A 57,671-nucleotide genomic window follows, 5' to 3' on the forward strand; every position below is an offset into this window, starting at 1 on the left:
GAAGGAGCCAGAGCGCAGGTAGGTCGTAAGGATGTGGTTGTGGAGATCCAGCAATTCACGCAGCTTGGCTGCAAACCGCTCTGGGTACTTCAAGTCTTGGACGCGCAAGGCACGGCGGGCAATCTTGTCCTCGTACGCAGGGCCAATGCCTCGTCCGGTTGTTCCAATTTTCTCCGTACCGCCCTGTTCACGGGCAGCTTCGCGCGCCACATCAATGGCAGCATGGAATGGAAGGATCAAGGGGCAGGCCTCGCTGATGCGCAGGCGCGAGCGGACCTCAACACCTGCTTTCTCCAACCCTTCGATTTCCTCGAACAGCTTGGCAGCCGACAAAACTACGCCATTGCCGATATAGCACTTGACGCCAGGGCGCATGATGCCGCTGGGGATCAAATGCAGCGCCGTCTTGACCCCATTGATAACCAATGTGTGGCCCGCGTTGTGCCCGCCCTGAAAACGGACAACACCTTGTGCACTTTCAGTCAGCCAGTCAACCAGCTTGCCTTTGCCCTCGTCGCCCCACTGGGTTCCGACTACCACTACGTTGCGACCTTTGGTTGCTTTCATCTCAAACCCAATTCAATTGACAATTGCTCAAACAGCCTGCACGACCCATTGGCCCGCAACCTGCACCAGTTCCCTGTCGCAGTGAAACTCATCCACTTCGCTCCCATGTCCCGGCAGAACGCAAACCACCGTCTCACCGGCCTTGCGCAGCTCGGCGATTGCGGCATTCACGTCATCGGCCTCCCCCCAGGGGGCGCGGATGGCAGCCTTTAGCGCACGCGGCGAGACCACACCCACCACCTGCTTGATGTCCAGACTGAATCCCGCCGCTGGACGGGTCCGACCGAACACTGCTCCCACCTCGTCATAGCGACCGCCACGGACGAGCGCGTCGCTTGCACCCGGGGCATAGATCGCAAAACGCGCGCCACTGTAATACGCATAGCCACGCAGGTCAGCCAGATCGAAAGTAACAGCAGCCCCTTCTAAGCGGGAGGCAAGCCATTTCAAATTTGATAGCACTTGAGATATGCCAGGAAAGCGCTGGAGAGATTTTTGAGCCTCAACCAGTACGCCCTGATCTCCATAGAGCTGAAGCAGAGCCAACAAACCTTCACGAGATTCAGGGGGAAAATCGCGAGTCAAGGCCGCCAATTCAGCCGCATCCTTGGCCGCAAGTGCGGCATGGATACCACTCAGGATCTGGGAGTTCAACGGCACGCCCGCCAGAAGAATTCGGACGATGCGCACATCCGCCAGGTCAATTGTGGTGTTGTGCACATTGGCAATGCGCAAACATTCTCGGGCCAACTGCAATGCCTCAAGATCAGCCTCCAGCCCGGCATGCCCGTAGATCTCCGCGCCAAACTGAAGCGGTTCGCGGGTCGCATGGGGACGATCTGGCCGTGTGTGCAGCACCGGGCCGCAATAGCAAAGGCGGGTGACCCCTTTGCGATTGAGCAGATGCGCATCGATACGAGCCACTTGGGGGGTGGTGTCCGCTCTGAGCCCCATGGATCGCCCGGAGAGCTGGTCCACCAGCTTGAAGGTCTGGAGATCGAGCGCCTCGCCAGTGCCTGTCAGCAGAGATTCAAGATGCTCTAGCAAAGGAGGCATGACCAGCTCATAGCCGTAACAACGGGCTGTATCAAGCAGCCCGCGACGCAATTCTTCGATGTGCCGCGCTTCGGACGGCAAGACATCGGCAATGTGATCCGGAAGGACCCAAGCAGACATGGAGAAAAAGGGGGGCTGTTAAAACCGTGATTCTACCGGGAGCGGAGAGAAGTCCCGAGAGACTCCATCCACCATCGGCTCATGCGCTGGTCAAAGCCAGAGCATCAACACACCAGCGACGATTGCCAACAAGGCGAAAAATCGAACCTGGCCGTCCCGCAGCAGCAAAATCTGGGCAACCGCGCGTCGCCAACTCTGGGGTGAAAAGAAAGGCAATAGCCCCTCAATCACCAGAACCAGCGCCAGTGCTGTCCATAGGTTTTCAGAAGTCACTGCGGCCGGCCTTCGACGACGGGCCCAAGATCTACTTGCGAGGTGCGGCAGGTACAGCCACTGAATTACCACCTCGGAAGGTCTTGAAAAACTCCGACGAAGATGGGTCAAGGACCATCACATCGCTTTTCTTGTTGAAGCTGGACTTATAGGCTTCCAGACTCCGGTAGAACTGCGCAAACTGTGGGTCGCGGCCAAAAGCCTCTGCGTAAATGCGCGCAGCTTCAGCGTCGCCCTCACCTTTGATCTTCTGAGCATCTCGATAGGCATTGGCGATCGTGATTTCACGCTGGCGGTCCGCATCAGCACGGATTTTTTCACCCTCTGCCGCTCCCGTGGAGCGCAACTCATTGGCCACCCGTTTGCGTTCAGCTTCCATGCGCCGATACACCGATTCCGTAATCGCCTCCACGTAGTCGACGCGGGTAATGCGTACATCCACAACATCGACACCCCAAGGCTTGGCACCACGGACCGTCTCCAGCACCTCACGCTTCACATCCGCCATCAGTGCTTCCCGCTTGAGGGAAAGCAACTCCTTGACGGTGCGCTTGTTGATCTCTTCTTGGAATGCATTTCGGACCACTCGGTTCAATTGCATCGCGCCAGCACTTTCGTCCAGACCGACATTGCGGATGTACTCCGTAGGCTCAGAGATCCGCCAACGCACATACCAATCAATCACCACACGCTGCTTCTCCGCTGTCAGCATAGGTTCCGTATCGCTGCTGTCCAGCGTCAGAAGGCGTTTGTCAATGTATGACACATTCTGGAAGGGTGGTGGCAGCTTGAAATTCAAACCCGGCTCGGTGATCACTTCCTTGATCTGCCCCAGCGCATACAACACACCAAATTGGCGCTGATCCACCACAAAAAGCATGGAACTCATGAGGGCCAGCACCACCAGGAGGGTCGATGCAATAAATCCGACTCTGTTCACGAGCTGCTCCTAGCGAGATTCACGATCGCGTGTACGACTGCTGTCACGCGCTCGAGGGTCATTAGAGAAAGTAGACGAAGGCACCGCCGGTGCCGCCACAGGAGCCGTAGTGCTCGCGGCAGGGGCATCAGAAGCCCCTCCTCCGCTGGCGACACTTTGCATGATCTTGTCCAGTGGCAAATACAACAGGTTGGACCCCTGTCTCGATTCAACTAGCACCTTGGTCACGCTGCCATAAATCTGCTGCATGGTCTCCAGGTACATGCGGTCACGGGTCACCTGCGGCGACTTCTGGTACTCCGCAAGGATGGAAGAAAATCGCTGCGCATCACCTTGCGCCTGGGCAACAATCCGCGCCTTATAGGCTGCTGCCTCTTCGTTCAGGCGCGATGCAGAACCCACGGCCCGAGGGATAACGTCATTCGCGTACGCTTGGGCTTCATTCTTGGCCCGCTCGCGCTCCTGGCCCGCTTTGAGTACATCGTCAAAGGAGGCCTGCACCTGCTCTGGGGGGCGCACCCCACCTTGCTGCAGATTGATACCGACCACCTCCACGCCCACCTTGTAGCGATCCAGGATGGTTTGCATGAGAGTACGAACACGCGGTGCAATCTGATCACGCTCTTCGGCCAACGCCGTATCCATGCGCATCTTTCCAACCACTTCGCGAACTGCCGTCTCCGCCGCCTGAACCACGGCATCCGTCGGGTTCTTGCTTTCAAACAGCCAAGCGCGGGCGTCACTCAAGCGATACTGAACGGCAAATTTGATCTCTACGATATTCTCATCTTCCGTGAGCATGGCCGACTCCCGCAACCCCGTGCTCTTGATGATGCTGTCACGCCCAACATCTGCGGACCGTATCTGGGTCACAAAGACCAGTTCGTGGCGCTCAATGGGGTAAGGCAGGCGCCAGTTGAACCCTGCCCCCACCGTGCTTTTGTACTTGCCGAACTGAGTAATGACGGCCTGTTGGCCTTCCTGGACGATGAAAAAACCTGTCCCCATCCAGATGACGAAGACGATCCCTGCGATCAGCCCCACGCCCACGCCTGCGCTCTTCATATCCGGCTGAAATCCGCCACCAGAACTACCGCCGTTGCCTGGCCCTCGACCACCGCCGTTCTTGGAACCAAAGAAGCCTCCGAGCTTCTTGTTCAGGTCACGCCAAAGTTCATCCAGGTCCGGCGGTTGCCCATTGTTCGGCCGCTGGTCGTTGCCCCGATTGCCGGCCGATGGGGGTGTAGCAGGCCGCTCATCCGGTCGTCCGCCATCGTCAGTCTTGTTGTCCTCGCCGCGCCCCCAGCGAGGGTCATTCAGATTGAACATGCCCCGAATGCGTTCTGGCAACGATGCCCAGCGTAGGGTGCGATTTTGGAAATTCATGCGCAAAGTCTCTGGTTCTCTGTATGGCATTGGTAATGCTGGCATTGTGCCCAATCAGGGCACGGTCCCTGGCAATTCAATGGCGGCTTCAGGGGTCATGCGCTCCTGGACAGCAACGACTCGGGATGAGAGCGCTTGGCGCAGCGTACCCAATCCCTCGCCAGAACGTGCGCTCACAAACAGGCGCGGAAACAACTGACCATCGACGTCATACTGGTCCTCAAGAAGCGGCGGGCGCTGCTCGGCCTCCAGTGAGTCCAGCTTGTTGAACACTAGTATTTGGGGAATGTCAGCCGCCCCGATCTCGTGCAATACTTTTTGGACCTGAGCCATCTGCTCCGGAAAGCCCGGATTGGATGCATCCACGACATGAAGCAGTAGATCCGCATCAATGGCCTCTTGCAGCGTTGCCTGGAACGCATCCACCAAGCCGTGAGGCAAATCCCGGATAAATCCCACGGTATCGGACAGTGAGACTGATCGCCCGGCATCACCCAAATAGAGTTGCCGTGTCGTGGTATCCAGTGTCGCAAACAACTGGTCTGCAGCGTAGGCTCTCGCCTTCACCAGTGCATTGAAGAGTGTGGACTTACCTGCATTGGTGTAGCCCACCAATGAAATGTTGAAGGTATCACGTCGCTCGCGCTGCCTCCGCTGCGTGGACCGCTGACGCTTGACCTTCACCAGGCGGTCACGGGTACGCTTGACTGCATCACTAATCATCCGGCGATCCAGCTCAATCTGCTTCTCGCCGGGACCGCCACGCGCCCCAATCCCACCCGTTTGGCGCTCCAAATGCGACCAACGACGTACAAGACGGGTACTGAGATACTGCAATCTCGCAAGCTCCACCTGGAGCTTGCCTTCATGACTGCGGGCGCGCTGGGCAAAAATTTCCAGAATCAGCAACGTGCGGTCATTGACTGGAAGCTCTAAGTGACGCTCCAGATTTCGCTGCTGTGCCGGACTGAGGGACTGATCGAACAGAACTTCCACCGCACCGTGCATCTGCGCCAGAGTACGAATTTCATCCGCTTTGCCACTACCAACGAATAAGGCAGCATCCGGAGCTTTCCGCTTGCAAGTCAAGCGGCCAACAGGTTTCATGCCAGCTGTCTGCGCAAGCAACCCCAATTCCTCAAGATCACCATCGAAGTGCGGAAGACCAAAGTCAACCCCCACGAGCAATACCGGAGTACCGTCTACCGATGAAGAGGTCATCGAATGCAAAGGAGTTTGCCCTCTAGCCCGATCAGGACAAGAGGCGAAGACGGATTCAGGAACAACAACTTAAGCGTTGTTGCTATCTGCATCAGAAGTATCGGCAGTGGAAAAATTGACCGCGCGACCTGGCACGATTGTAGAAATGGCGTGCTTGTAGACCATCTGGGTCACCGTATTGCGCAGCAACACGACGTATTGGTCAAACGACTCGATCTGCCCCTGCAGCTTGATTCCGTTCACGAGATAGATAGAAACAGGAACATGCTCCCGACGCAAGGCGTTGAGGAAGGGGTCTTGCAAAAGTTGGCCTTTATTGCTCACGATATTCTCCGTGTTCAAAAATGTTGTTGTAAACCAGCACCTTACCACAGCCTGAGACACGCTCCAGACTCAGGACGCATGGCCCTTCAAGGATCGAGCCTTTGACCTTTGAATCAGTCGTCGTCCTTGTCTGCAAAGGGATTGTGCGAGGTCTTCATCTCTATTCGCAGCGGCGTACCCACCAAATCAAACTCTTTTCGGAAACGACCTTCCAGAAAACGCTTGTAAGCATCGGTGACATGCTCCAGCGAATTGCCATGGACAACGATGACCGGAGGATTCATGCCACCCTGGTGCGCGTATCGCAATTTCGGCCGGAACATGCCCGCCCGTTTGGGGCTCTGGAATTGCACCGCTTCCAACAGCAGACGTGTCAATATCGGGGTCGACATCTTGCAGGTCGCCGCTTTGTGCGCCTGCGCAATGGACGTCCAGAGCGGCCCCAGGCCCTGGCGTTTTTTGGCCGAAATGAAATGCAAGGATGCGAACTTCAGAAATGCGAGCCGGGTCTCGATAGACCGCTCCAGCAACTGGCGCTGGTAGTCATCGACCGCATCCCATTTGTTCACAGCAACAACCACCGCCCTGCCACTCTCAAGGATGTATCCCGCGATGTGCGCATCTTGGTCCGTGACGCCCTGGGTCGCGTCGAGCAATAGCAGAACCACATTGGCCGACTCAATAGCTTGAAGCGTCTTGACGACCGAGAACTTTTCGATCGCCTCAAAAACCTTCCCCTTGCGTCGCAACCCTGCCGTGTCCACCAGTTCAAAGCGTTGACCATTGCGCTCAAATGGTACGGTAATGGCGTCCCGGGTCGTGCCCGGCATGTCGAACGCAACCAAGCGCTCCTCGCCCAACCACGTGTTGATCAGGGTCGATTTACCAACATTCGGTCGCCCCGCAACAGCAAGCTTGATGATGCCCTTGTCAGGACCGCCATCGGAGTCATCGGGCTCAGGAAGCTGTAGGGGCTCAAGGGCAATATCCACCAAGCTCCGTATACCTTGTCCATGCGCCGCAGAAACCGGATAGACCTCACCCAGACCCAACTCATAGAACTCGGCGAGTTGCACGCCTTCAAGCATGCCTTCTGCCTTGTTGGCAACGAGAACACAAGGCTTGCCAAGACGGCGCAAATAATTCGCAATGTCATGATCTTGTGCTGACACGCCCGCACGGGCATCTACTACAAAAATGACCACATCGGCTTCGGCGACAGCCTGCTGAGTCTGCTTGGCCATTTCCTTGTAGATACCACTCGACGCATCAGGCTCAAAGCCTCCTGTATCGATAACGATGTATTCGTGCTTACCTTGCTTGCCATTACCGTAATGCCGGTCACGCGTAAGCCCTGCGAAATCCGCAACAATGGCGTCGCGGGACTTGGTCAGGCGGTTGAAGAGCGTGGACTTGCCGACATTCGGACGCCCCACGAGGGCGATAACTGGCTTCATTAAATAAAATCCATCAATCTGGACGGAATCCGTAGACACCACCATTGCGAGTAACCACTACCAACGTATCGGCGGCCACAGCGGGTGCTGCGGCAATACCTGAACCATCCGTGGCCATGCGGTTGAGCGGAGAACCATCCGTACGGGATAGCAGATGAACGAGGCCTGCGTCGTCCCCAATCACCACCGAGCGCCCTAGCAGCAGAGGCGCCGTCAGTTTGCGGTGCTTGAGCCTGTCAGTCGTCCATAGACGCGAACCATCGCTGCGGCGCCACCCAACCACCGTGCCATTGCTCTCTGCACCGAACAGGGCCTCCCCATCACCATGCACACCATCGGCACCATTGGCCGGCTGCGCCCAAGCCACCGAACCCCTGGCAGCATTGACACAACCCACAGCTGTCTGAAATGCACGCGCACAGATGGAATCGCCCACTCTGCTAGTACGCCCGACCAGCTCTACCAAACGCTCAACATCGTTGGTACCGCGCGAACTGGCCAACGGAGCTTCCCAGCGCACACTGCCATTGTCTGGATTCAAGCCCACGATACGGCCGGCAAAACCCGCCACCAACGTATCGCCAACCGCCAGAAGAACGCCTGCCTGACGCAAAATCAAGGGGTCTCCAGAGCGCTGCTGACTCCAGAGTTTGTGCCCCGTCGCAGCATCGAAGGCCGCCAAGGAACGATCGGCCGAGAGTACAAATACGCGTCCGCCAGCGACAAGGGGAGGAGTGAATACTTGCGCAGCCAGTGATTGGCGCCACCGCTCACGGCCAGCATCCAAAACGATCAGCGCATTGCTGCGGGAAACAACTGCGGCCGACTTGCCGTCACTCCCAACTCCCGCAGACAACGGCTCCGCCAGCGCCGCGCGCCATACATCCCCGCCGGTGCGGGCGTCGATCGCAGCCACAATCCCATCGGAAGATGCGACAGTAACGACATTGCCTGCCGTGTGGATATCAAGGGGCAAGCCAGCAACACTGCCAATCCGGTTGGTCCAGGCCTGCCGCACGCCAAGCACTGCGACATTGGCTCCCAGATCAACAGGCACAGGCTTGGCGGCGCCACTGCTCCATAGCGAGCATCCTGCCAATGTGGCCACCAAGACCCCCGAGACAATGCATCGCAACCCAAACAACCCGCACTTCGCCTCGTTTTCACGAATGAACGCCATGGTTATTTCACTCCGTCGATGGATCCAGCGGCAGCCATCGCAACACCTTGGGGAGAGACACCCAAAGCCCCAAGCTTGACCTCCACAAGGCGACGGTACTCAACACTGTCTTCAAGAGACTTATAGGCCTTGGCGTACTCAGCAATGGCTTCTGCACGTTTTTCCTGCAAAAGATAGATGTCGCCTCTACGATCTGCAAACACAGCATCAAACTCCAGCGGAGCACTGCCAGACAGCTGTTTGAGTGCTTCGTCGTAGTTTTTTTGATCCATTAGCAGGCTGGCCAAGCGCAATTTGGCCAAGGCCTTAAGGCCATCATCTCCCGACTGGGTCGCCACCCAACCGAGTGCCTCTTTGGCGCCATCGGCATTGCCTGTATCCACCATGGTCTTGGCCAACGCAAGCCCCGCCTGACTAGCCTGGGTCGTGCCTGCGTACTTGGCCTTCAGGTCAGCAAACGCCTGCGCCATCCGATTTTGGTCACCTGCCCGGGCTGCCACCTCCACAGCGTCATAGAGCGCTGCGGCCTGGCCCGCCTGTCGGTTCTGCCAATATTGATATCCGTTCCAAGCGACCAAAGAGCCCGCTACCAAAATCAGCACCGAACTGATCAGCGTGCCCCAGGTGTTCCAGAAATGCTTGAGCTGATCAAGCTGCTCTTGTTCTTCGAGATCGAGGTGATTTGCCATGGAATGTGTTCTGTTTAGCGGTTGGATTGTAGGGTGGACGCCCATTCGGCCAGGGAATCCAGAGTGTGGTCGGACTGTGCGCCCACACCATCACGCAATGACTTGACAACAACCATCCCACGGGACAGCTCATCTTCGCCGAAGACCAGCGCGTAAAGCGCGCCACTCGCATCTGCCTTCTTGAATTGGGATTTCATGCTGCCCATGCCCTCACCCCCAGCGGGCGCAGCGTGCATTTGTACACTGACACCAAGCTGCCGCAACCGCTCGATGGTGGTCACAGCCACTGGTAGAGCCACCACGGATGGAATCACGGCATACACGTCAGGCGACAGGGCTGGTAGCGTACTGGCTTGTTCCTTGAGAAGTTCAAGCACACGCTCAACCCCCAGCGCCCATCCCACCGCAGGCGCAGCCTTGCCACCGATCTGCTCGATCAGGTAGTCATAGCGACCGCCGCCGCAAATCGTGCCCTGCGAGCCCAACTGATCGGTGACGAATTCAAAAACCGTCAGGTTGTAGTAGTCCATACCCCGAACAAGCCGCGGATTGACAGTCCAGGAGACTCCGTTGGCGCTCAAGATGGACTTGACGGCATCGAAATGCGCGAGTGACTGAGGCCCCAAAAAATCGATCAAACGAGGCGCAGCTTCCACCATGGATTGCATAGCAGGATTCTTGGTATCCAGAATGCGCAACGGATTGCTGTGCAAACGTCGGCGCGCCTCTTCATCTAACACATCCATATGCTGCTCCAGGTATGAAATCAGAGCAGCACGGTGGGCCTTGCGTTCATGCGGCTCACCCAGGCTGTTTAGCTCCAGCCGCACGTTCTGCAAGCCCAGTTCACGCCACAGTGCCTGGGCGAGCAAGATCAATTCCGCGTCGACCTCGGCGCCAGGAAAGCCCAGCGCTTCAGCTCCAATCTGGTGGAACTGACGGTACCGCCCCCGCTGTGGACGCTCGTGACGGAACATGGGCCCCATGTAGTAGAGGCGCTTGCCTCCGTCATACAGCATGGAATGCTCTGCGACGGCTCGGACAACCCCGGCAGTCGCCTCAGGACGCAAAGTGAGATGCTCACCATTGAGACGATCCTCAAAAGAGTACATCTCTTTTTCCACAATATCGGTGACCTCCCCAAGCCCCCGCACAAAGAGCGGCGTAGGCTCAACGATTGGCGTACGGATATTGCGATAGGCATAGCGCGCCATGAGGTCGCGGACCTTTGACTCCAGCCACTCCCAGCGGGCAGATTCCGGAGGCAAGATATCGTTCATGCCTTTCACGGCGACCAATTTTTCCGGCTTGGGCGCCAAAGTGCTTTTTTCGTTACTCACAACTGTTCTTTTCTCTATCTGGCAGTTCTTGGAAAGGCATTGCTGCCGCCACAGCAGGCAGCTGAGCAGCAATCAAAGACAAAGCGAGCGAAACTCAGACCGCAGACACGACGGCAGCGCCAAAGCGCTTCTCAATGTACTGCTCGACAATTTGATGGAACTCATTGGCAATGTTGTCACCACGCAGCGTCATGGCCTTTTCGCCATCGATAAACACAGGCGCGGCAGGAGCCTCTCCCGTGCCAGGGAGGCTGATGCCGATGTCTGCGTGTTTGCTCTCTCCAGGGCCATTGACGATGCATCCCATCACTGCGACGCGTAAATTTTCGACGCCGGGATAGCGAACGCGCCACACAGGCATCTGGGCACGCAGAAAATCGTCGATCTGCTTGGCAAGGTCCTGAAATGTTGTGCTGGTGGTACGGCCACAACCTGGGCACGCGGTAACACTAGGGACAAACACGCGCAATCCCAATGCCTGCAATATCTCCGAGGCGACCACCACCTCTTGGGTGCGCGCTTCACCAGGCTGGGGGGTCAGAGATACACGGATGGTGTCGCCAATCCCCTCTTGCAACAGCACAGACAACGCGGTAGCCGACGCTACCGTGCCCTTTGTGCCCATGCCTGCTTCGGTGAGTCCCAGGTGCAACGCGTAGTCACAGCGACGCGCAAGTTCGCGGTACACGGAAATCAGGTCCTGCACACCACTGACCTTGCAGGACAAGATGATCTGATTGCCATCCAGGCCCATTTTTTCCGCCCGATGGGCGGACTCAATGGCTGACGTGATTAGCGCCTCGTACATGACCTGGCGCGCCTCCCAAGGCTTGGCGCGACGGCTGTTGGTGTCCATCAAATTGACCAGCAAATCCTGGTCAAGACTGCCCCAATTCACTCCGATCCGCACGGCCTTGTTCCAGCGCATGGCCGCATCAATCATCTGACCAAATTGTCGATCCCGCTTGTCGCCCTTGCCAACGTTGCCGGGATTGATGCGGTATTTGGAAAGAGCTTGCGCGCAGTCAGGAAATTCGGTGAGAAGCCGGTGTCCGTTGTAGTGGAAATCTCCCACCAACGGCACGCTTTCTCCCATCCGGTCCAACTGTTCACGGATGTAAGGCACTGCCGCCGCCGCCTCGGGGGTGTTCACGGTAATCCGCACAAACTCCGAGCCAGCCTGTGCCAACTCCTTCACCTGTATAGCCGTACCAATGGCATCCACGGTGTCGGTATTGGTCATAGACTGCACACGCACCGGCGCGTCCCCGCCCACGGTTACCACGCGCGAACCCCATACCACCCTGGCTTGGCGCGACCGCCGAGGCAAAGGGGACGCTATAGCAATGGGATCCATCTCACACGGTAGCTTTTCCACTATTTCACCTCGAAGCGAGCTACGTTTTCACGCGAAACCGTCGTCAAGTCAAAAGGTTTTCCACGCACGAACACCTCCGTTGCGTCTGCACGACCGATGACGACAGCAAAGGGCATCTGTCCAGCGACCGACACCGACTCACCTGCCGCCAGATTGCGCTGTAACGCCACAGCGCCTGCCGAGTCCCGTACCTGCACCCAGGATTCACTGCGCGCGCGCAACACCAACGCACCTGCCGGTGGGGTGGCCGCACTGGCGGCAACAACCGGGGCAGAGGCGACGTCGTTGGCAACCGGAGCAACGGCGGCAGGGCGTGTCAGTTCCGGGCGCCCCACTGCCGGCGATTGAGGACTTTCGGGCACACGCTCCGCAACCACGGATACTGCACCCGAAGCACCCATGACGGGGGGTATCGCCTGCTGCTCGACGACATTAACGGCAGGTTTGGCGGGCGCAGATGCCGCAGACGGACTCGTTGCACCGTCCTGTGGCCGAGGGAAAAAGACCAGGACCAGCGCACCCACCAGCAATGCCAAAACGACCACCGTCACAGACCGTGAGGTTGATCCCGACGAAAAGGACGCCGAGGAGGAAGACGACTTCCCAATACTCCCTTTTACCGGAGCATTCAGCCCTGCGCTGTCGGTCGCCAAGCGCGGGCTTTTACTTTGCGGCAACAGTGACAGAATCGGCGCGGGATCCAGCTTAAGCGTCCTGCACATGCTGGAAGCAAGCGCGCGCACAAACACCGTATCGGGCAAGGCTTCGTAGTTGTCCGCCTCCAGCGCCTCCAGCTTACTGACAGGTACCTTCAGCGCCACAGCCAGGGCAGCGATGTGCATACCAGATGCTTGCCGCGCCTCTCTCAGCAACCCACCCGCGGTGGCCCCGTCACTCTCCAAAACCTCACTCATTGAAAGCCCCACGCTCGAATGCACCCAATTCCCGCGAATCCGGGAAACGCTTGCGCAACTGGTCCGCCAGTTGCTTCATGGCCACGGAGTCGCCCAAAGTGCGCTCCACCTTGATTCCCAACCACAACGACTCGGAGTTGGCAAACTGGCTATTGTTGAGGCGCCGGATATAGAACTGCGCCCGGGTCAATTCATTGCGCCGCAACAAAAGCGCCGCCAAGTGGTAACCCACCACAGGATTCGCCGCATCCAGCTCATAGGCCTTCAGCATGGACTGCTCAGCGTCCGCGAACTGGCCAGCACCCGACTGGCAAAGTCCTCGGGCCATCAACGTCTTGCTGCGCGCCGTGTAAGACGGACTGGTGAGGGCCCGAGCAAAATGCTGATCCGCTTCCGCATATTTTTGCTGCTGGCACAACAACCATCCATAGTTGTGCAGCAGATTGGGATCTCCCCCGCGCAAAGCCAATGCTCTGCGAAAACTATCGTCAGCCTGGACAAGGTCGCCCAACCGCATGTAAATGAGACCGCGGAGATTGAAAGCATCGGCATACGTGGGATCGGCCGCCAACGCCTGTTTGACTTCGTCGAGCGCTACGGCCGTCTGGCCATTCTCGAAGTAGTTGGAAGCAAGCTCCAGGCGTATGCGGGCGCGGCGCCTCGTTTCTGGCTCGTCGGACGGAGTAATCAATCCGGCATTGGTATCGGCGGCGGGCATCCCATTATTGGTGGTAGCACACCCCTGAAGTGCCGCCACACAGGCCGCCACACTACATGCCGTGAGCGTCCAGCGGCCCCATTGCTGCCAGCGTCCAATCAATCCCACCATGTAGAGCCTCCTTGAAATATGCCGATTGCTTGCTGATCAAGTCACCGGTTTGAGCACGATTGTCCGCTGCTTTGCCATGCGCTCAGCAGCCCGCGTGCGGTCCTTGACATCCCCCGCGAGTTGGCCACACGCAGCGTCGATATCATCCCCGCGAGTCTTGCGCACGGTCGTGACAATACCCGCTTCGCTCAAGACTTTGGCAAAGGCCAACACCTGGCTCTGCGGCGAACGCAAAAGCCCCGATGCAGGAAAAGGATTAAAAGGGATGAGGTTGAATTTGCAGCGCACCCCTTCCCCTCGGGCCGGCTTGACCAATTCGATCAACTGCCGCGCATGCTCCACCTGATCATTGACCCCGTCGAGCATGCAGTACTCAAATGTGATGAAGTCACGCGGCGCATGCGCTAGATAGCGATTGCAGGCAGCCAACAATTCGTCAATAGGGTACTTGCGATTCAGCGGCACCAGGTTATCGCGCAGCGGATCGTTCGGTGCGTGCAGCGACACTGCCAGAGCCACAGGACAATCCTGGGAAAGGCGATCCATCATTGGAACCACGCCCGACGTGGACACGGTCACCCGCCGACGCGACAAACCATACCCGTGGTCATCCAACATGGCGCGCAAGGCAGGCACGAGAGCCGAGTAGTTTTGCAGAGGCTCGCCCATCCCCATCATCACCACGTTCGATATGACGCGGTCCTCGGACTTGAGGCGTTGACGCAAGGAATGTTCAGCAAACCAAAGCTGGGCGATGATCTCACCCGTGGTCAGATTCCTGCTGAAACCCTGGTGCCCCGTGGAGCAAAAACGACACCCCACAGCGCAGCCGGCCTGCGAGGAAATGCACAGGGTTCCCCGGTCATCCTCAGGAATGAAAACAGCCTCGACCGCATTCCCATCTCCCACGTCAAACAGCCACTTCACCGTGCCGTCCGAGGAAACATGTTCGGAGACGACGGGTAGGGCTTCGACACGAGCGCAGCCTTTGAGCTTGTCGCGCAAGGCCTTGGCCAGGTCGCTCATGGCGTCAAAGTCACTGGCGCCGCGCTGATGGATCCAGCGGAACAGCTGGGTGGCGCGAAACCGCTTTTCACCCAACTGCTGGCAGAAGGCCGCCAGACCGTCGAGGTCAAATTCCAATAGGTTGGTGGTCGTCACTGCGCTCCCCCCTGGGTGGGCCGAACGCAGTCGTCCCCATGGCGCAGGTCTCCCACGTTTGCGGGAACAGGCATGGGGACACCCATATCAGCGCGAGTAGATGTTCAGGCCTGGGAAGAAGAAAGCCACTTCTGCCTGGGCCGTTTCAGCCGCGTCGGAGCCATGCACTGCGTTGGCATCGATGCTGTCAGCGAAGTCAGCGCGGATGGTGCCAGCTTCTGCCTTCTTGGGGTCCGTAGCACCCATGAGTTCGCGATTCTTCAGAATCGCGTTTTCGCCTTCCAGGGCCTGGATCATCACAGGGCCGGAGATCATGAAGTCCACCAGGTCCTTGAAGAAAGGACGCGCTTTATGCACTGCGTAGAACTGCTCGGCTTCCAGGCGCGACAGGTGGGCCATGCGCGCTGCTACAACCTTGAGGCCAGCCGCTTCAAAGCGTGCATAGATCTGACCGATAACATTCTTGGCCACTGCGTCGGGCTTGATGATGGAGAGAGTGCGTTCGATTGCCATAGTAATTTCCTGAATTGATGTTGCTGTATTTTCGTTTGCCCACCGGACAAAGCCCTCGATTCTAACCGGGGAGACCTGCGCTACGCGCGCTTAGCGCCCGCCTCCGCGACGAGGGCCTCCCCCACCGGGGCGTCGCTTGTCCTGGCGGTGCCGCGAGAGACTGTCCATGCCGATATAGCCTACCGATGTTTTCATCGGGTCGGGTTGTGCGGCTCCGCGCTGGCGGTCACCACCACCGCTACCACGGTCGGAACCCTGCCCTCCGTCGCGGCGCGGTTTCTGACCACGGGGACCACCCGATGCCCCCTGCGACATGTCGCGGCGCGGACCATCACCCACACGAGGGCCACTGCGCCCACGGTTGCGCTTGTTGCCACCTCCCCGCCCGCCGGCAGCATCCGAACCTTCGTCCGGACGGCCTTCAACAGCCTCCGGGCGCCCCGCACCAGCCGCCTGTACTAGGGCACGGATATCACCCTCGTCAAGCTCCAGCCAGGCGCCACGCTTGAGTCCACGCGGCAGAACCATGGCACCGTAACGGATACGGATCAGTCGGCTGACCGCGTGACCCACAGATTCGAGCATGCGACGCACCTCACGATTGCGCCCTTCGGAAATGGTGACCCTGTACCAGCAGTTGGACCCTTCGCCGCCACCGTCCTCGATAGAACCAAACGACGCCATGCCATCGTCCAGCCGCACACCATCCAGCAACTTCTGCTTCTCCTCGTTGCTGAGGGCGCCGAGCACACGCACGGCGTATTCGCGCTCCAGCCCGAAACGGGGATGCATCAGCTTGTTGGCCAGCTCGCCCGAGCTGGTAAACAGCAGCAGGCCTTCGGTATTCAGATCCAGACGTCCAACCGACTGCCACTTGCCCTGCATGAGCCGGGGAAGCTTGCGAAAGACGGTGGGCCGGTTCTGCGGATCGTCGTGGGTCACCACTTCGCCCACAGGCTTGTGGTACGCAATCACGCGCGCAGGAGGAGGGTCGATGCGGTAGCGGATGGGTTTGCCATTGACCTTGACCTGGTCGCCGAACTGGATACGCTGCCCGATATGGGCAGGCTCATTGTTCACCGAGATGCGACCTTCCAGAATGAGCTGCTCCATCTCCAGACGCGAGCCCAACCCCGCCTGGGCCAGCACCTTGTGGAGCTTCGGAGTTTCCACCTGGGGCAACAGCACGCGCTTGGCGGGAACCGTCTCTGCAGAGGCATCGTCCTCGTCAAAGCGGCCCGACACCACATCTTCAAACTCATAACCCTGCACAGCGGGCACAACGGCTTTGCGCCTGTCCCGAGCAACCCCTTCGGCGCGTGGTTGCCGCCCCCTGGCGTCCCCACGGTGCTGGCGCTCGCCTTGGCCTGGCGCGTTCATCGCGTCAGGAACACCTGCCTGAACCGTTGCAGGCTCGGCCACAACCAGTGCATCCACAGGCACATTCTGCTGAAGAGACCGGGACAGCAACTCGACGGCCGGGGCTGGTGCCGTGGCAGCATCCCGCCCATCCGCAACAGCGCCGCCCTCGGCTTCCACGTTGTCCACTGGCTCGGCCTTCTTCTTGCGCGGAGCACGTTTGGCAGCGACCTTTTTGGGCGCTGCGGCAGCCGCTGAAGGATCAGCCTCCGGCAGATCAGCCGGAATTTCGGGGGTCGAGTCGTTCATCAAGTATTTCCCTGGATACCACCCGGGGTATCGGCATCGTCATCGCGGAGATCCGTCTCCACATTCTGAAAAAAATCGTCCACCTGTGGCCACTGCCCACTGGCAGCAACAGTCTCTGAAGACTCCAGCGACTGGGCATCTGAGCCCATCGCCACCAGCTCAGCCTCTGGCTCTATCACTCCCTGCGCAGCAGCAGCCATTGCCTCCAACACGTTCGCATTGCCTGAGGGGTCGTCGAGCACCGGCAATTGATCCAGCGACTGCAATCCCATGTCATCCAGGAACTGCCGGGTGGTTGCAAACAGCGCCGGGCGCCCCACCGTTTCCCGGTGACCGATGACCTCGACCCAGCCACGGTCTTCCAACTGCTTGACGATCAGGCTATTGACCGTCACCCCCCGGATGTCCTCAATGTCGCCCCGTGTTACGGGCTGGCGATACGCAATGATCGCCAGTGTCTCCATGGTGGCCCTCGAATAGCGCGGAGGCTTTTCGGGGTGCAACCGGTCAAGGTATTCACGCATTTCGGGACGGCTCTGGAAGCGCCACCCTGTGGCCACCTGAACCAGCTCTACACCCCGCTGCGCCCATTCCAGCTGCAACTCCTGCAGCAGCACCTTGAGCGTGTCCGACCCCAATGCATCATTAAAAAGCACTCGCAGCTCGCGCAGGGGCACAGGCTGCTGCGCGCAGATCAGCGCAGTTTCGAGGACCCGTTTGGCATCCACCGTGTTCATGGTTCAGCGATTCCTGGAAAAGTGCCACGCGTTGCAACGGGTGGCACATCAACAGCAGGGGGCAATCAATGGCGCGCTGTGCAAGGGCGCTGGCGCGACGCAAGAGCCCGGCGGGATTCCGTCTACGGGCTAGGGCCAGTCTGGCCGTCAGGGCGCATTGTAGCCCAGCCCCCACAAGGAGAGGGCCTGGCGCATGTCTTCGGGCACGGGCGCATGGAATTCCAGCGCCTCGCCCGTAACTGGATGCACAAAAGCCAGGCGGTAGGCGTGAAGTGCCTGCCGCTGCATCGCGCCAACCGGCGCGCCCCCATAGAGGCTGTCCCCCACCAGCGGGTGCTTCAGGGATGCCATGTGCACCCGTATCTGGTGGGTACGCCCGGTGTGCAGCGTGCATTGCACCCAACAGCCTTCGTCCGAACCAGCCAACCAGCGCACGTCGGTCCGCGCCAGCTTGCCCGCATGGAGTGCCAGATCCACCACAGCCATGCGCAGGCGGTTGCGTGGATCTCGGCCGATGGGAGCATCCACCGTGCGGCTCTTGGGACCTGACCATGCGCCGTGGGCCAGGGCCAGGTACTGGCGCTGCACCTTGCGCTCCGCGATCAGTGCGACCAGCGCGTCCATGGTGGAGCGATCCCGTGCCACCACCATCAAGCCGCTCGTGTCCTTGTCGAGCCGGTGGACGATGCCGGCACGCGGCACGGTCAGTGCTTTTTCGTCGCGGGCGAGCAGGCCGTTGAGCAAGGTGCCACTCCAGTTCCCGGGCGCTGGATGGACCACCAGGCCCGCTGGTTTGTTCACTACCAGCAGATGCGCGTCCTCATGGACGACCTCAATCTCCATGGGCTCGGGCCGGAAAGCCTGGCTTTGCAGGGTGGGCCGCATTTCCAGCACCACCTGATCGCCCACCTTCACGCGGGTAGCGACCTTGGTGACCGGCTTGCCGTTGAGGCTCACCAGGCCCTGCGCCAGCAACTGCTGCAGATAGCTGCGCGAGAACTCGGGAACCAGATCGGCGAGCGCCCGGTCCAGCCGGGCAGCATGTTGCCCGGCACCGATCTGCGCGGAGCGAAGCTCGCTCCCCGATTCTTCCGCAAGCCCCTCCGACTCTTCGTTCAGCAGGTCATCCACGGTTCCGGCCGGGCCCTGCACATCACCGGTTGCACCCACGGGCGGTAGAGCCACAGCGGGATTCAACGGGGAGGCAGGTAACGCGACGGATCGACAGGCTTGCCCTGGCGACGAATCTCGAAGTGCAGCTTGACCCGGTCGGCGTCAGTGCTACCCATCTCGGCAATTTTTTGCCCCTTGCGCACAGCCTGATCCTCCTTGACAAGCAGGGTCTGGTTGTGGGCATACGCCGTCAAAAACGTGTTGTTGTGCTTGAGGATGACAAGATTGCCATATCCGCGCAGCCCCGCCCCTGAATACACCACGCGGCCATCGGCAGCTGCCAGGACCGGATCCCCCGCCTTGCCAGCAATGTCATACCCCTTGTTGCGCGCCTCGTCAAAACCGGCAATCAACGAACCTGGGGCTGGCCAGATAAACGCCATGTCATCTTCTGCTGCAGCCTGGGGAGCCGCAGGCGTGGCGGGTGCCACTGCCACCACGGGGCCAGAGGCCGCCGAAGTGGCAGGCTTGGCCGCGCTGGCAGCGGGCGCTGGTGTGCTGGCAGGTGCTGCAGGCGTCACGGTGGAGGACGTGACAGGCCGCGTTACCACGCCACTGTCCGAGGCGACTGCCTGCGAAGCAGCTACCGGCGGCGCCACGCGCAGCACCTGGCCGACTTCGATCAGATTTGCATTGTCGAGGCTGTTCCAGCGCGCAATGTCTTTCCAGCTCTGGCCAGATTCCAGCCCGATGCGGATAAGGGTATCTCCTGGCTTGACCGTGTAATAGCCTGGTTTGCCAGCGTTCTCGGCGCCAGGCAGCGGCTTGACGGGGGCGCCAACCACCACACCGGGTTGTGCGGAAGAAGAAGGTGTGGAGGAGGATGTGCCTCGGTCTTCCACTGGAGCCTTGTTCAGCCGGGTACCGCAGCCGGTGAGCGCAAAACCCGCCAGTGCCACAGTCAACCCAACCACAAGACCACGCGATACGAACATAAGCAATTCCCTTCAGGCAATCCCCGATTTTAGAGGGACAAAATGCACAGGCTCCAGCACGCTTTGTTTCAATCCGTGCGGAGTTTTGTCGATCACAAGCAACATCTGCTGCCCACCCGCCAGTGCCATGGGTGCAACCAGCCTGCCGCCAACGGCCAATTGATCGCACCAAGCCTGGGGCACGGCATCGCCACCAGCTGCGGCAATGATGGCTGCATAGGGTGCGCCCTTGGCGTAGCCCAACATGCCGTCACCAAACAGCAAATGAACATTGGCCAGGCGAAACGGGCGCAGATTGTGGCGCGCCTTGTCATGCAGGCCACGCAGGCGCTCCAGCGTGTAGACCTCGCGTGCCAGGTGGCTCAGCACGGCGGCCTGGTAGCCGCAGCCCGTGCCGATCTCCAGCACGCGCCCCAACCCACCGGTGCGCGCACCTTCAGCCCCCAAAAGCAATTCACACATGCGGGCAACGACATTGGGTTTGGAGATGGTCTGCCCGAGGCCAATCGGCAGGCTTGTGTCCTCGTACGCCTGATTGACCAGGGCACTGTCCACAAAACGATGGCGCTCCACAGTGCCCATGGCCTGCAACACCGCCGCCGACGTGATACCACCAGCCGCCAGTTTCTGCACCATGCGCGCGCGGACCGCCGCAGAGTCCAACCCGACGCCTACCGGGGCTGCCGCCACTGGGTTGCGGGCGGGCGTCGCCACCGGCGCGGTCCGGGCTGGAGCATGTCCTGACCCCGGCAACCGGGCTGGGAATCCTGGGCGGCGCTGCATCAGAGCTCAGGGGCGCCAGCCGCCCCCGCCGCAAGCCGGGACGCCGTTTGCGCCCAGTAGCCAAGGTTGTCGTGGTCGGTCAGATCCACCTTCAGCGGCGTGATGGACACATGGCCCTGCGCCGTGGCATGGAAATCCGTGCCGTCCGCGTCATCCTTGGCCGCTCCTGCGCCACCGATCCAGTACATCGCCTCGCCCCGGGGGCTTTCCTGCACGATCACACGCTCGGCCGCGTGGCGGCGCCCCAGGCGACACAGCTTGAGGGGCTTCAGCGCGTCGAGGGGCATGTTGGGAATGTTCACGTTCAGCAGCCACGGGGTTTCGTTCACGAGCTTCTGCGCCAGCATCTGCGCAACGATTTCGCGCGCCTTGGCCGCAGCGGCCTCGATCTCGCCCCACCCCTTGTCCACCTGGGAGAAGGCAATGGCTGGAATGCCAAACAGATAGCCCTCCATGGCCGCGCCCACCGTGCCCGAATAGATGGTGTCATCGCCCATGTTGGCGCCATTGTTGATGCCCGACACCACCAGATCGGGCCGGTAGCCCAGCAGCCCCGTCAGGGCGATGTGCACGCAGTCGGCTGGCGTTCCGTTCACATAGCGAAAACCGTTGAAGGCCTTGTGCACATACAGCGGCGAGTGCAGCGTCAACGCATTGGACTTGGCGCTGTTGTTGTGCTCGGGCGCGACCACTTCCACCTCCACCCCATCAAGGGTTTTCAAGGCATCGTGCAGCGCAACGATGCCCGGAGCCTGGTAGCCGTCGTCGTTGGAAATCAGAATTTTCATGGGTTGCGGTGGAGCTTGCAACGGATTGTAGGTGGGGCGTCCGGCCTTGGCCCCACGGCCAGCCCCCGTCGCTCGTGGGACATCGCGCGCCCGGTTGCCCCGCCTATCATGCAGCCCACATTGACAGGAGACTTTTCCATGCACGCTTGGCTTTGCACCAACCCCACCGGCGTTGACGCCCTGGCCTGGACCGAACTGCCCACGCCCTCGCCCAAGGCGGGCGAGGTGCTCATCGAGATCAAGGCCGCCAGCCTGAACTTCCCGGACCTGCTGATCGTGCAGAACAAGTACCAGATGAAACCGCCGCTGCCCTTCGTGCCCGGCTCTGAATACGCAGGCGTGGTCGCGGCGGTAGGCGATGGGGTCACCCACCTCAAGGTCGGCCAAAACGTGGCCTGCCTGTCGGGCACCGGTGGTTTTGGCACCCACACCCTTGCCCCCGCGGCCCTGTGCATGCCACTGCCCGACGGTTTTTCGCATGTGGACGCCGCCGCGTTCATCATGATCTACGCCACATCCCACCATGCGCTGGTAGACCGCGCACAGCTCAAGGCCGGCGAAACCGTGCTGGTGCTGGGCGCTGCCGGGGGCGTGGGCACAGCAGCCATCCAGATTGCCAAGGCGATGGGCGCGCGTGTGATTGCAGCAGCCTCCAGCGACGAAAAGTGTGCGCTGTGCACCTCCATCGGCGCGGACGCCACCATCAACTACAGCAAAGACAACCTGCGCGACGCCATCAAAACGCTCACCGACGGCAAGGGCCCCGACGTGATTTATGACCCTGTGGGCGGCGACTTTGCCGAGCCCGCCTTCCGCTCCATCGCCTGGCGCGGCCGCTACCTGGTGGTGGGTTTTGCGTCCGGCCCCATCCCGGCCCTGCCCTTCAACCTGGCACTGCTCAAGGGTGCCTCCATCGTGGGTGTGTTCTGGGGCGACTTCGCCAAGCGTGAGCCCAAGGCCAATGCCGCCATGATGGGCGAGCTGGCGCAGTGGTACGCCCAGGGCAAGATCAAGCCCGTGATCGACCGCACCATGCCCATGGCCGAGCTGCCCGCCGCCTACGCCCACATGGGTTCGCGGGGGGTGATGGGCAAGCTCGTGATGGTGAACTAGGAATCCCCTGCAGCGGCTGCGGCGTCATCCCCGGGGGACGCCAGTAGCCAGGCCAGGCCCATTCCACGGCGCCTGCAGGTCTGCCGCCGCGCCAGTGCGATCCACAGCGCCCCCCAATAGGTGGGGCAATGTGCGAGCCGCTGTGTCACACTCGTGCCTCCTGATTTCCCCTGACACTGGTGTCCGTACATGGCCGACCGACCACCTTCCGAAATTGCGCGCGAGACGCTCAAGCAGCTGACCGCCCGCCGTCTGCCCCCGACGCCCGACAACTACCTGGCGCTGTACGACGAGATCTCAGGAACCCGCAGCCCCCAGCCGTTCCCGGAAGGCCCGCTGCACCACATCCTGAGGGTGTTGCCAGGCCAAACCCCCGCACAAAAGCGACTGCTGGGGCAATTTGAGCGCGCCGTCAACAACAAAGACTGGACTTCGCTACAAAGTGTGCTGGTCGGCTACGCCAACCTGGGGCTGAACCCGGCGGCGGCGGCGGCCACCCCAGTAGAGACAGCGGCAGATGCCCCGGGCACCGCCAACCCTGGCGTCCTGCCGGACGAGTTTGCGCAGATGCTGGCCCGCCTCATCGACAACACGATGCCCGCGCTGGGCGAGGACGATGCCCGCGTGATCGAGATGGCGGAAAAGCTCATCGCCTTTCTGAAAGAACCCGCACCGCCCATCTCCACCGTCCAGCTCATGCTGGGCAACTTCACCTACCGGCTGTCGTTTGCCACCGAAGACCAGGCCGCCATCCGCTCCAGCCTGCTGGAGTTGCTGCACATGGTGTTCGAGAACATCGCTGTGCTCAGCGTGGAAGACCGCTGGCTGCACGGCCAGGCCGAGGCATTGATGGCCGCCTCCACCCCGCCGCTCACGCTGCGCCGCCTGGACGATGTGCAGCGCCGGCTCAAGGACGTGATCTTCAAGCAGACCGAGGCCAAGGCCCGCACGGTCGAGGCGCAGGAGCAGATGAAGGACATGCTGGCCACGTTCATCGAACGCCTGGCCAAGATCACCGCATCCAGCACCACCTACCAGGGCACGATGGCCCGCTGCGCCGACCTGATCGGCAAGGCCAACACCCTCGAAGAAATCGCCCCCGTGCTGCAGGAAGTGATGACCGCCACCCGCTCGATGGCACTGGACAGCCGCGTGGCGCACGACGAACTGCACGACCTGCGCGAACGCACCGAAGCCAAGCGCGCCGAGGTCGCCAGGCTGCAAGAAGAGCTGGACCGCGCCAGCGCCCAGGCCCGGCACGACCCGCTCACGGGCTCGCTCAACCGCAAGGGCCTGGACGAGGCCATGGAGCGCGAAATTGCCCGCGCACGCCGCCTGGGCTCGCCGCTGTGCCTAGCGCTGCTGGACGTGGACAATTTCAAGACCATCAACGACCGCCTGGGCCACTCGGGCGGGGACGCCGCGCTGGTGCACCTGGCCCAGGTCACGCGCGAGGTCATGCGGCCACAGGATCTGCTGGCGCGCTATGGCGGCGAGGAATTCGTGCTGGTGCTACCCGACACCCCGGCGGAAAGCGGCGTGGCCGCCATGACGCGGCTGCAACGCGAGCTGACCACACGCTTTTTTCTGCAGGGCAGCGAGAAGGTGCTCATCACCTTCAGCGCCGGGGTCGCCCAGCTGCACGACAGCGAAGACAGCGCCGATGCCATCCGCCGTGCCGACCAGGCGATGTACCTGGCCAAACGATCGGGCAAAAACCGCGTCATGGCCGCATGAAAGGAAGACCCCCTGTGTCGCCTTCGGCGCCTTCCCCCGGAGGGGGACGCCGCCAGCGCACGCAAGCGAAGCGCCGCATCCGCAGCTTGGCGGGCCTTGCGCGGCGGCCGCTGGCCTGGGCTGCGCCAGTTTTGAGCGCAGCGCACTGAGGCGCACCCTGCAGTGCCCCCAGAGCAAAGACGGTCCTTTCTGCGGCACGCAGCCATGGCTGCCGCTGCCACCAGCCTGCCCCATTGGGCTTGGAGCAACCCGCCGTCGCTACACGCCAACCCGTTCGCGTTGGGCGTGGCCAGTGGAGACCCGGCGCCCGACGGTGTGGTGCTGTGGACGCGGCTGGTGCTGGCCGACCCGGCGCAGATGCAGGCCACCCACACCGTGCGGTGGGAGGTGGCGCACGATGTGCGTTTTGCGCAGATCGTGCAAAAAGGCGAAGCCACCGCCCTGCCCACGCTCGGCCACAGCGTGCATGTGGAGCTGCAGGGCCTGGCACCAGGCCGCTGGTACCACTACCGCTTCATGCTGGGCGATGCCATCAGCACGGTGGGCCGCACGCGCACGGCCCCGGCACCCGGTGACCTGCCAGACGCGCTGCGCCTGGCGTTTGCATCCTGCCAGCGCTGGGAACACGGCCACTACGCCGCGTGGCGCCATCTGGTGGCCGACCAGCCCGACCTGGTGCTGTTCCTGGGCGACTACATCTACGAGTACGCCACGCCCAAGAACACCACCGACCTGGCCCGCACCCACGCCCTGCGCCTGGCCAGCACGCTGGCCGATTTCCGTGACCGCTACGCCCTGCACAAAAGCGACCCCGCCCTGCAGGCCGCCCACGCCGCCTGCCCCTGGGCCGTGACCTGGGACGACCACGAGGTGCAAAACGACTACGCCGCCAGCACAGGGCATGCGGGCCGGGGCGACGACGCCAGCTTCCTGGCGCTGCGCGGTGCCGCCTGGCAGGCCTTTTACGAAAACATGCCGCTGCGCGCCGCCAGCCTGAACCGGCCATCCCCCGACACCCGCTGGGATGCCCTGCAGGTGTACCGCCGACTGCGCTGGGGGCGTCTGGCCCACATCCACCTGCTGGACAGCCGCCAGTACCGCAGCTGGCAGGCCTGCCGCTCGCCCCAATCCGCCAGCGCCGGTGCCGTGCGCGCCGCCGACTGCGCCGACCTGGCCAGCCCCGCCCGGACACTGCTGGGCACGGCGCAAGAGCAGTGGCTGCACGCGGGCCTGGCCACAGACGCCCGCGACCAGAACACCACGCGCTGGAGCGTGCTGGCGCAGCAAACCCTGTTTTCGCCACGCCACTACCCCTCGGGCGTCACGTCCACCGACAGCTGGGACGGCTACCCCGCCGCCCGCGCACGCCTGCTGCAGGCCGTGGGCCAGCATGCTCCGCGCAACACCGTGCTGCTGGGCGGCGACATCCACCAGAACTATGTGTGCCGCGTGCACGCCGATCCCGACCGCCCCGATTCGCCCGTCATCGCCAGCGAGTTCTGCGGCACCTCCATCAGCTCGCGCTCGGGCACCACGCAGGACAGGGTGGATGCCATCGTCCGGCACAACCCGCACGTACTGCTGGCTCGCTGCGACCAGCGCGGCTATGGGCTGGCCGACATCACGCCCGCGCGCTGGACCACCACCCTGCGCGTGCTGGATGACCCGCTGCGCGTGGACAGCACCGCCACCACGCTCGCCCAGTTTGTGGTGGAAGACAAGCGGCCTGGCCCTGTACGTGCCTGAGCGCACGCCCGCAGCGCAATTGCTCCTGTTTTGATAGCTTCCAGCGCTTTTCCATAAAGCGCCAGAGGCCAAAAACATTCATATTTTCAAAGCCTGTAGCGTGATGTAACGCTGCGGCGCCCCGCCGCGAAGGCGACTTACCATGGCCGCTTCTTGCACCGAAGGAGCCGCCATGTCAAAAGCACCCACGCCCAGAACGCCCGCCACGCCCTCTCCACGCGCATTCAACAGAACACTGCTCGCCACTGCGGCCTTCACCACCCTGGTCGCCATCGCAGGCTGCGCCAGCGCCCCCTCACAGTTCGCCTACACCGTGCCGGCCCAGCCCGAAGGCTCATCGGGCTACACCGAAAAGCCCGGCTGGGCCACCGAGAAGTTCGCCGTGGCGGCCGCCAACCCGCTGGCGACCGATGCGGGCTACCAGATCCTCAAGGCCGGGGGCTCGGCCATCGATGCCGCCATCGCGGTGCAGATGGTGCTGACGCTGGTGGAGCCCCAGTCAAGCGGCATCGGTGGCGGCGCCTTCCTGCTGCACAGCACCGGCAAAACGGTGGAGGCCTATGACGGCCGCGAGACCGCGCCCGCTGCCGCAGACGAAAAACTCTTCCTCGGCGCCGACGGCAAGCCCGTGCCGTTCTATGACGGCGTGGTGGGCGGCCGCTCGGTCGGCGTGCCCGGCACCGTGCGCATGCTGGAGCTGGCGCACAAGCAGCACGGCAAGCTGCCCTGGGCCACGCTGTTCCAGCCCGCCATCACCCTGGCCGAGGGCGGATTCAAGATCAGCGCGCGGCTCAACACCCTGGTGGCGGCGGACCCGCACCTCAAAAAGGACCCGGTGGCCGCCGCCTACTTCTACAAGGCCGATGGCGATGCCCGCGACGTGGGCGTGAACCTGCGCAACCCCGAGCTGGCCGCCGTGCTGCGCAAGATCGCAGCCGAAGGCAGCAAGGCCCTGCACGAAGGCGAGATCGCCCAGGCCATCGTCGACAAGGTGCAAAAACATCCCACCAACCCCGGCAAGCTCAGCATGGCCGACCTGGCTGGCTACCAGCCCAAGAAGCGCGAAGCGCTGTGCCACGACTACCAGGTGGCCAGCAAAGACTTCCGCGTGTGCGGCTTTCCGCCGCCCAGCTCGGGTGCCATTGCCATCGGACAGATCCTGGGCATCCTCAAGAACACCGACGCCGCCGCCAAGCCGCTGCAGGACGGCCTCCCCTCGGCCGACTGGCTGCACCTGTACACCGAAGCCGCCCGCCTGGCCTTTGCCGACCGCGCGCAGTACGTGGGCGACCCCGACTTCGTACAGCCGCCTGCCGGCAGCTGGAGCAGCCTGCTCGCCCCGGCCTACCTGGCCGAGCGTGCCAAGCTCATCGGCGCGCAGAGCATGAAGGTGGCGCAGCCCGGCAACCCCGGCGCTGTGAAAACCAGCTATGCGCCCATGCCCGACCAGCCCGAGTACGGCACCAGCCACATCAGCATCGTCGACGCGTTCGGCAATGCCGTGGCCATGACGACCACCATCGAAGACCAGTTCGGCGCGCGGCAGATGGTCAAAGGGTTTTTGCTCAACAACGAGCTCACCGACTTCAGCTTTGCCCCCGCCGACGCCCAAGGCCAGCCAATCGCCAACCGCGTGCAGCCCGGCAAGCGCCCGCGCTCGTCCATGGCGCCCACGCTGGTGTTCGACAAGGCCACGGGCGAGTTGCTGATGAGCGGCGGCAGCCCCGGCGGCGCGGCCATCATCCACTACACCGCCAAGACGCTGTATGGCGTCTTCAACTGGGGCCTGATGCCGCAGCAGGCCATCAACCTGCCCAACTTCGGCTCCATGAACGGGCCCACGCTGCTGGAGGAAAAGCGCTTTCCGCCCGCCACGGTCGAGGCCCTGCGCGCCCGCGGCGCCGAGGTGCGTGAGATGAACATGACCAGCGGCCTGCAGGCCATCACGCTGGGCAACGCCCATGGCAAGAAGCTATGGATGGGCGGCGCCGACCCGCGGCGTGAGGGTGTGGTGATGGGCGACTGAGACAACCTATTTTTGCAGCAAAGAGGCCGACAACGCTCTTCCATAAAGCGCAAATAGCTATCAAAAAAAAGCGTTCTGCGGGCACGGCCGCAGAACGCCTTTGTGGCCTTCGGACTCAACGCCGCCGCGGGATCCCGCAGGCGTCGCTCACTGCTCGGCGATCACATCCACGAACACCAGCGGCTCCGTGCCGGTGTTCACGAGCCCATGCGACTCGCCCTTGCGCACGATGGTCACGTCGCCCGGCTTCACGGCCACGTCCTTGCCATCCTTGTCGCGGAAAGTGCCCCGACCCGAGACGATGATGTAGGTGTCTTCGTTGGTCGTGTGCTTGTGGTAGCCGATGGAGTCGCCCGGCTGCAGCGTGAGCCAGCTGATCTCCTTGATGGCGTGGTCCTTGAGCGCCTTGTCGCGGGTGAAGGCGTACTCACCGATCAGCGTGCCCTTGCCTCCGCCGGCCGCTTCCTTGTTGGCCTTGATCAGCTCTTCCTTGGTGAACACCTCGGCCAGCGCCGGCGCGGCGGCCAACGCCAGGGCCATGGCGGCGCCCGCAGTGCGGACCAGGGTCTTGTTATGTGTTGTTGTCATGAAGTCTCCTCGGTGGATGAAGCCGCAGCTGCGCCGTGCAGCCTGGTGCGGCAGCCACGCCCGCGTGCAACAGGGCGTGTGCCGGGGAGCATGTTAGGGCTTCGGGCGGCGTCGCGCGCCACCGCCTGCGCTCCTCGCGGCGGCGTACCCGCAAATGTGCCCGCAGCTGCTGCAAAGAAAGGACGCGCGACGAAGGCGCAACATGTACAGCCACGAAACGCCAGAGGGAACAATGATGGCCCAAGCCACACATAGAACCACGACAGCGTCCGCAACAAGGCCGACGATGGCCCCAAGGCTCACAACAAGCCAGGCGAGGGGTTCTCCGCACAAGAAGACTCCCAGGCTTTGCGCCGGTGTCAGATCTTCCCGCATCTGGCGGAGCCGATGTCCGCAATGTTCGCAGCGGAGCTTCGGCCAGACCACCGGATCGGTAACGTATTCCATCTGCATGTAGCGCCTCGCGTGAATGAGAGCAGGAATCCATGAACAGGGCCGGCACAAAAGCGGACGGCCCATTGTGGACTTATGTCAGCCGCGCCAGCACCCGGGGCACGCTCGCCACCAGCATCGCCACGCCCGACAGCGTGAGCATGCCCAGCACGATCTGCCGGAACCGCGCGTCGCTGATGCCGTGGTACAGCCGGGCGCCCAGCAGCGTGGGCACCAGCATGGCGGGGACCACGATGGCCAGCAGGGGCAGGGCCTCGCGGGTGATGAGGCCCGTGGCCGTGTAGGTGCCGAAGGTCACCAGCAGCATCGCCAGGTTGAAGTTCTGGATGATGGCGCGCTGCACGTCCTTGTCCATGCCGCGCAGGGTGCACCACAGCGTGGGCAGCACCCCCGTGAAGCCGCCCAGGCCCCCCATCACCCCGCCGGCCATCCCGACCACCGCATCGGCCACGCGGCCGCCGCGGGTGATGCGCGGCAGTTGCTTGGCCATGAGCATCGCCGGGCACCACAGCACCAGCAGTGTGCCCAGCACCAGCTTGAAGGCGTCCATGTCCAGACGCGGCAGCACGGCCACCCCCAGCGGAATGCCCGCCAGCCCGCCCAGCACGAAGGGCAGCAGCCGCGCCTTGTCAAAACCCCGGCGCACCGAGAACGCCGCCACCAGCTGGCCGGTGAGCGCGCCGCACACCGTCAGCACCGCGCCCAGGCGCGGCTCCAGCGTCCAGGCCCAGAACGACATGGCCACCATGCCAAAGCCAAAGCCCGACAGGCCCTGCACAAAGCCCGCCGCCACCGCCCCGAGGGCTACCACCCACAGCACTGATGAGTCCATCGCCTTCCCCTCCTTTGTTGCCGTGCATTGTGGAGACTTCCCATAAGCAAAGCATCAGCAATTAATATCAAGCCATATTGATTTTGTAATGCCTTGAAACTGCCATGGCTGCGCATCTGCCCCTCGATCCCGACGCCATTCACTCCCGCCTGGCCTCGCGCCTGAAGATGCGCCACCTGGTGCTGCTGCAGCAGATCGAGGCGCATGGCACGCTCACCCGCGTGGCGCACCACATGGCCACGAGCCAGCCGGCCATCACGCATGCGCTGGCCGAGCTGGAGGCGATTTTCGGCGCGCCGCTGTTCGAGCGGTCCACGCGCGGCATGGTGCCCACGGCGCTGGGCACCGTGGCGCTGGCCCGTGCGCGCACCCTGCTGCAGGACCTGGGCCACTGGGCACGCGACATGGAAGCCGCCAGCGCAGGCCGCGCGGCCCACCTGCAGGTGGGGGTGATCCCGTTCGTGCCGGGGCGCCTGCTGGCTGCGGCCATCGGCCAGACGCGGCCCCGCGGCCTGCGTGCCACGGTCAGCATCCACGAAGGCACCAGCGACCACCTGCTGCAGCGCCTGCGCGGGCACGAGCTCGACTGCGTGATCGGCCGCACCTCCGCCGTGCTCGACATGGACGGGCTGGTGCACGAGGTGCTTTACCACCAGGAGCCACGCCTCATCGCCCACCGCCGCCTGTCGGCGCGCCTGGCCCGCAAGCCCCTGGCCTGGGCCGAACTGGCGGACCTGGACTGGGTGCTGGGCGCGCGGCAGACGCCCATGCGCGAGCAGATCACCGACTTCTTCCTGCGCGCGGGCGTGGTGCCGCCGCAGCCGTATGTGGAAAGCCTGTCGTCCAAGGTGATCGGCGAACTGGTGGCGGCCAGTGAACGGGCCGTGTCCATCGTGCCGGCCGACATTGCCCAGGAGCTCGTGCGCATCGCCGGCGTGGCCATCGTGCCGCACCGCTTTGGCTGGACGCTGCCGCCCATCACGCTGTTCCAGCGCCAGCGCGACGCGCAGCATGCCGAGGTGGCGCAGTTTGCACAGGCGCTGCGCGAGGCGGCCGCGGCGTTCACGGCCGAGCAGGCCTGAGGGTTCGAGCCCCTCCGGCCGATCCTCTCTGAACCTGTTCAAAATCTTTTCGAGGATCGCATTGGAGTGCAATCGGGACGAGTGGATGCTTCGGATGCGCCGCATGGGCTCATGCCCATGCAAGCAGCCGGGGCGTCCAATCGCCCGATTTCACTCCAACCCTTCGGGCAAGTGCCTTGCCGGGCGGTCTGCGGCGTTGCGGCGCTGTGGATAGCTGAGCTATCCACAGCGCACCGCACCTTGCACCCCATCCCGGCAAGGTACTTGTGCGACCCCGAAAAGATTTTGAACAGGCTCTCAATACAACGTCGCCTGCTGCCGCGCTGGCAGCTCCTTGTCATACGCCGCGCCATCGAATGCACCGTGCGTGATGGACGCAAGGATGGCGCCGGGCGTCGGCACCGGGCGCGGGGTGCCAGGCGGCACGGCATCCCACAGGCGCGAGCGCTGGATGGCGCGGGCGCACTGAAAGAACACCGTCTCCACATCGACCACGACCACGCACTTGGGCGGCTGCCCGTTCACGACGAAGCGCGCGAGCAGATCGGGCGCCACGCTGATGCGGGCGCGGCCGTTCACGCGCAGGGTTTCACCCACGCCGGGGATGAGAAAGAGCAGCGCCACGCGCGGATCGGCCACGATGTTGCGCAGGCTGTCGGCGCGGTTGTTGCCCCGACGCTCGGGCAGCAGCAGGGTTTTATCGTCCCGCAGCTGGACGAAGCCCGGAGGGTCGCCACGCGGCGATGCATCGAGCCCACCCGGGCCGGTGGTGGCCAGCACCGCGAACGGCGAGGCCTCGATCATGGCGCGGTAGGCCGGGTGCACGTGGGGTACCTCCTTGTGCAGGGAGGCATCGCTGAGGACCCCCAGCAGTGCATCCAGGCGCGCAAGGGTGTCAATGGCGTACTCGTCGCGGGGCGTGGTCATGGCGGTTTCTCTTTCGGGGGAGGACAAGGGACAGGCCATGGTGCGGCACGGCTGCCGCACTGACAAACGACATTCCCGCCTGGCATGCGTGACAAAACCGCACGCATGCAGCCCTGCAAGCCCCAGAATCTGCCCCACTCCCTGTCCCAGGGGTTTTCGCGGCAGTTGCGGCGGATGCAGGCCACGTCGCGGGGCCGGCGGTACCTTGAACTGCGCGCAGCCCCGCAGGTCAGCGCGCGGGGCGCAGCTTGACGTCGGGGAAATCCACCGGCACCGCGAGCGCCACGTTCACGTAGTTGGTGAACAGGTTGAGCGCCACATGGGCGACGATCTCGACGATGTGCTCGTCGCTCAAGCCGTGGCCTCGCAGCGCCTGCACGTCGGCGGCATCGACCTGGCCGCGTTCGTTGACCAGTTGGAGCGCAAAGCGCAGCACGGCAGCGGTGCGCGGGTCGGCCGATTCGCCCGACTGTGCGGCCGCCAGGTCATCGCCGCTCACGCCCGCCTTGCGGCCCAGCGCCGTGTGGGCGGCCAGGCAGTAGTCGCAGGCATTGCGGTTGGCCACGGCCACGGCGATCTGCTCGCCCAGCGCAGCGCCAATCACGCCGCCACCCAGCGCGCCAAAGGCGGACCACATGCTTTGCAGCGCGGCGGGCGAGTTGGCCACCGCGCGGAACATGTGGGGCGTGGCGCCGAAGGCGCCGTGGATCTGGTCGAGCACCGTGCGCACCGGGCCGGTGGCGGTGGTGCGGTCCACAAGGGCAACGCGGGCAGTGGAGAGGGCGGTAGCGGACATGGTGTTTTCCTTGAAAGTGTTGGCAGATTGGGTGACCGGCGCCGTTGTGAAGGCCGGGTGCTGAAACACAGCACCTCTGCAGTGTCTTGGGTGGCGCAGCACAATTTGGCATGAATAATCCATAATTCATACCAAATCATCCAAACACCATGAATACCCTAGACAACTGCACCACGCCCTTGCCAACACCGGTGCCAGCACCCGTGCCGTTTGACCGGCTGTCGTCGCTGCTGGAGCGCTTTCGGGTGCGCGCCCATCTGTTCCACAGTGGGCCGCTGTGCGGCGTCACGCACTTTGCGGCGGCGCCCGGGCGTGGCTTTCTGCATGTGCTGCGGCACGGGGAAATGGTGGTCACCCACCAGCCCCAGGCGGGCCCACCGGAGCGGCTGGAGGTGCGCGAGCCCAGCCTGCTCTTCTATGCCCGGCCGCTGGAGCACTTCTTCCACAACGCGCCCACCGAGGGCTCGGACTTCGCCTGCGCCGCACTGGACTTTGACGGCGGCGCCAGCCACCCGCTGGCCCGCGCCCTGCCCCCGCTGGTGCTGCTGCCCCTGGGCAAGGTGGACGGGCTGCAGCAGTCCCTGGACTTGCTGTTTGCCGAAACCGACCGCCTGCGCTGCGGGCACCGTGTGCTGGCCGACCGGCTCTTTGAAGTGGTGCTGCTGCAGCTGTTGCGCTGGCTGCTGGACCACCCCCAGGAGGCAGCCATGCCACCGGGCCTGCTCACGGGCCTGGCCGACCCGCCCCTGGCCCGCGCCCTCACCGCCCTGCACGATGCCCCGGGCCAGCCCTGGAGCCTGGCGCAGATGGCGGCGCAGGCGGGCATGTCGCGCAGCGCGTTTGCGGCGCGCTTCAAGGCGGTGGTGGGCGACACCCCCGCCGACTACCTGGCGCACTGGCGGCTGACGCTGGCGCAGGCCCATCTGCGCAACGGCCGGTCGTTGAAGTCGATTGCCAACGAGCTGGGTTATGCCAACCCCTCGGCGCTGTCGCGCGTGTTTGCGCAGAAGCTGGGCATGTCGCCCCGGGTCTGGCTGGAAGGCCTTGCCGCATAGCCAGCGGGCAAAGCCGATCCCCCTGCCCACCTCGACGCGGAGACCACGGGCCGCCACAATGTCCTGCGCCTGCCGCAAAGCACTTTTTTAGGTTAAAACAGGCCCTGGCGCTTGTACTGATTGCGCAAGCAGCTATTTAATTGATAGCAAAAATCCGCAAATGGATCAGCTGCCGGAAAGGATGCACGCCATGAACGCCGCTCTCACCCAACTGGCTGCCGACTGTGGGCTGGCCAGCGACGCCCAGACCCCGCTGCGCCTCGCGTTTGGCCTGGCCTGTGTGCAGCGCGTGCTCCACCTGCTGGAAGACCCGGAGGCCATCGCGGGCCTGGACACCCTGGCCGCGTTCACGGCAGGCACGGTGGATGTCGCCACGTTGGCCAACGCAGCCGCCCGGCTCAAGGAAGTGGCCTCGCACCACCGGGGCTCGCAGTCGCTGGACGGATCGGCCCATGCCGCCGTGTCTGCCACCTACGCCGTGGCCAACGCGCTGGCGGGCCGGGCGCTGGAGGCCGCCAGCTACGCGGCCTATGCCACGGTGTATGCGTATGGCGGGTATGCGGTGCAAGACCTCTCGGCCTTCGAGCCGGAGCACCGGTGGCAGGTGCTAGCCCTGCAGCGGCTGCTGGGCGATGCACCGCCCGAACAGCCGCCAAAGCCCGTTGCCGCCAGCCAGCCCTGCGCATGAGCCGCCAGCAGATTCCCGCCGCGCTGGCCGCCCCGCTGCGCGTGATCCTGGAGGCCGAGCTGGCGCGGGGCAACACCATCGACGAGGTGGCGGACTGGCCGCCCCAGTGCGAGCTGCTCGTCATCCTGCGCCGCCCGTTCGCAGCAGCCTACCCGACCGGGCCTGGCGTGGAATTCACCGCCATCGAAGACCGGCACTACTGGAAGTCCGAATACAACCTGGATGGCGGCCGGCAGACGCTGGCGTGCGGTTTTGGCTGAGCCGGATGATCAGACGTCGATGGCCGCCGCCGACCCCGCCAGCTTGCGCAGCTCGAACTTCTGGATCTTGCCCGTGCTGGTCTTGGGCAGCTCGCCAAACACCACGGCGCGGGGCACCTTGAAGCCCGCCAGGTGCTTCTTGCAGTGCACCACGATGTCTTCGGGCGTGGTCTGGGCACCGGCCTTCAGCTCGACAAACGCACACGGCGTTTCGCCCCACTTGGCATCGGGCTTGGCCACCACGGCGGCGGCCAGCACGTCGGGGTGGCGGTAGAGCACGTCTTCGACCTCGATGGACGAGATGTTCTCGCCGCCCGAGATGATGATGTCTTTGCTACGGTCCTTGATCTTGATGTAGCCGTCGGGGTACTGCACGGCCAGATCGCCGCTGTGGAACCAACCGCCCGCAAAGGCTTCGTCGGTGGCCTTGGGGTTCTTGAGGTAGCCCTTCATGGCGATGTTGCCCTTGAACATGATCTCGCCCATGGTTTCGCCGTCCTGCGGCACGGGCAGCATCGTCTCCGGGTCCAGCACGCGCACGTCGCGCTCCAGGTGGTAGCGCACGCCCTGGCGGGCATTGAGGCGGGCGCGTTCGCCGATGTCGAGCGCGTCCCAGGCCTCGTGTTTGGAGCACACGGTGGCGGGGCCGTAGACCTCGGTCAGGCCGTACACGTGGGTCAGGTCGAACCCCATCTTCTCCATGCCCTCGATCATCGAGGCCGGGGGCGCAGCGCCCGCCACCATGGCCTTGACGCCCCCTTGTGCGAGGTTCTGCACACCGGCCTTCATTGCATCCGGCGCATTGACCAGCAGGCCGTGCACGATAGGCGCGCCGCAGTAGTGCGTCACGCCATGCTGGCGGATCGCGTCGAAGATGGCCTGGGCGTCCACACGCCGCAGGCAGACGTTGACGCCCGCGCGGGCCGCGATGGTCCAGGGAAAGCACCAGCCGTTGCAGTGGAACATGGGCAAGGTCCACAGGTACACGGCGTGCTTGGGCATGTCCCACTCCAGCACGTTGCTGATGGCGTTGCTGGCCGCGCCCCGGTGGTGGTAGACCACGCCCTTGGGGTTGCCGGTGGTGCCACTGGTGTAGTTGAGCGCAATCGCGTCCCACTCGTCGTCGGGCAGGCTCCAGGCAAAAGTCGGGTCACCCGTGGCGACAAAGGCTTCGTAGTCCGTGCCGCCCAGGCTCTGCGCGGCAGGGCCGTACAGCACGTCCTGCACCTCGATCACGCGGATGGGCGTGGTGCCAGTGCGCAGGGCCAGCGCCTTGGCCACGGTGCCGGTGAACTCGGGGTCCACGATGACGGCCTTGGCCTCGCCGTGGTCGAGCATGAAGGCAATGGCCTCCGGGTCCAGCCGGGTGTTGAGCGCATTGAGCACGGCGCCTGCCATGGGCACGCCAAAGTGTGCCTCCACCATGGGTGGGGTGTTGGGCAGCATGACGGCCACCGTGTCGTTCTTGCCGATGCCTGCCTGCACCAGGGCACTGGCCAGCTGGCGGCAGCGCGCGTAGGTTGCCCCCCAGGTCTGGCGCAGCGGGCCATGCACGATGGCCAGGCGGTCGGGGTAGACCTCGGCCGTGCGCTCGATGAACGACAGGGGGGACAAGGCAGCGAAGTTGGCTTCGGTGCGAGGCAGGTGCTGGTCAAAGATAGAGGTCATGGGTGGCGGATGTGGGTGAACAGATCACAGACTACCTCCCCAGGCTGACTCAAACCCTTCGGCGGCGACTCTGCTTGACACGGTACATCGCCGCGTCGGCGCTGGCCAGCAGCGTGTGCGCATCCTGGGCATCGCGCGGGAACAGGCTCACGCCAATGCTGGCACGCATGGGCAGCGGCTGGCCTTCGATCTGCAGCGGGGTCTCGAAAGCAAGCTCCAGCTTGGCGGCGATCTGCAAAGCGGCGCCCTCGGAATCCACGTTTTCGCACAGCACGGTGAACTCGTCGCCCGCGAGCCGGGCCACGGTGTCGGCCTGGCGCACGGCACCCACGATGGTGTGGGCCACGGCCTGCAGCACCAGATCGCCCACGGCATGGCCCCATGCGTCGTTGACGGCCTTGAAATCGTCCAGATCCACAAACAGCAGGGCACAGTCCCGTCCGCTGCGGCGCGACAGCTCCAGCGCCTGCGCCAGGCGCTGCTCGAACATGCGGCGATTGGGCAGGCCGGTGAGCGCATCGTGGTGCGCCAGATGGGCCATGGCATCCCGGCTGGCGTTGAGCTCCGTCATCTGGCGGCTGATCTGCTGCTCCATGTCCTGAAAGCTGCGCGCCAGCTCGCCCACCTCATCCTCGCGCTGCACGGGCAGCACATCGTGCGAGCGGCCCTGCGTCAGAGCCTGCGTGGCCCGCACCATGGTCTTGAGCGGCTGCGTGACCACGCGCGACACCCACCCCGCCAGTACCACGCCTACAGCGCTCAACACGAGCAGCATCTTGAGGATGCTGTTGCCCAGATTCACCACCTCCCCCTGCACCGCAGCCAGCGGCTGCGAGAGCCCCACCACCATGAACCGCTCTTCTCCCTGGCGCCCGAAAGGCATGCGCACGAACGAGAAGACACGGGCCTCGTCGTCGTCAGTGCCGGGCTGGCTGAGGACCACCTCTTCCTGGCGGCCCTCGACCAGTGCAGCCACGGGCGCAAAGCTGTCCTGGATCAGGATCCGTTGGCCCCGGTCGAACCCGAAGGCCTGGCTGGCGTCCGGGTGCACCAGAAAGTCGCCCCAGCGGTTGCTGAGGAAGAAGCCATAGGGCGCGGGCAATGCCGTGTTGAAATTGCGCAAAAACTGCTGCGCCGCCACACGCACCACCACCACGCCACGCACCTGCCCCCCCCGCACCACGGGCGAGGCCATGCTGAACACGGGCAGCGGTTCGGCATCGGCAGCGCCTTCGTGGTTGATGCCGAACTCCGACACGTAGACCTCGCCCGGCGCCAGCGCCAGGGTTTCAAACACAAAGGGGAAGTGGGCCTTCTCCTGCAGTTCTTCCTCGCTGGCACGTATCCAGGCATCGCCCCTGCGGTCAATACGCACCAGCTCCAGGCCAAAGTCCTGCACACCGATGAAGCGGATCTGCTGGTAGCTCGGGTGGGTGATCAGGCTGGCCCGGAACACATCGGCCAGCACATTCTTGTCCTGCTCGATGGCCGCCACACTGGCCAGAAAGGCCGTATCGCGCGACACGGTGCCGAAACCGGCCTGCATGTGGCGCGCCAGCACCTGCGTGGTGGCCAGCAGCGACTGTTCGGCCCGCCCCTGCAGGCGTACCCGGCTGGAATCAAAGGTGTAGTAGCCCGCCAGAACGGCCGCAAAGACACTGAAGGACGCGAGCAGCACCCCCAGCCGCAGCGCAATGCCCCATTTCATGCGGGTTTTCATGGTTCAGAACCGGTTCGGTCGGTCGCCCGACAGGATGCGCTGCCACAGTTGTGCACGGCGAGCCTCATCTTCCACGGGCTCCAGCCACACGATGGCGCCCGCAGGGGCATCGTCCGACAGCGCGGGCGGTTCGTCGAGGGTGTTGGCCAGCCCCTGGCGCCGGGTCAACTCGCGGCTGACGGAAGGATCGAGCATGTAGTTGATCCACTCGGTGGCCAGCGCCACCTGGGTGGACCGGCGGGTGATGGCCCAGCAGTCCAGCCAGGCCAGCGCGCCTTCGCGCGGCACCACATAACCCACATCCAGTCCCGCATCCCGCAATTGCTTGAGCTGCTGCTGGCCGTAGTTGGCATGCATGACCGCGATGCGGTGTTTGCGAAACAGCTCCAGCGACTCTTCGGGCAGGCTGTAAAACGAGCGCACGTTGCGGCGCAAGGCCACCAGGTCCTTCGCCAGAGGTCCAAACTGCGCAGCGGGGATCTGGAACGGCGGGAGCCCCCGGTGCATCGCCGCCAGGGAAAAGCCGTGGCTGCTGCCATCAAACGCCAGCACGCGGCCCCGCCAGCGGGGGTCCCACAGCACGGCGATGGAGTTGGGGGGCGTGCTGATCTGCTGGCGGTCGTAGATGAGCCCCATCTCGGAATAGGTGTAGGGCATCGCGTACACGTCCGTGCCCTGGGCAATGCCCGCGATGGCATGCAGTTGCCGAAAGCGTGGCAGCTGGCGCCCGGTGTTTGGAATGTTGTGTATGGGCAACGGTGCAAGCAGGCGGCGGGCCACCAGCCGCGAAATTTCGGCCGTGTTGGCGGCCACCAGGTCAAAACCGGCCCCCTGTGGGTTGGCCAGCTTGGCACGCAACACGTCGTCAGAAGCGACAGTGGTGATCTCCACCTTGGCGCCATGGCGCTTCTCGAACACCGCCACGATATCGGGGTCGGCATACCCAGGCCAGGACAGCACACGCAGCACCGGCGCCGCCTGCGCGGCCGTTGGCCACAGGCCTGCCGCCGCCAGCGGCAGCAGCACAGCCACATCCCGGCGCCGCAGCATGTGCTGCGCCGAAGTGCCCGTCCCACCCACCGCCTGCTGCCGCCACGTGACTGCCATGCCGAAAGCCCCGCTTCTGCAATATCTGGTAACAAATAGTTTACGCGGACAATAGACGGTGTGACGATCCCACAGTCTTTCATTCAGGAACTGCTCGCCCGCGTCGACGTGGTCGACATCGTGGGCCGCTACGTGCAGCTGAAGAAAGGCGGCGCCAATTTCATGGGGCTATGCCCCTTCCACGGCGAAAAATCTCCATCCTTCAGCGTCAGCCCCGCCAAGCAGTTCTATCACTGCTTTGGCTGCGGCAAGAACGGCAACGCCATCAGCTTCTTGATGGAGCACGCGGGCATGGGCTTCGTCGAGGCGGTGCAGGACCTGGCCCAGCAAGTGGGCCTGCAGGTGCCCGACGACGACATCTCTCCCCAGGAGAAAGAGCGCGCCGCCGCCGCGCGCCAGAAGCAGGCCACGCTGACCGATGTGCTGGAGAAGGCGGGCGATGCCTACCGCCGCCAGTTGCGCGAATCGCAGCGCGCCATCGCGTACTTCAAGGGCCGTGGCGTCTCGGGTGCCGTGGCCAAGCGCTACGGCCTGGGCTATGCCCCCGAAGGCTGGCGCAGCCTGGCCAGCGTGTTCCCGCACTACGACGACCCGCTGCTGGAAGAAAGCGGCCTGGTCATCGTGGGCGAAGACGGGCAGGACAAGCGCTATGACCGATTCCGCGACCGGGTGATGTTCCCCATCCGCAACGTCAAGGGCGAATGCATCGGCTTTGGCGGCCGCGTGCTGGGCGACGACAAGCCCAAATACCTGAACTCTCCCGAAACCCCGGTGTTCCACAAGGGGCGCGAGCTGTACGGCCTGTTCGAGGCCCGCACCCCCATCCGCGAACACGGCTACGCGCTGGTCACCGAAGGCTACATGGATGTGGTGGCGCTGGCGCAGCTGGGCTTTCCGAACGCGGTGGCCACGCTGGGCACGGCCTGCACGCCCGAGCATGTACAAAAACTGCTGCGCTTTACCGAATCGGTGGTGTTCAGCTTCGACGGAGACGCCGCCGGCCGGCGCGCCGCGCGCAAGGCGCTGGACGGCGCCCTGCCCCACGCCACCGACACGCGCAGCATCAAGTTTCTGTTTCTGCCGGCCGAGCACGACCCGGACAGCTTCATCCGCGAGCACGGCACCGACGCCTTTGCCCGGCACGTGAGCGAGGCTGTGCCGCTCAGCCGCTTCCTGGTCGAATCGGCAAGCGACGGCTGCGACCTGGCCACGGCCGAGGGCCGCGCCCACATGGCCAGCAACGCGCGCCCGTTGTGGTCAGCCCTGCCCGACGGCATCTTGAAGCGCCAGGTGCTGGGCGAACTGGCGGACCTGACCCAGCTCAAGGCCCAAGACCTGGCAGACCTGTGGGGCCAGGCCACGGCGCGCGAGGCACCGCGGTCCTCCTACTCCGGCCACACCAGCGCAGGTAGTGCGCCAGCCCGGCAGGCCCCCGCTGCCTATGATCACGAGCCGCCGTCCTGGGACGCCCCGCCCGACGCCGGCACATGGCCGCCGCAGGGGGAACCGGGCGGAGGATATGACGGCGGATACCAAGGCGGCTACGGCGGCGGTGGCAACGGGAGCGGTGGCCATGGCAGCAGCTACGGCAACAAGCCCCCGTTCCGCAAGGGCGGCGACTGGAAGAGCAACTGGAAAAAAAGGGACAAGGACGCCCCCTGGCCACCCCAGCCCCGCTTGCCACGCACGCCCACCGCCAGTCGCACCGACCATGCCGCGCGCCTGCTGCTGTCGCATATGGCCTTTCTGGAAGAGCTGACCCACGACGACCACGCCACCCTGTGTGCGCTGCAGCCGCCCCATGGCCCGCTTTTTGGCTGGCTGGAGGCGCAGTTTCACGAACACGGCCCCCTAGCCTGGGCCGTGCTGCGCGAGAGCCTGCGCGAGCACGAGTGCGAGGCGCTGGCCGTGAAGGTGATGACGGGCTCGCACGCCCAAACCGAAGGCGACCTGCAGGAGCTGCGCACGGAACTGCGGGACCTGCTCAGCCGCATGCAGATCGAAGACATCGAGGAGCAGCAAAAACTGCTGATGCTGCAAGCCGCCACGGACCCGACCGCCCTGGAGCGCTACCGTGCGCTGGAACAAAAACGCAGGGTTTTGCTGGGAGTGGCTGTCAAGGCCGCTTGAAATCCCGCCAAGCGGTATAATGTAGGGTTAGTTAGCGGCAAGAGCGACAGCAGCACCTCCGAACCGGGCCACCGTGACAAACGCGCACAACCAGCCCAACCATCGCAAGGACTGCACACCAAATGATCGCCCAGACATCTTGCCCCTGAGGGCCTCCCCTCAAAGCGCGAAGCCCTTGTAGCTTTGCGTTGCCACCCGCGCCGGGACCTGAGGCGCTTGCGTTTTCTTTGTGTCCGTTTTTGATCCTGAGGTTGTTCCATGCCCGCTCAAAAGTCCGCGAAGCCATCCAAGTCTGCTCCAGGCCCTGCCGCAAAGGCTGTCTCCAAAACCGCTGCCAAAGCCCCGGCCAAGGCTGCTCCGAAAAAAGCCGCCGCCGCGCCCGCCCCGGTTGCCAAGAAAGTGAAAACTGTGCCTGTGAAAAGTTCTGCCGAGCTGACAAAAGCTGCTGATGAATTGCTGAAGAAGAAGCCCGCAACCGCCAAGGCGGCCGCATCGGACGACGACGAGACCCCCAAGAAGCGCCCCGGCCGTCCTGCCAAGGCCGCAGGTGCCGCAGACGCCAAGGCTGCCCCCGCCAAACGTGGCCGCAAGCCCAAGGCTGCGGCTGCTGGTGGTGACGAAGGCGGCGACGATACCGACCTGTCGGACATCGAAGCCGACCTGGAAGGTGAAGTCGAAGAGACCACCGAAACTGCAGCCACGGTCGAGAAGGTCAAGCCCCTGCGCATGAAGATCAGCAAGGCGAAGGAACGCGCCTTGATGAAGGAATTCGGCCTGGACGAGACCGTCCTGTCCGAAGAAGACATGGCCAAGCGCCGTGCGCGCCTGAAGGCACTGATCAAGCTGGGCAAGACCCGCGGCTACCTCACGCACGTTGAAATCAACGACCACTTGCCCGACAAGCTGGTCGACGCCGAAACCCTCGAAGCCGTCATCACCACGCTGAACGACCTGGGTGTGGCGGTGTACGAGCAGACGCCCGACGCCGAAGCGCTGATCATCACGGACAACGCCCCCGCCGGCGCCACCGAAGAAGAAGCCGAAGAAGCCGCCGAAGCCGCCCTGTCCACCGTGGACTCGGAATTCGGCCGTACCACCGACCCGGTTCGCATGTACATGCGTGAAATGGGCACCGTGGAGCTGCTGACCCGCGAAGGCGAAATCGAGATCGCCAAGCGCATCGAAGGCGGGCTGATGGCCATGATGGAGGCGATCAGCGCATCGCCCGCCACCATCGCCGAGATCCTGAACATGGGCGAAGACATCCGCGAGGGAAAGGTCGTCATCTCGACCATCGTGGACGGCTTCTCCAACCCCAACGAGGCCGACGACTATGTGGCCGAAGAAGACTTCGACGAATTCGACGAAGCCGATGACGACGACGGCAAGGGCGGCTCCAAGGCGCTGACCAAGAAGCTCGAAGAACTCAAGAAGCAGGCGCTGGAGCGCTTTGACAAGCTGCGCGAGCTGTTCGAAAAAGTGCACAAGGTGTACGACAAGGAAGGCTACGGCACGCCCGCCTACGTCAAGGCGCAAGCCGCTTTGTCGGCCGAGCTGATGACCATCCGCTTCACCGCCAAGACCATCGAGAAGCTGTGCGACATGGTGCGCGGCCAGGTGGACGACGTGCGCAAGAAGGAGCGCGAGCTGCGCCGCATCATCGTGGACAAGTGCGGCATGCCGCAGGAAACCTTCATCAAGGACTTCCCGCCCAACCTCTTGAACCTGCAGTGGGTCGAGAAGCAGGCCAACGCCGGCAAGCCCTGGTCGTCCATCATTGCGCGCAACATCCCGCCCATCCAGGACCTGCAGCAAAAGCTGATGGACCTGCAGTCGCGCGTGGTGGTGCCGCTGACCGAGCTCAAGGGCATCAACAAGCGCATGAACGAAGGTGAAGCCACCTCGCGCGATGCCAAGAAGGAAATGATCGAGGCCAACCTGCGCCTCGTGATCTCCATCGCCAAGAAGTACACGAACCGCGGCCTGCAGTTCCTCGATCTGATCCAGGAAGGCAACATCGGCCTGATGAAGGCCGTGGACAAGTTCGAATACCGCCGCGGCTACAAGTTCTCGACCTACGCCACCTGGTGGATCCGCCAGGCCATCACCCGCTCGATCGCCGACCAGGCGCGCACCATCCGTATCCCGGTGCACATGATCGAGACGATCAACAAGATGAACCGCATCAGCCGCCAGCACTTGCAAGAGTTCGGCTTCGAGCCCGATGCGTCCATCCTGGCGGCCAAAATGGAGATCCCGGAAGACAAGATCCGCAAGATCATGAAGATCGCCAAGGAGCCGATCTCCATGGAAACGCCGATCGGCGACGACGACGACAGCCACCTGGGCGACTTCATCGAGGACGGTGCCAATACCGCCCCCATCGAAGCCGCGATGCAGGCCGGCCTGCGCGACGTGGTCAAGGACATCCTGGATGGCCTCACGCCCCGCGAAGCCAAGGTGCTGCGCATGCGCTTCGGTATCGAGATGACCAGCGACCACACGCTGGAAGAAGTGGGCAAGCAGTTTGACGTGACCCGCGAACGCATCCGCCAGATTGAAGCCAAGGCGCTGCGCAAATTGAAGCACCCCTCGCGCTCGGACAAGCTGCGCAGCTTCATCGACTCGCTGTAATTCCGGCGCTGCCCACGACACGCTGAATCCATACAGCCGTTCAGCCCGACGCCCTGCCCCGCCATTGCGGAGCAGGGCGTTTTTCATGGCGGGCCACGCGGGCCGGGCGTGTTTACCCTGATACTCTCGACAGCAGACTGACAGCTTGGATGGTGACCATTGCCATCACATTCCATCAAGAATGGGGAGACTTCCATGCAGCAGTATCCACCGCCCCTTCTGGGAGTCTGTCGGACTTGGAGTGTCGAACGCGAAAACCGTAGGTTTCACCAAAATTGGCCCCAGCGAGGACAGTTTTTGCCGGATTTGCAGCCCCATAGCCCGGCTATGGGGCAAAAAGACGGTGGAAAAATGGACCGCTGCGGTCAATTTTCAGCCGACGATTTCCAAGTCCGACAGGCTCCTGAAAACGGTTGCGCAACGAAGTCGGCCGTGCTGTCCGGTTGCGTGAAGGACATGCTTCCCATCCCTGTGTTTTCACGAGGTACACCATGACCCCCATTGACCGCCGCAAGGCACTCGCCCACGCTGTGCTCGCAGCAACGGCGTGGACCACATTCACCCCAGCCGCCTGGTCACAAGCCAACACCACGGCAGGCCGTGCCGCACCAGCCAAGCCCCCCAAACTGGCGGGCACCCTGCGCATCGTGATCCCCGCCAACCCGGGCGGTGGCTGGGACCAGACGGGCCGGGCGCTGGGCGCAGCCCTCGCCGCCGTGGGTGCGGCGGACCAGATTGAGTACGAAAACATCGGCGGCAAGGGCGGAACCATTGGCCTGGCCAAGTACGCCGAGAAATACGGCAACGATGCCAACACCCTGCTGATGGGCGGCATGGTGATGGTGGGCGCAGTGGCACTGCAAAAGCCCGCTGTGGACATGACCCACATACAACCCCTGGCACGGCTCACCAGTGACTACCTGGTGGCAGCCGTGGCAGCCAAGTCCCCCATCAAGAACACCAAGGATCTGGCCGACGCCATGCGCGCCGACCTGCGCGCCCTGCCGGTGGCCGGCGGCTCGGCTGGCGGGGTGGACCACATCTTCGCCGGGGTGCTGGCCCGAGCATCAAAGGCCAAGCCAGAAGACCTGGTCTACAAGCCTTTCCCCGGCGGCTCCGAAGTGGTGGATGCCCTGGTGTCTGGCAGTGCGGCCATGGGGCTGTCGGGCTACAGCGAATTCAGCGATGCGATTGCGGCGGGCAAGCTGCGCGCCATCGGGGTGTCGTCCCGCCGCAGCGCCTTCGGCCTGCCCTCCTTTCGCGAGCAGGGGCTGGACGCCACCATGGCCAACTGGCGAGGCGTGTTCACCGGCAAGGGGGTGCCAGCCTCCCGCATGGCCGAGATGCTGGCCGCCGTGGAGGCAGCCACCGCCCATGAATCCTGGCTGCGCACGCTCAAAAGCAATCGTTGGGAACCCTCTTGGCTGACGGGCAAGGATTTGGCAGAGTTCATGGAACTGGACCTCACCACGGCGCGCGTCATGGTGTACCTGCTCAAGCTGAAGGCTTGAACCACTCCCTGAGTCGCTTCGCGCTGCTGCGCTTGTTCACTCCAGGGGAATTCCGCCTCTAAGGAGCCGCTGATGAAAATGTCCAACCACTCCATCGGCGCACGCATGGCGACCGCGCTGGGCCTGGTGCTTGCGCTGCTGCTGGGCGCCGCGCTGTTCGGCATCGCGGCCCTGTACCGCAGCCTGGGCACCTACGAGACCACGGTGCAGGAGCGCGTAGCCCAGGAACGCGCGCTGAGCCGCATGGAAAATGAGTTCAAGACCCAGGTGCAGGAGTGGAAAAACACCCTGCTGCGGGGTGAGGATTCGCGCAAGCGCGAGCTGCACTGGGCGGCGTTCCAGGCCAGTGAGAAGCGCGTGGCCGACGCCGCCAAGGCGCTGGAACCCCAACTGACCGACGCCCAGGAAAAGGCGGCGCTGCAGAAATTCACCCAGGCCCACGCCCAGATGGCGCAGGGCTACCGCAAGGGTTTTGAAGTGTTCCAGTCGCTCGGCTTCGTGCCCTCTGCGGGTGACGCGGACGTGGCCGACATCGACCAGGGCCCTGCCAAGCTGCTCACCGCACTGAGCGAGCAGGTGGCCGCCAGCAGTGCAGCCATTGCCGAACAGGCGGCGCTGAATGCGCGGCGTGCACTCATCAGCAGCCTAGTGGCACTGGCACTGGTCACCGCCCTGGGCGGCTGCGCGGGCTGGCTGCTCACGCGGTCGGTGGTGCGCCCGCTGCGGGTAGCGGTCTCGGTGGCCAACAAGGTGGCGGCGGGCGATCTGACCACGACCATTCTGGTCGACGGCAAGGACGAACCCGCGCGGCTGCTGGAAGCCCTGCGCACCATGCAGGAGAACCTGGAAAACGTGGTGTCGGGCGTGCGCAGCAACGCCGAGGGCGTGGCCAGTGCCAGCGCCGAAATTGCCCAAGGGAACGTGGACCTGAGCATGCGCACAGAAGAGCAGGCATCGTCGCTGGACGAAACCACGTCTTCAATGCAGCAACTGCAGGCCACCGTGCAGCAGAACGCCTCCAACGCCCAACGCGCCAGCGAGCTGGCCCGCAATGGCGCATCGGTGGCCCAGCGCGGGGGCGATGTGGTGACGCAGATGGTGACGGTGGTCCAGGGCATCCAGGACAGCTCACGCCGCATTTCCGACATCATTGGCGTCATCGACAGCATCGCGTTTCAGACCAACATCCTGGCGCTCAACGCCGCCGTAGAGGCTGCGCGCGCAGGCGAGCAGGGGCGCGGCTTTGCCGTGGTGGCCAGCGAGGTGCGCAACCTGGCCACCCGCAGCGCCAGCGCAGCGCGCGAGATCAAGGCGCTGATCCAGACCAGCGTGGAGCGCGTGCAGGCTGGCTCCGACCTCGCCCGCAATGCGGGCAGCACCATGGGTGAAGTCGTTTCCTCAATCCAGGGCGTGAGCACGCTCATGGACGAGATCAGCCAGGCCAGTGCTGCCCAGACCTCCGACATGCTGCGCGTCACCCAGGCCATTGTGCGCATGGACGAAACCACCCAGCAAAACGCCGCGCTGGTGGAAGAAAGTGCTGCCGCAGCCGGCAGCCTGAGCGGCCAGGCCCGCCAGTTGGTGGAGGCCGTGGAGGTGTTCCGCCTGCGTGGCAGCCACCGCACCCTGGCACTGCCACCTGCGGCACATTGAATGCGTACCAGGGATGTACAAACCTGGTTGCTACATTTTATATAGCAACAAAACGATTCCTAATAAGCGCTAGGCACCAATTTTTTTAGTTTTCCAGTGCTGAAACGGCGGATCTCTCCCATCCAAGGACCTGGGCACCGCCGACGAAACTGGCGCAGCCCAGGCGCAGGACGCCCTGCCAGGGCCCCCGCAGCGAAGCGAGCGCGGGGGAAGGCGCGCAGCGCCCCAGACGGGGATGTTCTCTAATCTATCTTGAGCCCGGACTGCTTGACCAGCTTGGCCATGCGCGCCACTTCGGTCCGAAAGAAGGCCGTGGTCGCCTCCGGGGTGGTGCCTTGCAGTTGGTAGCCCTGCGCCAGCAAGGCGTCTCGTGCCTCCGGCACCGCCAGGGTGGCCCGCACCGCCTGGTACACCCGTTCCGTTTCCGCCTTGGGCAAGCCCGCCGGCCCCACCACGGCCACCCAGCCGTCCAATGCGTACTGCGCCAGCCCCTGTTCGGCGATGGTGGGCAGGTCGGGCAACAGCGCTGAGCGCGTGGTGGACGACAGCCCGATGGCCTTGAGCGTGCCAGCCTTCACATGTGGCACGGCCACGGCCACCGCGATGAACGCCAGCTGGATCTGCCCGCCCAGCACATCGGCCGTCAGCGGCCCCATGCCCCGGTAGGGAATGTGCTTGATGTCCACCTGCGCTTCATGCACGAACATTTCCGCAGCAAGGTGCAGGATGGTCCCGTTGCCGGACGAGCCATAGTTGAGCGCCCCGGGCTGCGCCTTGGCCAGCGCGATGAGTTCGCGCACGTTCCTCGCGGCCACCGAGGGATGTGCCACCAGCACGAAGGGCGTGGCGCCGATCACCGTGATGGGCGTGATGTCGTCCACCGCGTCGTAGGGAATGTTCTTGAACACGCTGGGGTTGACCACGTGGTTGTTGGACACCATGCCCAGCGCCGACCCGTCCTTGGTGCCCTTGACGATCATCGACGTACCAGTGATGCCCCCCGCGCCGGGAAAGTTCTCCACCACCACCGGGCGCCCCAGCGCCTTGCCCAGGCTGGGCCCCAAGGCGCGGGCCACGCCGTCCACCCCCGAGCCTGCGCTCACGGGCAGGATCATGCGGACCGGGCGGTCGGCTGCCTGGGCCCAGGCAGCCGAGGGCACTGTTGCACTACCGGCGAGGCTGGCCAGGGCAGCCAGCAGCGCGCTGCGCCGCCGCAGACCCGGGGGTTGCAACGGGCTTGCAGGGAGGAAGGCAGGGAGTGGGCTGTCGTGGTGCATGGCGTTTGTCTCCGTCGTTGTATTCATTCATCGAATGCCAGGCGCAGATCTCCACAGGGAGATGCCGGGTCCTTCAACCCGCTCAGGCCACGGCATGCTTTTTTTGCAGGGCCCGCACCTCTTCGGGTGTGTAGCCCAGCTCTTCCATCAGCGCTGCGGTGTGCTGCCCCAGCACCGGCGGCTGCAGGCGCACGCCCAGCCGCTTGCCGTCCATGCGCAGCGGGAACAGCGTGGTGCGTGCGGTCTGCCCAGCCCGTTCGCCATCGGGCAGGGTGATGTCGGCCAGGCCTCCCGTGGCGTTCAGGTGCGGGTCGTCAAACAGCTGCTCGGGCCGCGAAATGGGAGCAAAGGGCAGGCCGTGTTTTTCAAAAACCGCCGCCAGCTCGGCAGCGCTGTAGGCGGCCAGACGCTGGCGCAGGTCGGGCATCAGCGTGGCACGGGCGCGCACGCGGTCGTTGTTGGTGGCCAGTTGCGGGTTCGCCTTGAGGTCGGAAAACCCCATGGCGTCGCAAAAGGTGGTCCATTGCGCATCGCTCACCGCAGCCAGGAAAATCTGCTCGCCATCCTTCACGCTGAACACGTCGTACAGCGCCCACGACGAAATGCGGTCGGGCATGGGGGCCGCCGGTTTGCCGGTGACGGCGTACTGCATCATGTGCTGGCCGACCAGAAACACGTTGTTCTCGAACAGGGCGGAGTCCACCTCCTGCCCCCGCCCGGTGATGCCACGCTGCATCAGGGCCGCCATGGCACCAATGGCACCGAACATGCCGCCCATGATGTCGTTCACGCTGCTGCCGGCGCGCAGCGGATCACCCGGCCGCCCCGTCATGTAGGCCAGGCCGCCCATCATCTGCACCACCTCGTCGAGCGCAGTGCGGTGCTCGTACGGGCCGGGCAGAAAACCGGTGTGGTTCACATAGATGAGGCGCGGGTTCAGCGGGCTCAGGGCCGCGTAGTCCAGCCCGTACTTGGTCATCACGCCGGGCTTGAAGTTCTGCGCCACCACGTCGGCCGAGGCGGCCAGCTTGCGTGCCACCTCCAGGCCCTCGGGGCTGCGCAGGTCGAGCGCGATGCTCTTCTTATTGCGGTTGAACATGGGAAAGAAGCCCGCGCCCGCACCCAGCAGATGGCGCGTGCGGTCGCCGTCCACGGGCTCGACCTTGATGACCTCGGCGCCCAGGTCGGCCAGCACCATGCCGCAGGTGGGGCCCATGACCATGTGGGTGAACTCCACCACACGCAGGCCTTCGAGCGGCAGGCGGGGGGACGAGGGTGCGGGTGGTGTGTCGTTCATGTTCGGAGAATGGATAAGAAGATCAGGCCGTTGCTGCCTCTCGCAGCACGGTGCGTGCGGCATTCTGCGGCAGCCCGGCCTGCCACAGCGTTCCGTGCAGGGTCTCGCCTTCCAGCCAGCCGGCCACGCGCTGGCGCAGCGCCAGCAGCGCGGCCACGTCGATGCCGGTGGCAACGCCCATGCGCTCCAGCATGAACACCAAGTCTTCGGTGGTGACATTGCCGCTGGCGCCCGGCGCATGCGGGCAGCCGCCAATGCCGGCCAGGCAGGCGTCAAAACGCGTGATGCCCACCTGCCACGCGGCGTAGGCGTTGGCCAGCCCCATGCCACGGGTGTCGTGGAAATGCGCGCACCACAGGCGGTCGCCCACCAGCGCGCGGGCCTTCTCGAACAGGCGGGCCACCCAGGCCGGGTCGGCATAGCCCACGGTGTCGGCCAGGCTCACGCGGTCGGCCCCGGCATCCAGCAGGGCCTGCATCAGGCGCAGCACCTCACTCTCGGGCACCTCGCCCTGCAGCGTGCAGCCAAAGGCCGTGCCCACGCCCCCCTCGATCAGGCAGCGGCTGCCGCTGGCGTCGCGCAGCGCACGGATGCGGGCCACCTCGGCCACCACCGCATCGGGTGTCTTGCGCAGGTTGGCCAGGCTGTGGGCATGGCTGGCAGACAAGGGCACCACCATCAGGCCAGCACCACATTCGAGCGCGCGCTCGGCGCCTTTGTAGTTGGGCACCAGCACTGAGGCCAGCAGGCCCGGCAGGGTTTTGGCATGCGCCAGCACTTCGGCGGTGTCCGCCAGCTGGGGCAACAGGCGGGCGGGCACGAAGGAGCCCACTTCGATCTCGCGCTGGCCTGCAGCGTAGGCAGCGTTGATCCATTCGATCTTGTGCGCGGTGGACACCAGGGTGGCGATGCTCTGCAGGCCATCGCGCAAGCCCACTTCGCGCACCACGGCCCGAGCGGAGGCGCCATCGGGCGCGGCGTGGGTCGCGGGAAAAACAGAGTGTGTGCTCACGGGTTGTCTCCGGCTGGGTGTGTTCTTGCGGTCATTCTAGAAATTCCAGAAAGAATCAGAAAATACATCTCGGAAGCCATATGATTCCCAAACGGAATATCACACCCATTCCGTCGAAAGGGATGTCATGCGCGATCTCGACCTGCAAACCCTGCGGCTCTTTGCCGCCGTGTGCGAGCAGCGCAGCATTGCGCGCGTGGCCGAGCAGGAGTCCATCGTGGGCTCGGCCATCAGCAAGCGGCTGGCCCAGCTGGAGGACACGGTGGGCACAGCGCTGCTGGTGCGCAAACGGCGCGGCGTGGTTCCGACCCCGGCGGGGGAAACGCTCCTGGAGCACGCGCGCACCATGCTGGCCAGCGTGGGCCAGATCGAGCGCGACATGGCCGCCTATGCCACCGGCACCCGGGGCCATGTGCGCATGCTGGTCACCGCGTCGGTCATGGCCGAATCGCTGGCCGACGATGTGGCTGCCTTTCTGCAAGACCCGGCGCACCGCGACATCCAGGTGAGCCTGGAGGAGCGCGTGAGCCCGGACGTGGTGCAGGGCATCCGCGACGGCAGCGCCTCCATCGGCATCTGCTGGGACGCGGCCGACCTCACGGGCCTGGAAACCTGCGCCTACCGCACCGACCACCTGGCCGTGGTGGCCCATGCGCTGCACCCGGTGGCCCAGCACCAGAGCGTGCGTTTTGCCGACGTGCTGGACCATGAATTCGTCAGCATGCCCGCGCTGAGCGCGGTGCAGGTGCTGCTGGCGCGCGCTGCAGCCGTGGAGGGAAAAATGCTGGCGCACCGGGTGCTGGTGTCCAACTTCGACGCTGCCTTGCGGGTGGTGCGCGCCAACCTGGCCATCAGCGTCGTGCCGCGCGAAGTGGCCCTGCCCTTTGCGCAAACCGCCCCCGTTCGGGTGATTCCGCTGAGCGATCCATGGGCCCAGCGGCGTTTTGCCATCTGCTACCGCAGCGCCCAGATGCTGGCCCCCGCCGCACAGTTGCTGGTCAGCCACCTGGCGGGGCTGGGCCGCCAGGAATGACTGACTCCAACCGTGGCCCTGCTGCAACAGTTTGACTTGTAACACGGGTTTTTCGGGGCGTAGCGCATGTGTGGTGTGCGTTCTGAGCTACTAAACTTGTAGCAAAATGGGTTCCGCGCTATAGTCTCAGCGCATCAGCGGGCCCGGCATTCGCCCACCCGAATGAAAATTTGATCCAACACTTGCGCGAGGAGAAGCGTCCATGAGCTCCAAAGAAAATGCCGCCATCAACCAGTTGTTCGAGCGGCTCGAATGCCGTTACGCACTGCGCGTGCTGTGGGCCCTGAAGGACGGCCACCCCCAGACGTTCCGCCTGCTGCAGGACAGCGTGGGGGGCATCACCCCCAACACGCTCAACACCCGCATCAAGGAACTGCGCGAAGCCGGTTTTGTAGACCACGGCAGCGACGGTTACACCGTCACCCCTTCGGGCGCCGACCTGCTCAAGCGCCTCTCGGACGTGCAAGCCTTCGCCACCCGCTGGGTCGCTGGCCGCGCCAAAAAGGCCTGAAGCCACACCCCTGCTCCACCCTGGGAAAAGCCCCGCCGGACCTCCGAGCGGGGCTTTCGTTAAAATAGGGGTCAAAAATGCTTTTGACGCTTGTCTATCAAGCGCAGATAGCTATATTTTTAATAGCAAACAAGGAATTTCATCCATGGCATTGACCACCACCGCATCCGGCCTGCAATACGAAGACACCACCGTGGGCGAAGGAGCCGAAGCCACCAAGGGCCAGAACGTGTCGGTGCACTACACCGGCTGGCTGTACAACAACGGCGAGCAAGGTGCCAAGTTCGACTCCAGCCGCGACCGCAACGACCCCTTCGAGTTCTCGCTGGGCGGTGGCATGGTCATCAAGGGCTGGGACGAAGGCGTGCAGGGCATGAAGATCGGTGGCCAGCGCACCTTGATCATTCCTGCCGCCCTGGGCTACGGCGCACGCGGCGCGGGCGGCGTGATTCCACCGAACGCCACGCTCAAGTTCGATGTGGAACTCCTGAAGGTCGGCCGCTAAGGCCTGCAGCTCCGGCCAGTTTTGGCCAGGGGATCAAAAAAGGCGGCTACCAAGCCGCCTTTTTCATTGCTGTGCGGCGGTGGGAAGCCTCCTCCTCGCCAGCAATCGGCTCCCACGCATCAATCAAAAAGCGCCTTGTCGAGCCGTGCGAACTTCGCATCCCCCACGGCCTCCCGGATCTTCGGGGCCAGCGTCGCCAGGTCCTCGAAACTACCCGCCCCTTCCACGGCCAGATTCAACCGGAATCCCCGCAAGCCCATGCCCGCCGTCAATTCAGTGGCAATCGGATAGGCCGCTTCATAACGCTCTTTCGGTGTGCGCCCGGAACCCTCCACGGGAGATGCCACCGTGCCCAGATCCATGGCAGCCGCTGCCGATGCATCTGCCTCTGAAACGGGCTGGCTGGCCGCAGACGCAGGCAAGGAATGCCCCGACAGTGGCGCCAGCAACCCCTGGGCAATCATGGCCTGAACATCGTCCTGCGTGATGCCCATGGCGGCCGTGGCCGCCAGAATCTCGCCCGTGGAACGTTTTCCGTCAAAAAGAATGAAAGCCGAGCGCTGGCGCGAGCTGAGGCTGCCGCGCCGATCCTTGAGCGCTTCTTGCCCTGCCGGCGTTTTGACGAGAACCATGAATCTCCTTGAACTGAAACGGAACAACAGGGGAATGCCGCAGGACAACCCTACGGCCGGCGAGCCCCTGGAAGCCCAGATTCTCACGTTTGTACACCATTGGTCATCAGGGTTTACGCACAACCACGGCGACCCCGCGCGCAAGGCGCACGTTTATCACGCGATCTTGTGCCCGCTACATCTCGGACCGGATGCGCGGCAGATCCGGTGCGGGCCGCGTCAACCAGCTCACCACCACCGCCACCGCCAGCCCGGTCGGCACGCCAAACACGCCGGCCGAGATGGGCTGGATGCCAAGCCAGAGCCCGTCCGCCAGCATCCAGCTGGGCAGCGCGCGCATGGCGGACACATGCGAAAGCATGTAATACACGGCCACGCCAAGCCCTGCCACCATGCCGGCCACCGCGCCCTGCCGCGTGGTGCCGCGCCAGAAGATGCCCAGCACCATCACCGGCACAAAAGCCGATGCGGCCAGCGAGAACGACGCCGACACCATGGGCAGAATCTCGGAGGGTTTGAGCGCCGCGACAAAAGCCGCCGACAAGGCCACCGCCAGCAAGGCGAACTTGCTCAGAATCACACGCTGCTCGGGCGACGCCTCGCGTTTGGCATCCTGAAAATACAGATCGCGGACCAGGGCATTGCTGATGGTGAGCAAAAGCCCATCGGCGGTAGACAGCGCCGCCGCCAACCCTCCCGCCGCCACGAGGCCGGAGACCACATAGGGCAGCCCCCCCAGTTCTGGCGTGGCCAGCATGATGAGGTCGGCCCCCAGCCGGATCTCGCCAAACTGCACGATTCCGTCGCCATTCACATCTTCTACCGACAGCAGCGAGGCATCGACACGCGCCCACTGGGCCATCCAGTTGGGCAAGGCCTCGAAACTGCTGCCCACGAGGTTCTGCATGACCTCGAACTTCACCAGCACCGCCAGCGCCGGCGCGCTCAGGTACAACAAGGCGATGAAGAACAGCGACCATGCCACCGACGCGCGCGCCGCCGACACCGTGGGCGATGTGTAGTAGCGGGTGAGCAGGTGCGGCAGGCCCGCCGTGCCCACCATCAGACAGAACATGAGCGCCAGGAAATTGCGGCGCGTCAGCTCGTATTCGCGCTGTTCCTCGGGCGTGCCTTGCGGGTCGCCCACATACGCCTGGCTGTGCAAGGGCAAGCCGCCCAGGGGACGGGCGCGTTCGTAGTTCTCGCGCATCTCGCGGGTCCAGCGTTCGCGGGCCGCAGCAGCATCACGCGGCAGGGCCGCCAGCTCGCGGCTGGCCGAGACGATCAGGCCCACATCGGCGTTCTGGGTGCGCAGCGCACGAATGCGCTCGCGCCCTTTCTCGCGCTCACGCTCCAGGGCGCCCTCCACATCACGCAGCCGGGCCTCGAAATCCTGGGCGCGACGCAGGTAGGTCTGCACCACCTGGTGCTCTGCAGGGGAGTCGAGCAACTGCGCCTCCAGATCAGCGATCTTGCTGATCTGCTCGCCATAAACCAGTGGTGCCAGCGGGTTGCCAAGCTGCTTGTAGGCCAGCCAGGACACCGGGATCAGGAAGGCCAGCAGCAGCACCACATACTGCGCCACCTGTGTCCAGGTGATGGCGCGCATGCCCCCCAGAAACGAGCACAGCAGGACCCCGCCCAGGCCGAGCATGATGCCGATCTCGAACTGCACGCCAGTCAGGCGCGAGGCAATCAGCCCAACGCCATAGATCTGCGCCACCACATACGTGAAAGAACACAGCACGGCGGCCAGCGCAGCAATCATGCGCGGCCACCGGCCGCCAAAGCGCACATGGAAAAAATCGGGCACGGTGTACAGGCCCATGGCGCGCAAGTGCGGTGCAATCAGCATCGCCACCAGGCAGAAACCACCCGTCCACCCCAGCAGATAGGCCAGCCCTCCGGCCTGCCCCGGCGTGCCCGAAAAGCCCTGCAGGTAGAGCGCCCCCGACAGGCTGATGAACGACGCGGCACTCATCCAGTCTGCCGCCGCCGCCATACCGTTGTACATGGGCGGAATGCGCCGGCCAGCCACGTAGTATTCCTCCGGGTCGGTGGTGCGGCCATAAACGCCGATACCCGCGTAGACCATCACCGTGAGGAACAGGAAAATAGGGCCGATCCAGTGCCGCGAGAGCCCCTGGTGCTCCGCCCAGGTCATCAGTGCCAGGAAGGCCAGCACCCCCGCTACGTACAGCGCAAAGATGCGGTGCAGCCGCCACAGATAGGCCCGGTCTGCGCCAGAAGAAATGTGGTCAGCCATGGGAGCGAGACGCATCGCCCGGGACCACTTCAGCAGCGGCCGTGGCTGCACGGTGCTCTGCGTCCTGGCGCTCGAACCGGTTCATGGCCCAGCCATAAGCCACCACGATACCGATGAACACCAGCACTGCCCCCTGGGCCGCGATCCAGTAGCCCAAAGGCCAGCCCCCAAAAACCAGCACCTGCAGGTCTCTGGCGAAATAGGTGGCACCAAACGATACCAGCGCCCACAGCAGCAGCAAGCCGGCCTTGAGCTTCAGGTGCCGCACATCGTGCAGATCGGGCGGGAACGGGCCCGCCATTTCGGCATCTGCAGAACGTGGGGGCTGCTGCGTCGGCGCTTGCATCACGGGCACGGCATCACGGACGCTGTGGGAAGTGGTGCGGATGGCGCATGGCAGCCCCCGAGGGCATCAACCTGCCAGTTGCTGCCAGGTCGCGATCACGCTGTCCGGGTTGAGCGAGATCGAAGAGATCCCCTCCTTGGCCAGCCACTGTGCAAAGTCAGGGTGGTCGCTGGGGCCCTGGCCGCAGATGCCGATGTACTTGCCCTGGGCCAGGCAGGCCTTGATGGCCTGGTGGATCAGCGCCTGCACGGCGGGGTCGCGCTCGTCGAAGTCCTGCGCCAGCAGCTCCAGGCCCGAATCGCGATCCAGGCCCAGGGTGAGCTGGGTCAGGTCGTTGGAGCCGATGGAGAAGCCATCGAAGAACTCCAGAAAGCGATCCGCCAGGATGGCGTTGCTCGGCACCTCGCACATCATGATGACCTTGAGGTCGTCCTTGCCACGCGAGAGGCCGTGGGTGGCCAGCAGCTTGGTCACGCGCTCGGCCTGGCCCAGCGTGCGCACGAAGGGCACCATCACCTGCACGTTGGTCAGGCCCATGTCGTTGCGCACGCGCTTCAAGGCCTCGCATTCCATCGCAAAGGCTTCGCCGAAGTCTTCGCTGATGTAGCGCGCCGCGCCGCGGAAGCCCAGCATCGGGTTCTCTTCCTCGGGCTCGTAGCGGCTGCCGCCAATCAGCTTGCGGTACTCGTTGGACTTGAAGTCCGAGAGGCGCACGATAACCGGCTTGGGCCAGAAGGCGGCGGCAATGGTGGCCACACCTTCGGCCACCTTGTCCACGTAAAAAGCGCGGGGGCTGGCATGGCCACGGGCCACGGATTCGACGGCCTTTTTCAGATCGGCGTCGATCTGGGGATAGTCGAGGATGGCTTTGGGGTGCACACCAATGTTGTTGTTGATGATGAACTCCAGCCGCGCCAGGCCCACGCCTTCGTTGGGCAGCTGGCAGAAGTCGAAGGCCAGCTGCGGGTTGCCCACGTTCATCATGATCTTGGTCTTGATGGGGGGCATGGCGCCGCGCTGCACTTCCGTCACTTCGGTCTCGAGCAGGCCGTCATAGATACGACCCGTGTCGCCCTCGGAGCAGCTCACAGTGACCAGCGTGCCGTCCTTGAGCAGCTCGGTCGCGTCACCACAGCCCACCACGGCCGGAATGCCCAGTTCGCGCGCAATGATGGCGGCGTGGCAGGTGCGGCCGCCGCGGTTGGTGACGATGGCGCTGGCGCGCTTCATCACGGGTTCCCAGTTGGGGTCGGTCATGTCGGTCACCAGCACATCGCCGGGCTGGACCTTGTCCATCTCGGAAATGTTGTGCACCAGGCGCACCGGGCCGGTGCCAATCTTCTGGCCAATGGCGCGGCCTTCGGCCAGCACGGCGCCCTGGCCCTTGAGCTTGTAGCGCAGCTCGGCCTGGCCCTTGGCCTGGCTCTTCACGGTTTCAGGGCGGGCCTGCAGGATGTAGAGCTGGCCGTCGGTGCCGTCCTTGCCCCACTCGATGTCCATGGGGCGGGCGTAGTGCTGCTCGATCACCAGGGCATAGCGCGCCAGCTGCTCCACGTCGGCATCGGTCAGCGAGTAGCGGTTGCGCTGTTCAGTGGGCACGTCCACCGTCTTGACGAGCTTGCCGCTGGCGGCCT

Annotated in this window: 51 protein-coding genes (2 of these 51 only partly in view); 15 read left to right on the forward strand and 36 right to left on the reverse strand. The window is 63.9% G+C overall.

What is annotated here, in order from left to right; all coding sequences use genetic code 11:
* The 22 genes from ASE39_RS00035 to surE all read right to left on the reverse strand — a co-directional run.
* A protein-coding gene (locus ASE39_RS00035) for an adenylosuccinate synthase (protein WP_057227134.1) crosses the window boundary here: on the reverse strand, window positions 1-567 show its beginning. It extends 810 nt beyond the left edge of the window; only the first 567 of its 1,377 coding nucleotides appear in the window; it begins with the start codon at window positions 565-567; its stop codon lies off the left edge, out of view.
* A 27-nt stretch (window positions 568-594) separates the two neighbouring features.
* Window positions 595-1,743, reverse strand: coding sequence for an ATP phosphoribosyltransferase regulatory subunit (locus ASE39_RS00040; protein WP_057269824.1), 1,149 nt, complete (start codon window positions 1,741-1,743; stop codon window positions 595-597).
* 90 nt (window positions 1,744-1,833) lie between these two features.
* Complete coding sequence (locus tag ASE39_RS25520) at window positions 1,834-2,016, reverse strand: DUF2065 domain-containing protein (protein ID WP_082606886.1); 183 nt, start codon at window positions 2,014-2,016, stop codon at window positions 1,834-1,836.
* Between the two features lie 31 nt (window positions 2,017-2,047).
* Complete coding sequence (hflC, locus tag ASE39_RS00045) at window positions 2,048-2,956, reverse strand: protease modulator HflC (protein WP_057269825.1); 909 nt, start codon at window positions 2,954-2,956, stop codon at window positions 2,048-2,050.
* A gap of 9 nt (window positions 2,957-2,965) precedes the next feature.
* A complete protein-coding gene (gene hflK, locus ASE39_RS00050) occupies window positions 2,966-4,342 on the reverse strand; it encodes an FtsH protease activity modulator HflK (RefSeq protein ID WP_057269826.1) in 1,377 nt (458 codons plus the stop codon).
* 54 nt (window positions 4,343-4,396) lie between these two features.
* Window positions 4,397-5,563, reverse strand: coding sequence for a GTPase HflX (gene hflX, locus ASE39_RS00055; RefSeq protein ID WP_085940314.1), 1,167 nt, complete (start codon window positions 5,561-5,563; stop codon window positions 4,397-4,399).
* A gap of 69 nt (window positions 5,564-5,632) precedes the next feature.
* Window positions 5,633-5,887, reverse strand: a complete 255-nt coding sequence (gene hfq / locus ASE39_RS00060; protein WP_010464175.1) for an RNA chaperone Hfq — start codon at window positions 5,885-5,887, stop codon at window positions 5,633-5,635.
* 113 nt (window positions 5,888-6,000) lie between these two features.
* A complete protein-coding gene (gene der / locus ASE39_RS00065; protein ID WP_057227131.1) occupies window positions 6,001-7,344 on the reverse strand; it encodes a ribosome biogenesis GTPase Der in 1,344 nt (447 codons plus the stop codon).
* Window positions 7,345-7,357: 13 nt separating this feature from the next.
* Window positions 7,358-8,524 (reverse strand): outer membrane protein assembly factor BamB, encoded by a 1,167-nt coding sequence (bamB, locus tag ASE39_RS25525; RefSeq protein ID WP_242421327.1) that lies wholly within the window; start codon window positions 8,522-8,524, stop codon window positions 7,358-7,360.
* Between the two features lie 2 nt (window positions 8,525-8,526).
* The gene (locus tag ASE39_RS00070; protein WP_057269827.1) at window positions 8,527-9,213 is read right to left on the reverse strand and encodes a tetratricopeptide repeat protein; all 687 of its coding nucleotides are present in this window, start codon (window positions 9,211-9,213) and stop codon (window positions 8,527-8,529) included.
* 14 nt (window positions 9,214-9,227) lie between these two features.
* The gene (gene hisS, locus ASE39_RS00075; protein ID WP_057270271.1) at window positions 9,228-10,493 is read right to left on the reverse strand and encodes a histidine--tRNA ligase; all 1,266 of its coding nucleotides are present in this window, start codon (window positions 10,491-10,493) and stop codon (window positions 9,228-9,230) included.
* Window positions 10,494-10,647: 154 nt separating this feature from the next.
* Window positions 10,648-11,910, reverse strand: coding sequence for a flavodoxin-dependent (E)-4-hydroxy-3-methylbut-2-enyl-diphosphate synthase (gene ispG, locus ASE39_RS00080; protein WP_057269828.1), 1,263 nt, complete (start codon window positions 11,908-11,910; stop codon window positions 10,648-10,650).
* Window positions 11,911-11,930: 20 nt separating this feature from the next.
* Entirely contained in the window at window positions 11,931-12,845 is a 915-nt protein-coding gene (locus ASE39_RS00085) for a helix-turn-helix domain-containing protein (RefSeq protein ID WP_057269829.1), read from the reverse strand.
* Window positions 12,838-13,674, reverse strand: coding sequence for a type IV pilus biogenesis/stability protein PilW (gene pilW / locus ASE39_RS00090; protein WP_057269830.1), 837 nt, complete (start codon window positions 13,672-13,674; stop codon window positions 12,838-12,840). The genes ASE39_RS00085 and pilW overlap by 8 nt, the downstream gene beginning before the upstream one ends.
* 36 nt (window positions 13,675-13,710) lie before the next feature.
* Window positions 13,711-14,835, reverse strand: coding sequence for a 23S rRNA (adenine(2503)-C(2))-methyltransferase RlmN (gene rlmN / locus ASE39_RS00095; protein ID WP_057269831.1), 1,125 nt, complete (start codon window positions 14,833-14,835; stop codon window positions 13,711-13,713).
* An 87-nt stretch (window positions 14,836-14,922) separates the two neighbouring features.
* Window positions 14,923-15,348, reverse strand: a complete 426-nt coding sequence (gene ndk / locus ASE39_RS00100; RefSeq protein ID WP_010464162.1) for a nucleoside-diphosphate kinase — start codon at window positions 15,346-15,348, stop codon at window positions 14,923-14,925.
* Window positions 15,349-15,438: 90 nt separating this feature from the next.
* Complete coding sequence (locus tag ASE39_RS00105; protein WP_057269832.1) at window positions 15,439-17,016, reverse strand: pseudouridine synthase; 1,578 nt, start codon at window positions 17,014-17,016, stop codon at window positions 15,439-15,441.
* On the reverse strand, window positions 17,016-17,753 hold the full coding sequence (gene scpB / locus ASE39_RS00110; protein WP_057227119.1) for an SMC-Scp complex subunit ScpB: 738 nt from the start codon (window positions 17,751-17,753) through the stop codon (window positions 17,016-17,018). The genes ASE39_RS00105 and scpB overlap by 1 nt, the downstream gene beginning before the upstream one ends.
* A gap of 147 nt (window positions 17,754-17,900) precedes the next feature.
* A complete protein-coding gene (locus tag ASE39_RS00115; protein ID WP_057270272.1) occupies window positions 17,901-18,905 on the reverse strand; it encodes an RluA family pseudouridine synthase in 1,005 nt (334 codons plus the stop codon).
* Window positions 18,906-18,946: 41 nt separating this feature from the next.
* A complete protein-coding gene (locus ASE39_RS00120; protein WP_010464155.1) occupies window positions 18,947-19,861 on the reverse strand; it encodes a peptidoglycan DD-metalloendopeptidase family protein in 915 nt (304 codons plus the stop codon).
* Between the two features lie 12 nt (window positions 19,862-19,873).
* Window positions 19,874-20,644, reverse strand: a complete 771-nt coding sequence (locus ASE39_RS00125; protein WP_057269833.1) for a protein-L-isoaspartate(D-aspartate) O-methyltransferase — start codon at window positions 20,642-20,644, stop codon at window positions 19,874-19,876.
* The gene (surE, locus tag ASE39_RS00130; protein ID WP_057269834.1) at window positions 20,644-21,432 is read right to left on the reverse strand and encodes a 5'/3'-nucleotidase SurE; all 789 of its coding nucleotides are present in this window, start codon (window positions 21,430-21,432) and stop codon (window positions 20,644-20,646) included. Before surE ends, ASE39_RS00125 begins: the two co-directional genes overlap by 1 nt.
* A gap of 138 nt (window positions 21,433-21,570) precedes the next feature.
* Here surE and ASE39_RS00135 point away from each other — a divergent pair, with 138 nt between their 5' ends.
* The 4 genes from ASE39_RS00135 (at window position 21,571) to ASE39_RS00150 (ending at window position 28,054) form a co-directional block, all read left to right on the forward strand.
* A complete protein-coding gene (locus ASE39_RS00135; RefSeq protein WP_057227112.1) occupies window positions 21,571-22,545 on the forward strand; it encodes an NADPH:quinone oxidoreductase family protein in 975 nt (324 codons plus the stop codon).
* A 189-nt stretch (window positions 22,546-22,734) separates the two neighbouring features.
* Entirely contained in the window at window positions 22,735-24,282 is a 1,548-nt protein-coding gene (locus ASE39_RS00140; protein ID WP_010464145.1) for a GGDEF domain-containing protein, read from the forward strand.
* 204 nt (window positions 24,283-24,486) lie between these two features.
* A complete protein-coding gene (locus ASE39_RS00145; protein WP_242421328.1) occupies window positions 24,487-26,028 on the forward strand; it encodes an alkaline phosphatase D family protein in 1,542 nt (513 codons plus the stop codon).
* A gap of 172 nt (window positions 26,029-26,200) precedes the next feature.
* Window positions 26,201-28,054, forward strand: a complete 1,854-nt coding sequence (locus ASE39_RS00150; protein WP_242421329.1) for a gamma-glutamyltransferase family protein — start codon at window positions 26,201-26,203, stop codon at window positions 28,052-28,054.
* Window positions 28,055-28,201: 147 nt separating this feature from the next.
* Here ASE39_RS00150 and ASE39_RS00155 read toward each other — a convergent pair whose 3' ends face one another.
* Complete coding sequence (locus ASE39_RS00155) at window positions 28,202-28,642, reverse strand: cupin domain-containing protein (RefSeq protein WP_241777009.1); 441 nt, start codon at window positions 28,640-28,642, stop codon at window positions 28,202-28,204.
* Between the two features lie 526 nt (window positions 28,643-29,168).
* On the reverse strand, window positions 29,169-29,927 hold the full coding sequence (locus tag ASE39_RS00165) for a sulfite exporter TauE/SafE family protein (protein ID WP_057269837.1): 759 nt from the start codon (window positions 29,925-29,927) through the stop codon (window positions 29,169-29,171).
* Between the two features lie 104 nt (window positions 29,928-30,031).
* Here ASE39_RS00165 and ASE39_RS00170 point away from each other — a divergent pair, with 104 nt between their 5' ends.
* On the forward strand, window positions 30,032-31,009 hold the full coding sequence (locus tag ASE39_RS00170) for a LysR substrate-binding domain-containing protein (protein ID WP_057269838.1): 978 nt from the start codon (window positions 30,032-30,034) through the stop codon (window positions 31,007-31,009).
* A 297-nt stretch (window positions 31,010-31,306) separates the two neighbouring features.
* Here the strand turns inward: ASE39_RS00170 and ASE39_RS00175 are convergent, their stop codons facing one another.
* Window positions 31,307-31,936 carry a pyridoxamine 5'-phosphate oxidase family protein gene (locus tag ASE39_RS00175; protein WP_057269839.1) on the reverse strand — a complete coding sequence of 210 codons (630 nt, stop codon included), beginning with the start codon at window positions 31,934-31,936 and terminating at the stop codon, window positions 31,307-31,309.
* Window positions 31,937-32,165: 229 nt separating this feature from the next.
* Window positions 32,166-32,732 (reverse strand): peroxidase-related enzyme, encoded by a 567-nt coding sequence (locus tag ASE39_RS00180; protein WP_057270274.1) that lies wholly within the window; start codon window positions 32,730-32,732, stop codon window positions 32,166-32,168.
* A 149-nt stretch (window positions 32,733-32,881) separates the two neighbouring features.
* On the opposite strand from ASE39_RS00180, the gene ASE39_RS00185 reads away from it, so the two are divergent.
* From ASE39_RS00185 to ASE39_RS00195, 3 genes are all read left to right on the forward strand, one after another.
* On the forward strand, window positions 32,882-33,787 hold the full coding sequence (locus tag ASE39_RS00185) for an AraC family transcriptional regulator (RefSeq protein WP_057269840.1): 906 nt from the start codon (window positions 32,882-32,884) through the stop codon (window positions 33,785-33,787).
* Between the two features lie 190 nt (window positions 33,788-33,977).
* Window positions 33,978-34,475: a hypothetical protein gene (locus ASE39_RS00190; RefSeq protein WP_057270275.1), complete on the forward strand. Its 498-nt coding sequence runs from the start codon at window positions 33,978-33,980 to the stop codon at window positions 34,473-34,475.
* Window positions 34,472-34,735: a hypothetical protein gene (locus tag ASE39_RS00195; protein WP_010464122.1), complete on the forward strand. Its 264-nt coding sequence runs from the start codon at window positions 34,472-34,474 to the stop codon at window positions 34,733-34,735. Before ASE39_RS00190 ends, ASE39_RS00195 begins: the two co-directional genes overlap by 4 nt.
* A gap of 9 nt (window positions 34,736-34,744) precedes the next feature.
* Here the strand turns inward: ASE39_RS00195 and ASE39_RS00200 are convergent, their stop codons facing one another.
* From ASE39_RS00200 to ASE39_RS00210, 3 genes are read right to left on the reverse strand one after another with little or no spacing between them, the layout of a single operon-like run.
* Window positions 34,745-36,403 (reverse strand): acyl-CoA synthetase, encoded by a 1,659-nt coding sequence (locus ASE39_RS00200; protein ID WP_057269841.1) that lies wholly within the window; start codon window positions 36,401-36,403, stop codon window positions 34,745-34,747.
* 49 nt (window positions 36,404-36,452) lie between these two features.
* On the reverse strand, window positions 36,453-38,123 hold the full coding sequence (locus ASE39_RS00205) for a GGDEF domain-containing protein (protein WP_242421330.1): 1,671 nt from the start codon (window positions 38,121-38,123) through the stop codon (window positions 36,453-36,455).
* A gap of 3 nt (window positions 38,124-38,126) precedes the next feature.
* Complete coding sequence (locus tag ASE39_RS00210; protein WP_082615270.1) at window positions 38,127-39,230, reverse strand: extracellular solute-binding protein; 1,104 nt, start codon at window positions 39,228-39,230, stop codon at window positions 38,127-38,129.
* 60 nt (window positions 39,231-39,290) lie between these two features.
* Here ASE39_RS00210 and dnaG point away from each other — a divergent pair, with 60 nt between their 5' ends.
* From dnaG to ASE39_RS00230, 4 genes are all read left to right on the forward strand, one after another.
* Complete coding sequence (gene dnaG, locus ASE39_RS00215; RefSeq protein WP_057269842.1) at window positions 39,291-41,360, forward strand: DNA primase; 2,070 nt, start codon at window positions 39,291-39,293, stop codon at window positions 41,358-41,360.
* 258 nt (window positions 41,361-41,618) lie between these two features.
* Window positions 41,619-43,994, forward strand: a complete 2,376-nt coding sequence (gene rpoD / locus ASE39_RS00220; RefSeq protein WP_029414108.1) for an RNA polymerase sigma factor RpoD — start codon at window positions 41,619-41,621, stop codon at window positions 43,992-43,994.
* A gap of 491 nt (window positions 43,995-44,485) precedes the next feature.
* Window positions 44,486-45,505 (forward strand): tripartite tricarboxylate transporter substrate binding protein, encoded by a 1,020-nt coding sequence (locus ASE39_RS00225; protein ID WP_057269843.1) that lies wholly within the window; start codon window positions 44,486-44,488, stop codon window positions 45,503-45,505.
* Window positions 45,506-45,577: 72 nt separating this feature from the next.
* Window positions 45,578-47,158 (forward strand): methyl-accepting chemotaxis protein, encoded by a 1,581-nt coding sequence (locus tag ASE39_RS00230; RefSeq protein ID WP_057269844.1) that lies wholly within the window; start codon window positions 45,578-45,580, stop codon window positions 47,156-47,158.
* A 242-nt stretch (window positions 47,159-47,400) separates the two neighbouring features.
* Here the strand turns inward: ASE39_RS00230 and ASE39_RS00235 are convergent, their stop codons facing one another.
* The 3 genes from ASE39_RS00235 to ASE39_RS00245 all read right to left on the reverse strand — a co-directional run bounded on the left by ASE39_RS00235 (window position 47,401) and on the right by ASE39_RS00245 (window position 50,681).
* Window positions 47,401-48,435: a tripartite tricarboxylate transporter substrate binding protein gene (locus ASE39_RS00235; protein ID WP_010464102.1), complete on the reverse strand. Its 1,035-nt coding sequence runs from the start codon at window positions 48,433-48,435 to the stop codon at window positions 47,401-47,403.
* An 82-nt stretch (window positions 48,436-48,517) separates the two neighbouring features.
* Window positions 48,518-49,732, reverse strand: coding sequence for a CaiB/BaiF CoA-transferase family protein (locus ASE39_RS00240; RefSeq protein WP_057269845.1), 1,215 nt, complete (start codon window positions 49,730-49,732; stop codon window positions 48,518-48,520).
* Window positions 49,733-49,754: 22 nt separating this feature from the next.
* Window positions 49,755-50,681, reverse strand: coding sequence for a hydroxymethylglutaryl-CoA lyase (locus ASE39_RS00245; protein ID WP_140426676.1), 927 nt, complete (start codon window positions 50,679-50,681; stop codon window positions 49,755-49,757).
* A gap of 190 nt (window positions 50,682-50,871) precedes the next feature.
* Between ASE39_RS00245 and ASE39_RS00250 the strand changes: the two genes are divergently transcribed.
* The 3 genes from ASE39_RS00250 to ASE39_RS00260 all read left to right on the forward strand — a co-directional run bounded on the left by ASE39_RS00250 (window position 50,872) and on the right by ASE39_RS00260 (window position 52,793).
* On the forward strand, window positions 50,872-51,777 hold the full coding sequence (locus ASE39_RS00250; protein WP_057227082.1) for a LysR family transcriptional regulator: 906 nt from the start codon (window positions 50,872-50,874) through the stop codon (window positions 51,775-51,777).
* A gap of 202 nt (window positions 51,778-51,979) precedes the next feature.
* Window positions 51,980-52,288, forward strand: coding sequence for a winged helix-turn-helix transcriptional regulator (locus tag ASE39_RS00255; RefSeq protein WP_010464095.1), 309 nt, complete (start codon window positions 51,980-51,982; stop codon window positions 52,286-52,288).
* Window positions 52,289-52,433: 145 nt separating this feature from the next.
* A complete protein-coding gene (locus ASE39_RS00260) occupies window positions 52,434-52,793 on the forward strand; it encodes an FKBP-type peptidyl-prolyl cis-trans isomerase (protein ID WP_010464094.1) in 360 nt (119 codons plus the stop codon).
* A gap of 119 nt (window positions 52,794-52,912) precedes the next feature.
* Here the strand turns inward: ASE39_RS00260 and ASE39_RS00265 are convergent, their stop codons facing one another.
* The 4 genes from ASE39_RS00265 to ppsA form a co-directional block, all read right to left on the reverse strand.
* Window positions 52,913-53,425 carry a hypothetical protein gene (locus tag ASE39_RS00265; RefSeq protein ID WP_057227080.1) on the reverse strand — a complete coding sequence of 171 codons (513 nt, stop codon included), beginning with the start codon at window positions 53,423-53,425 and terminating at the stop codon, window positions 52,913-52,915.
* A gap of 175 nt (window positions 53,426-53,600) precedes the next feature.
* Window positions 53,601-55,691: a VC_2705 family sodium/solute symporter gene (locus ASE39_RS00270; RefSeq protein ID WP_010464090.1), complete on the reverse strand. Its 2,091-nt coding sequence runs from the start codon at window positions 55,689-55,691 to the stop codon at window positions 53,601-53,603.
* On the reverse strand, window positions 55,684-56,037 hold the full coding sequence (locus tag ASE39_RS00275; RefSeq protein ID WP_010464087.1) for a DUF4212 domain-containing protein: 354 nt from the start codon (window positions 56,035-56,037) through the stop codon (window positions 55,684-55,686). Before ASE39_RS00275 ends, ASE39_RS00270 begins: the two co-directional genes overlap by 8 nt.
* A gap of 66 nt (window positions 56,038-56,103) precedes the next feature.
* A protein-coding gene (ppsA, locus tag ASE39_RS00280) for a phosphoenolpyruvate synthase (RefSeq protein WP_057227076.1) crosses the window boundary here: on the reverse strand, window positions 56,104-57,671 show its 3' portion. Its footprint extends 823 nt past the window's final position; 1,568 of the gene's 2,391 nt are visible here — the last part of the coding sequence; the start codon falls outside the window, past its right edge — the gene reads right to left on this strand; its stop codon occupies window positions 56,104-56,106.

The sequence above is a fragment of the Acidovorax sp. Root267 genome (assembly GCF_001429215.1).
GTDB lineage: Bacteria > Pseudomonadota > Gammaproteobacteria > Burkholderiales > Burkholderiaceae_C > Acidovorax > Acidovorax radicis.

Excerpts from the sequence above, each read along its gene's own strand:
- ASE39_RS00040 (WP_057269824.1), bottom strand. The coding sequence starts at position 1,743 with ATGTCTGCTTGGGTCCTTCCGGATCACATTGCCGATGTCTTGCCGTCC.
- hflK (WP_057269826.1), bottom strand. The coding sequence starts at position 4,342 with ATGAATTTCCAAAATCGCACCCTACGCTGGGCATCGTTGCCAGAACGC.
- hflX (WP_085940314.1), bottom strand. The coding sequence starts at position 5,563 with ATGACCTCTTCATCGGTAGACGGTACTCCGGTATTGCTCGTGGGGGTT.
- der (WP_057227131.1), bottom strand. The coding sequence starts at position 7,344 with ATGAAGCCAGTTATCGCCCTCGTGGGGCGTCCGAATGTCGGCAAGTCC.
- bamB (WP_242421327.1), bottom strand. The coding sequence starts at position 8,524 with ATGGCGTTCATTCGTGAAAACGAGGCGAAGTGCGGGTTGTTTGGGTTG.
- ASE39_RS00070 (WP_057269827.1), bottom strand. The coding sequence starts at position 9,213 with ATGGCAAATCACCTCGATCTCGAAGAACAAGAGCAGCTTGATCAGCTC.
- hisS (WP_057270271.1), bottom strand. The coding sequence starts at position 10,493 with ATGAACGATATCTTGCCTCCGGAATCTGCCCGCTGGGAGTGGCTGGAG.
- ispG (WP_057269828.1), bottom strand. The coding sequence starts at position 11,910 with ATGGATCCCATTGCTATAGCGTCCCCTTTGCCTCGGCGGTCGCGCCAA.
- ASE39_RS00085 (WP_057269829.1), bottom strand. The coding sequence starts at position 12,845 with ATGAGTGAGGTTTTGGAGAGTGACGGGGCCACCGCGGGTGGGTTGCTG.
- pilW (WP_057269830.1), bottom strand. The coding sequence starts at position 13,674 with ATGGTGGGATTGATTGGACGCTGGCAGCAATGGGGCCGCTGGACGCTC.
- ndk (WP_010464162.1), bottom strand. The coding sequence starts at position 15,348 with ATGGCAATCGAACGCACTCTCTCCATCATCAAGCCCGACGCAGTGGCC.
- ASE39_RS00105 (WP_057269832.1), bottom strand. The coding sequence starts at position 17,016 with ATGAACGACTCGACCCCCGAAATTCCGGCTGATCTGCCGGAGGCTGAT.
- scpB (WP_057227119.1), bottom strand. The coding sequence starts at position 17,753 with ATGAACACGGTGGATGCCAAACGGGTCCTCGAAACTGCGCTGATCTGC.
- ASE39_RS00120 (WP_010464155.1), bottom strand. The coding sequence starts at position 19,861 with ATGTTCGTATCGCGTGGTCTTGTGGTTGGGTTGACTGTGGCACTGGCG.
- ASE39_RS00125 (WP_057269833.1), bottom strand. The coding sequence starts at position 20,644 with ATGCAGCGCCGCCCAGGATTCCCAGCCCGGTTGCCGGGGTCAGGACAT.
- surE (WP_057269834.1), bottom strand. The coding sequence starts at position 21,432 with ATGAAAATTCTGATTTCCAACGACGACGGCTACCAGGCTCCGGGCATC.
- ASE39_RS00135 (WP_057227112.1), top strand. The coding sequence starts at position 21,571 with ATGCACGCTTGGCTTTGCACCAACCCCACCGGCGTTGACGCCCTGGCC.
- ASE39_RS00140 (WP_010464145.1), top strand. The coding sequence starts at position 22,735 with ATGGCCGACCGACCACCTTCCGAAATTGCGCGCGAGACGCTCAAGCAG.
- ASE39_RS00145 (WP_242421328.1), top strand. The coding sequence starts at position 24,487 with ATGGCTGCCGCTGCCACCAGCCTGCCCCATTGGGCTTGGAGCAACCCG.
- ASE39_RS00150 (WP_242421329.1), top strand. The coding sequence starts at position 26,201 with ATGTCAAAAGCACCCACGCCCAGAACGCCCGCCACGCCCTCTCCACGC.
- ASE39_RS00155 (WP_241777009.1), bottom strand. The coding sequence starts at position 28,642 with ATGACAACAACACATAACAAGACCCTGGTCCGCACTGCGGGCGCCGCC.
- ASE39_RS00165 (WP_057269837.1), bottom strand. The coding sequence starts at position 29,927 with ATGGACTCATCAGTGCTGTGGGTGGTAGCCCTCGGGGCGGTGGCGGCG.
- ASE39_RS00170 (WP_057269838.1), top strand. The coding sequence starts at position 30,032 with ATGGCTGCGCATCTGCCCCTCGATCCCGACGCCATTCACTCCCGCCTG.
- ASE39_RS00175 (WP_057269839.1), bottom strand. The coding sequence starts at position 31,936 with ATGACCACGCCCCGCGACGAGTACGCCATTGACACCCTTGCGCGCCTG.
- ASE39_RS00180 (WP_057270274.1), bottom strand. The coding sequence starts at position 32,732 with ATGTCCGCTACCGCCCTCTCCACTGCCCGCGTTGCCCTTGTGGACCGC.
- ASE39_RS00185 (WP_057269840.1), top strand. The coding sequence starts at position 32,882 with ATGAATACCCTAGACAACTGCACCACGCCCTTGCCAACACCGGTGCCA.
- ASE39_RS00190 (WP_057270275.1), top strand. The coding sequence starts at position 33,978 with ATGAACGCCGCTCTCACCCAACTGGCTGCCGACTGTGGGCTGGCCAGC.
- ASE39_RS00195 (WP_010464122.1), top strand. The coding sequence starts at position 34,472 with ATGAGCCGCCAGCAGATTCCCGCCGCGCTGGCCGCCCCGCTGCGCGTG.
- ASE39_RS00200 (WP_057269841.1), bottom strand. The coding sequence starts at position 36,403 with ATGACCTCTATCTTTGACCAGCACCTGCCTCGCACCGAAGCCAACTTC.
- ASE39_RS00205 (WP_242421330.1), bottom strand. The coding sequence starts at position 38,123 with ATGAAAACCCGCATGAAATGGGGCATTGCGCTGCGGCTGGGGGTGCTG.
- ASE39_RS00210 (WP_082615270.1), bottom strand. The coding sequence starts at position 39,230 with ATGGCAGTCACGTGGCGGCAGCAGGCGGTGGGTGGGACGGGCACTTCG.
- rpoD (WP_029414108.1), top strand. The coding sequence starts at position 41,619 with ATGCCCGCTCAAAAGTCCGCGAAGCCATCCAAGTCTGCTCCAGGCCCT.
- ASE39_RS00225 (WP_057269843.1), top strand. The coding sequence starts at position 44,486 with ATGACCCCCATTGACCGCCGCAAGGCACTCGCCCACGCTGTGCTCGCA.
- ASE39_RS00230 (WP_057269844.1), top strand. The coding sequence starts at position 45,578 with ATGAAAATGTCCAACCACTCCATCGGCGCACGCATGGCGACCGCGCTG.
- ASE39_RS00235 (WP_010464102.1), bottom strand. The coding sequence starts at position 48,435 with ATGCACCACGACAGCCCACTCCCTGCCTTCCTCCCTGCAAGCCCGTTG.
- ASE39_RS00240 (WP_057269845.1), bottom strand. The coding sequence starts at position 49,732 with ATGAACGACACACCACCCGCACCCTCGTCCCCCCGCCTGCCGCTCGAA.
- ASE39_RS00250 (WP_057227082.1), top strand. The coding sequence starts at position 50,872 with ATGCGCGATCTCGACCTGCAAACCCTGCGGCTCTTTGCCGCCGTGTGC.
- ASE39_RS00255 (WP_010464095.1), top strand. The coding sequence starts at position 51,980 with ATGAGCTCCAAAGAAAATGCCGCCATCAACCAGTTGTTCGAGCGGCTC.
- ASE39_RS00260 (WP_010464094.1), top strand. The coding sequence starts at position 52,434 with ATGGCATTGACCACCACCGCATCCGGCCTGCAATACGAAGACACCACC.
- ASE39_RS00265 (WP_057227080.1), bottom strand. The coding sequence starts at position 53,425 with ATGGTTCTCGTCAAAACGCCGGCAGGGCAAGAAGCGCTCAAGGATCGG.
- ASE39_RS00270 (WP_010464090.1), bottom strand. The coding sequence starts at position 55,691 with ATGGCTGACCACATTTCTTCTGGCGCAGACCGGGCCTATCTGTGGCGG.
- ASE39_RS00275 (WP_010464087.1), bottom strand. The coding sequence starts at position 56,037 with ATGCAAGCGCCGACGCAGCAGCCCCCACGTTCTGCAGATGCCGAAATG.